The organism is Streptomyces sp. AM8-1-1 (assembly GCF_032229325.1).
GTDB classification, from domain to species: Bacteria; Actinomycetota; Actinomycetes; order Streptomycetales; family Streptomycetaceae; genus Streptomyces; species Streptomyces achmelvichensis.
Genome location: NZ_CP135086.1, coordinates 3,477,417 through 3,534,705, shown reverse-complemented (window position 1 = coordinate 3,534,705; position 57,289 = coordinate 3,477,417). Strand labels below are relative to the sequence as shown.

Annotated in this window: 51 protein-coding genes (2 of these 51 only partly in view); 39 read left to right on the top strand and 12 right to left on the bottom strand. The window is 70.9% G+C overall.

The window, feature by feature from the left end; all coding sequences use genetic code 11:
- From hemL to ccsB, 7 genes are all read left to right on the top strand, one after another.
- A protein-coding gene (gene hemL, locus RPQ07_RS15905) for a glutamate-1-semialdehyde 2,1-aminomutase (RefSeq protein WP_313944803.1) crosses the window boundary here: on the top strand, positions 1-1,016 show its 3' portion. Its footprint begins 292 nt before the window's first position; 1,016 of the gene's 1,308 nt are visible here — the last part of the coding sequence; its start codon lies off the left edge, out of view; the stop codon is at positions 1,014-1,016.
- Positions 1,013-1,756, top strand: a complete 744-nt coding sequence (locus RPQ07_RS15900) for a histidine phosphatase family protein (protein WP_413777742.1) — start codon at positions 1,013-1,015, stop codon at positions 1,754-1,756. Before hemL ends, RPQ07_RS15900 begins: the two co-directional genes overlap by 4 nt.
- Before the next feature lie 113 nt (positions 1,757-1,869).
- Positions 1,870-3,114 carry a hypothetical protein gene (locus RPQ07_RS15895; protein WP_313944802.1) on the top strand — a complete coding sequence of 415 codons (1,245 nt, stop codon included), beginning with the start codon at positions 1,870-1,872 and terminating at the stop codon, positions 3,112-3,114.
- 67 nt (positions 3,115-3,181) lie between these two features.
- Entirely contained in the window at positions 3,182-3,787 is a 606-nt protein-coding gene (locus RPQ07_RS15890) for a TlpA family protein disulfide reductase (RefSeq protein WP_313944801.1), read from the top strand.
- Complete coding sequence (locus RPQ07_RS15885) at positions 3,787-4,524, top strand: cytochrome c biogenesis CcdA family protein (RefSeq protein WP_313944800.1); 738 nt, start codon at positions 3,787-3,789, stop codon at positions 4,522-4,524. The genes RPQ07_RS15890 and RPQ07_RS15885 overlap by 1 nt, the downstream gene beginning before the upstream one ends.
- 3 nt (positions 4,525-4,527) lie before the next feature.
- Positions 4,528-6,210 (top strand): cytochrome c biogenesis protein ResB, encoded by a 1,683-nt coding sequence (locus tag RPQ07_RS15880; protein WP_313944799.1) that lies wholly within the window; start codon positions 4,528-4,530, stop codon positions 6,208-6,210.
- On the top strand, positions 6,207-7,289 hold the full coding sequence (ccsB, locus tag RPQ07_RS15875) for a c-type cytochrome biogenesis protein CcsB (protein ID WP_313944798.1): 1,083 nt from the start codon (positions 6,207-6,209) through the stop codon (positions 7,287-7,289). Before RPQ07_RS15880 ends, ccsB begins: the two co-directional genes overlap by 4 nt.
- A gap of 125 nt (positions 7,290-7,414) precedes the next feature.
- On the opposite strand, the gene RPQ07_RS15870 is transcribed toward ccsB, so the two are convergent.
- Entirely contained in the window at positions 7,415-8,344 is a 930-nt protein-coding gene (locus tag RPQ07_RS15870; RefSeq protein ID WP_313944797.1) for an isopenicillin N synthase family dioxygenase, read from the bottom strand.
- A 10-nt stretch (positions 8,345-8,354) separates the two neighbouring features.
- Entirely contained in the window at positions 8,355-8,747 is a 393-nt protein-coding gene (locus tag RPQ07_RS15865; RefSeq protein WP_313944796.1) for a PLD nuclease N-terminal domain-containing protein, read from the bottom strand.
- An 89-nt stretch (positions 8,748-8,836) separates the two neighbouring features.
- Between RPQ07_RS15865 and RPQ07_RS15860 the strand changes: the two genes are divergently transcribed.
- From RPQ07_RS15860 to RPQ07_RS15840, 5 genes are all read left to right on the top strand, one after another.
- A complete protein-coding gene (locus tag RPQ07_RS15860; RefSeq protein WP_313944795.1) occupies positions 8,837-10,288 on the top strand; it encodes a menaquinone biosynthesis decarboxylase in 1,452 nt (483 codons plus the stop codon).
- Positions 10,285-10,761, top strand: a complete 477-nt coding sequence (locus tag RPQ07_RS15855; RefSeq protein WP_313944794.1) for a hypothetical protein — start codon at positions 10,285-10,287, stop codon at positions 10,759-10,761. The genes RPQ07_RS15860 and RPQ07_RS15855 overlap by 4 nt, the downstream gene beginning before the upstream one ends.
- Positions 10,758-11,678 (top strand): menaquinone biosynthesis prenyltransferase MqnP, encoded by a 921-nt coding sequence (mqnP, locus tag RPQ07_RS15850; RefSeq protein WP_313944793.1) that lies wholly within the window; start codon positions 10,758-10,760, stop codon positions 11,676-11,678. The genes RPQ07_RS15855 and mqnP overlap by 4 nt, the downstream gene beginning before the upstream one ends.
- 90 nt (positions 11,679-11,768) lie before the next feature.
- Positions 11,769-12,278: a Uma2 family endonuclease gene (locus RPQ07_RS15845; RefSeq protein WP_313944792.1), complete on the top strand. Its 510-nt coding sequence runs from the start codon at positions 11,769-11,771 to the stop codon at positions 12,276-12,278.
- An 83-nt stretch (positions 12,279-12,361) separates the two neighbouring features.
- Entirely contained in the window at positions 12,362-13,021 is a 660-nt protein-coding gene (locus tag RPQ07_RS15840; protein ID WP_313948907.1) for a UbiX family flavin prenyltransferase, read from the top strand.
- Positions 13,022-13,042: 21 nt separating this feature from the next.
- On the opposite strand, the gene RPQ07_RS15835 is transcribed toward RPQ07_RS15840, so the two are convergent.
- Complete coding sequence (locus RPQ07_RS15835; RefSeq protein ID WP_313949146.1) at positions 13,043-13,171, bottom strand: hypothetical protein; 129 nt, start codon at positions 13,169-13,171, stop codon at positions 13,043-13,045.
- Positions 13,172-13,297: 126 nt separating this feature from the next.
- Here RPQ07_RS15835 and RPQ07_RS15830 point away from each other — a divergent pair, with 126 nt between their 5' ends.
- From RPQ07_RS15830 to RPQ07_RS15805, 6 genes are all read left to right on the top strand, one after another.
- Complete coding sequence (locus RPQ07_RS15830) at positions 13,298-13,759, top strand: Lrp/AsnC family transcriptional regulator (protein ID WP_313944791.1); 462 nt, start codon at positions 13,298-13,300, stop codon at positions 13,757-13,759.
- Between the two features lie 52 nt (positions 13,760-13,811).
- On the top strand, positions 13,812-14,975 hold the full coding sequence (gene mqnE / locus RPQ07_RS15825; RefSeq protein ID WP_313944790.1) for an aminofutalosine synthase MqnE: 1,164 nt from the start codon (positions 13,812-13,814) through the stop codon (positions 14,973-14,975).
- The gene (locus RPQ07_RS15820) at positions 14,975-15,499 is read left to right on the top strand and encodes a GNAT family N-acetyltransferase (RefSeq protein WP_313944789.1); all 525 of its coding nucleotides are present in this window, start codon (positions 14,975-14,977) and stop codon (positions 15,497-15,499) included. Before mqnE ends, RPQ07_RS15820 begins: the two co-directional genes overlap by 1 nt.
- A gap of 63 nt (positions 15,500-15,562) precedes the next feature.
- Positions 15,563-15,856, top strand: coding sequence for a DUF4229 domain-containing protein (locus RPQ07_RS15815; protein WP_313944788.1), 294 nt, complete (start codon positions 15,563-15,565; stop codon positions 15,854-15,856).
- Positions 15,857-16,309: 453 nt separating this feature from the next.
- Complete coding sequence (locus tag RPQ07_RS15810) at positions 16,310-17,659, top strand: dicarboxylate/amino acid:cation symporter (protein ID WP_313944787.1); 1,350 nt, start codon at positions 16,310-16,312, stop codon at positions 17,657-17,659.
- Positions 17,660-17,796: 137 nt separating this feature from the next.
- A complete protein-coding gene (locus RPQ07_RS15805) occupies positions 17,797-18,453 on the top strand; it encodes a TetR/AcrR family transcriptional regulator (protein ID WP_313944786.1) in 657 nt (218 codons plus the stop codon).
- Here the strand turns inward: RPQ07_RS15805 and RPQ07_RS15800 are convergent.
- Positions 18,422-19,282 carry a MaoC family dehydratase gene (locus RPQ07_RS15800; RefSeq protein ID WP_313944785.1) on the bottom strand — a complete coding sequence of 287 codons (861 nt, stop codon included), beginning with the start codon at positions 19,280-19,282 and terminating at the stop codon, positions 18,422-18,424. The two genes, RPQ07_RS15805 and RPQ07_RS15800, sit on opposite strands and share 32 nt — an antisense overlap.
- 1 nt (position 19,283) lies before the next feature.
- Positions 19,284-20,612 (bottom strand): 3-oxoacyl-ACP reductase, encoded by a 1,329-nt coding sequence (locus RPQ07_RS15795; protein ID WP_313944784.1) that lies wholly within the window; start codon positions 20,610-20,612, stop codon positions 19,284-19,286.
- Positions 20,613-20,683: 71 nt separating this feature from the next.
- Here RPQ07_RS15795 and RPQ07_RS15790 point away from each other — a divergent pair, with 71 nt between their 5' ends.
- The 4 genes from RPQ07_RS15790 (at position 20,684) to RPQ07_RS15775 (ending at position 29,855) form a co-directional block, all read left to right on the top strand.
- Complete coding sequence (locus tag RPQ07_RS15790) at positions 20,684-21,946, top strand: acetyl-CoA C-acetyltransferase (RefSeq protein WP_313944783.1); 1,263 nt, start codon at positions 20,684-20,686, stop codon at positions 21,944-21,946.
- Positions 21,947-21,992: 46 nt separating this feature from the next.
- The gene (locus RPQ07_RS15785) at positions 21,993-23,897 is read left to right on the top strand and encodes an AMP-dependent synthetase/ligase (protein ID WP_413777741.1); all 1,905 of its coding nucleotides are present in this window, start codon (positions 21,993-21,995) and stop codon (positions 23,895-23,897) included.
- Between the two features lie 541 nt (positions 23,898-24,438).
- Positions 24,439-28,503, top strand: a complete 4,065-nt coding sequence (locus RPQ07_RS15780) for a Pls/PosA family non-ribosomal peptide synthetase (protein WP_313944781.1) — start codon at positions 24,439-24,441, stop codon at positions 28,501-28,503.
- A 47-nt stretch (positions 28,504-28,550) separates the two neighbouring features.
- Entirely contained in the window at positions 28,551-29,855 is a 1,305-nt protein-coding gene (locus RPQ07_RS15775; RefSeq protein ID WP_313944780.1) for a M1 family metallopeptidase, read from the top strand.
- Between the two features lie 39 nt (positions 29,856-29,894).
- Here the strand turns inward: RPQ07_RS15775 and RPQ07_RS15770 are convergent, their stop codons facing one another.
- From RPQ07_RS15770 to RPQ07_RS15760, 3 genes are all read right to left on the bottom strand, one after another.
- The gene (locus tag RPQ07_RS15770) at positions 29,895-30,314 is read right to left on the bottom strand and encodes a DUF1992 domain-containing protein (RefSeq protein WP_313944779.1); all 420 of its coding nucleotides are present in this window, start codon (positions 30,312-30,314) and stop codon (positions 29,895-29,897) included.
- Positions 30,315-30,407: 93 nt separating this feature from the next.
- On the bottom strand, positions 30,408-31,556 hold the full coding sequence (locus RPQ07_RS15765; RefSeq protein WP_313944778.1) for a lipase family protein: 1,149 nt from the start codon (positions 31,554-31,556) through the stop codon (positions 30,408-30,410).
- Between the two features lie 105 nt (positions 31,557-31,661).
- Positions 31,662-32,702 (bottom strand): AraC family transcriptional regulator, encoded by a 1,041-nt coding sequence (locus RPQ07_RS15760; protein ID WP_313944777.1) that lies wholly within the window; start codon positions 32,700-32,702, stop codon positions 31,662-31,664.
- 94 nt (positions 32,703-32,796) lie between these two features.
- On the opposite strand from RPQ07_RS15760, the gene RPQ07_RS15755 reads away from it, so the two are divergent.
- Positions 32,797-34,596 carry a long-chain fatty acid--CoA ligase gene (locus RPQ07_RS15755; RefSeq protein ID WP_313944776.1) on the top strand — a complete coding sequence of 600 codons (1,800 nt, stop codon included), beginning with the start codon at positions 32,797-32,799 and terminating at the stop codon, positions 34,594-34,596.
- A gap of 103 nt (positions 34,597-34,699) precedes the next feature.
- Here RPQ07_RS15755 and RPQ07_RS15750 read toward each other — a convergent pair whose 3' ends face one another.
- Entirely contained in the window at positions 34,700-34,903 is a 204-nt protein-coding gene (locus RPQ07_RS15750) for a cold-shock protein (RefSeq protein WP_003967102.1), read from the bottom strand.
- 318 nt (positions 34,904-35,221) lie between these two features.
- On the opposite strand from RPQ07_RS15750, the gene RPQ07_RS15745 reads away from it, so the two are divergent.
- Positions 35,222-36,100, top strand: coding sequence for a menaquinone biosynthesis protein (locus RPQ07_RS15745; protein ID WP_313944775.1), 879 nt, complete (start codon positions 35,222-35,224; stop codon positions 36,098-36,100).
- A 114-nt stretch (positions 36,101-36,214) separates the two neighbouring features.
- Here RPQ07_RS15745 and RPQ07_RS15740 read toward each other — a convergent pair whose 3' ends face one another.
- Positions 36,215-37,252 carry an alpha/beta hydrolase gene (locus tag RPQ07_RS15740; RefSeq protein ID WP_313944774.1) on the bottom strand — a complete coding sequence of 346 codons (1,038 nt, stop codon included), beginning with the start codon at positions 37,250-37,252 and terminating at the stop codon, positions 36,215-36,217.
- Positions 37,253-37,471: 219 nt separating this feature from the next.
- On the opposite strand from RPQ07_RS15740, the gene RPQ07_RS15735 reads away from it, so the two are divergent.
- From RPQ07_RS15735 to RPQ07_RS15715, 5 genes are all read left to right on the top strand, one after another.
- Positions 37,472-39,121, top strand: a complete 1,650-nt coding sequence (locus RPQ07_RS15735; protein WP_313944773.1) for a serine/threonine-protein kinase — start codon at positions 37,472-37,474, stop codon at positions 39,119-39,121.
- A gap of 92 nt (positions 39,122-39,213) precedes the next feature.
- The gene (gene mqnC / locus RPQ07_RS15730) at positions 39,214-40,413 is read left to right on the top strand and encodes a cyclic dehypoxanthinyl futalosine synthase (RefSeq protein ID WP_313944772.1); all 1,200 of its coding nucleotides are present in this window, start codon (positions 39,214-39,216) and stop codon (positions 40,411-40,413) included.
- A gap of 7 nt (positions 40,414-40,420) precedes the next feature.
- Positions 40,421-41,065 carry a hypothetical protein gene (locus tag RPQ07_RS15725; RefSeq protein ID WP_313944771.1) on the top strand — a complete coding sequence of 215 codons (645 nt, stop codon included), beginning with the start codon at positions 40,421-40,423 and terminating at the stop codon, positions 41,063-41,065.
- A 117-nt stretch (positions 41,066-41,182) separates the two neighbouring features.
- Positions 41,183-41,878: a demethylmenaquinone methyltransferase gene (locus RPQ07_RS15720; protein WP_313944770.1), complete on the top strand. Its 696-nt coding sequence runs from the start codon at positions 41,183-41,185 to the stop codon at positions 41,876-41,878.
- Positions 41,879-41,954: 76 nt separating this feature from the next.
- A complete protein-coding gene (locus RPQ07_RS15715; protein ID WP_413777740.1) occupies positions 41,955-44,702 on the top strand; it encodes a zinc ribbon domain-containing protein in 2,748 nt (915 codons plus the stop codon).
- Positions 44,703-44,830: 128 nt separating this feature from the next.
- Here the strand turns inward: RPQ07_RS15715 and RPQ07_RS15710 are convergent, their stop codons facing one another.
- Positions 44,831-45,349, bottom strand: coding sequence for a GNAT family N-acetyltransferase (locus RPQ07_RS15710; protein ID WP_313944768.1), 519 nt, complete (start codon positions 45,347-45,349; stop codon positions 44,831-44,833).
- 96 nt (positions 45,350-45,445) lie between these two features.
- Between RPQ07_RS15710 and RPQ07_RS15705 the strand changes: the two genes are divergently transcribed.
- Together RPQ07_RS15705 and RPQ07_RS15700 are read left to right on the top strand one after the other, a co-directional pair.
- Positions 45,446-46,741, top strand: coding sequence for a geranylgeranyl reductase family protein (locus tag RPQ07_RS15705; protein ID WP_313944767.1), 1,296 nt, complete (start codon positions 45,446-45,448; stop codon positions 46,739-46,741).
- Positions 46,742-47,046: 305 nt separating this feature from the next.
- Entirely contained in the window at positions 47,047-47,199 is a 153-nt protein-coding gene (locus tag RPQ07_RS15700) for a hypothetical protein (RefSeq protein WP_313944766.1), read from the top strand.
- 74 nt (positions 47,200-47,273) lie between these two features.
- Here RPQ07_RS15700 and RPQ07_RS15695 read toward each other — a convergent pair whose 3' ends face one another.
- Positions 47,274-48,068 carry a C40 family peptidase gene (locus RPQ07_RS15695; protein WP_313944765.1) on the bottom strand — a complete coding sequence of 265 codons (795 nt, stop codon included), beginning with the start codon at positions 48,066-48,068 and terminating at the stop codon, positions 47,274-47,276.
- Between the two features lie 688 nt (positions 48,069-48,756).
- Between RPQ07_RS15695 and RPQ07_RS15690 the strand changes: the two genes are divergently transcribed.
- The 8 genes from RPQ07_RS15690 to nuoH all read left to right on the top strand — a co-directional run.
- A complete protein-coding gene (locus tag RPQ07_RS15690) occupies positions 48,757-49,116 on the top strand; it encodes an NADH-quinone oxidoreductase subunit A (protein ID WP_313944764.1) in 360 nt (119 codons plus the stop codon).
- 17 nt (positions 49,117-49,133) lie between these two features.
- On the top strand, positions 49,134-49,688 hold the full coding sequence (locus RPQ07_RS15685) for an NADH-quinone oxidoreductase subunit B family protein (protein WP_313944763.1): 555 nt from the start codon (positions 49,134-49,136) through the stop codon (positions 49,686-49,688).
- A gap of 91 nt (positions 49,689-49,779) precedes the next feature.
- Positions 49,780-50,508 (top strand): NADH-quinone oxidoreductase subunit C, encoded by a 729-nt coding sequence (locus RPQ07_RS15680; protein WP_313944762.1) that lies wholly within the window; start codon positions 49,780-49,782, stop codon positions 50,506-50,508.
- The gene (locus RPQ07_RS15675; RefSeq protein WP_313944761.1) at positions 50,505-51,827 is read left to right on the top strand and encodes an NADH-quinone oxidoreductase subunit D; all 1,323 of its coding nucleotides are present in this window, start codon (positions 50,505-50,507) and stop codon (positions 51,825-51,827) included. The genes RPQ07_RS15680 and RPQ07_RS15675 overlap by 4 nt, the downstream gene beginning before the upstream one ends.
- Before the next feature lie 26 nt (positions 51,828-51,853).
- Positions 51,854-52,666 carry an NADH-quinone oxidoreductase subunit NuoE gene (gene nuoE / locus RPQ07_RS15670; protein ID WP_313948906.1) on the top strand — a complete coding sequence of 271 codons (813 nt, stop codon included), beginning with the start codon at positions 51,854-51,856 and terminating at the stop codon, positions 52,664-52,666.
- Positions 52,666-54,036, top strand: coding sequence for an NADH-quinone oxidoreductase subunit NuoF (nuoF, locus tag RPQ07_RS15665; protein ID WP_313944760.1), 1,371 nt, complete (start codon positions 52,666-52,668; stop codon positions 54,034-54,036). The genes nuoE and nuoF overlap by 1 nt, the downstream gene beginning before the upstream one ends.
- On the top strand, positions 54,033-56,546 hold the full coding sequence (locus RPQ07_RS15660; RefSeq protein WP_313944759.1) for an NADH-quinone oxidoreductase subunit G: 2,514 nt from the start codon (positions 54,033-54,035) through the stop codon (positions 56,544-56,546). The genes nuoF and RPQ07_RS15660 overlap by 4 nt, the downstream gene beginning before the upstream one ends.
- A 59-nt stretch (positions 56,547-56,605) precedes the next feature.
- Positions 56,606-57,289: the 5' portion of an NADH-quinone oxidoreductase subunit NuoH gene (gene nuoH / locus RPQ07_RS15655; RefSeq protein ID WP_313948905.1), read on the top strand. It continues 657 nt past the right edge of the window; 684 of the gene's 1,341 nt are visible here — the first part of the coding sequence; it begins with the start codon at positions 56,606-56,608; the stop codon falls past the right edge of the window.

Below are 57,289 nucleotides of genomic sequence, written 5' to 3'. Positions count from 1 at the left end.
AAGTCGCCCTGGCCGAGGAGATCGTGGCCCGGGTCGCGCCCGTCGAGCAGGTACGGCTTGTTTCCAGCGGTACCGAGGCCACGATGTCGGCCATCCGCCTCGCCCGCGGATTCACCGGCCGTGCCAAGGTCGTGAAGTTCGCCGGCTGCTACCACGGCCACGTGGACGCGCTGCTGGCCGCCGCGGGCTCGGGCGTCGCGACGTTCGGGCTGCCCGACACACCCGGGGTCACCGGCGCCCAGGCCGGCGAGACCGTCGTCCTGCCGTACAACGACCTGGAGGCCGTACGCCAGGCCTTCGCCGCGCACCCCGGCGAGATCGCCTGTGTGATCACCGAGGCCTCGCCCGGCAACATGGGCGTCGTTCCGCCGCTGCCGGGCTTCAACCAGGGCCTGAAGGACATCTGCCGAGAGAACGGCGCGCTCTACATCTCCGACGAGGTGATGACCGGCTTCCGCACCAGCAGGTCCGGCTGGTTCGGCGTGGACGGTGTCGAGGCCGACCTGCTGACCTTCGGCAAGGTCATGGGCGGCGGGTTCCCGGCCGCGGCGTTCGGCGGCCGCGCCGACGTCATGGCCCACCTCGCCCCGGCCGGCCCCGTCTACCAGGCGGGCACGCTCTCCGGTAACCCGGTCGCGACCGCCGCGGGACTCGCGCAGCTGCGGCTGCTGGACGACGCCGCGTACGCCAAGGTCGACGCCGTGTCCGCGGAGATCCGGTCCCTGGTGACCGACGCGCTGAGCAAGGAGGGCGTGGCGCACCGGCTGCAGACCGCGAGCAACATGTTCTCCGTCTTCTTCACCGCGGACGAGGTGCGCGACTACGAGGACGCGAAGCGCCAGGAGGCTTTCCGCTTCACCGCCTTCTTCCACGCCATGCTGGCCGCGGGTGTCTATCTGCCGCCGTCCGCCTTCGAGTCCTGGTTCGTCTCGACCGCCCACGATGAGCGGGCCGTGGAGCGGATCGCCGCCGCACTGCCGTCCGCCGCCCGCGCCGCCGCGGAGGCCACGGCATGAGCGACAACAAGGACAACGGCACCAGGGGCAACGGCACCAGGGACATCGACGACAAGGCCGTCGACGGCAAGGACATCACCGTCGTCCACCTGATGCGGCACGGCGAGGTCGACAACCCGGACGGCGTGCTCTACGGCCGTCGCGCCGGCTATCACCTGTCCGAGCTGGGCCGGCAGATGGCCGACCGGGTCGCCGAGCACCTCGCCGGCCGGGACATCACCCATGTCGTCGCCTCCCCGCTGGAGCGTGCCCAGGAGACCGCCTCGCCGCTGGCCAAGAGCCACGGTCTGACGCTCGAGACCGACGACCGGCTGATCGAGGCCGGCAATGTCTTCGAGGGCAAGACCTTCGGTGTCGGCGACGGCGCGCTGCGCAAGCCGGCCAACTGGCGCCATCTCACCAATCCGTTCCGTCCCTCCTGGGGCGAGCCGTACGTCGACCAGGTTGTCCGGATGATGAGTGCGCTGAGCGCCGCACGGGACGCCGCCCGTGGGCACGAGGCCGTGTGCGTCAGTCACCAGCTGCCGATCTGGACGGTGCGCAGCTTCGTCGAGCGGCGCCGGCTGTGGCACGACCCGCGTCGCCGGCAGTGCACGCTGGCGTCGCTGACCACCTTCACCTATCAGGGCGACAGGATCGTTTCGGTCGGATATTCGGAGCCCGCCCGTGATCTTGTCCCCGCGCATCTGCTTGCCGGTGCGAAGCCTGTGAAGGGTAAAGCGAAGGCATTCGGCGCGTAGTTCTTCGCAAAAATGTGCTGTTGGCGCGGGAACCCCCGTCGTGCGTGGCCCATCTCAACCGGTGGCCGGTTTGTATGGGCTCTCTCCTCCGGGAGGGTGCGGATGGGATCGATATGCGCGACATCAGCCGAAGGGGCTTGCTCGGGGCAGGACTTGGAGCCGCGGCCGCGATGGGGATCGCGGGCTGCGGCTCCCTCGGGTCGGACAACAGTGGACAAACCGGGGCAAGTGGCAGCGGTAAGGGCGGGACGGGGAAGCCGTCGCCCTCCGAGAGCCAGGCCCGGCTCATAGGTGACGGCTCCACCTCCGACACCGGGGCGCAGCCGCACCAGCCCGCGAAGCCGGTTCCCCTCGAACCGGGACAGACGCCCCCACAGTTCGTCGTCTTCTCCTGGGACGGCGCCGGCGAGGTCGGCAACGGCCTCTTCCCCCGCTTCCTCGAACTGGCCAAGAACCACGACGCGGCCATGACGTTCTTCCTCTCCGGGATCTATCTGCTGCCCGAGTCGAAGAAGTCCCTGTACCGCCCGCCGAACAACGCCACCGGCGCCTCCGACATCGGCTACCTCACCGACGACCACATCAAGGAGACGCTGAAGTACGTGCGCCAGGCCTGGCTGGAGGGCCATGAGATAGGCACGCACTTCAACGGGCACTTCTGCGCGGGCTCCGGATCGGTCGGCAACTGGTCGCCCGCCGACTGGGAGAACGAGACGGAGCAGGCTGTGTCGTTCGTCACCCGCTGGCGCACCAACAGCGGCTGGAAGGATCTCGACCCGCTGCCCTTCGACTACCGCAAGGAACTCGTCGGCGCCCGCACCCCCTGTCTGCTCGGACAGGACCGGCTGCTGCCGACGGCGAAGAAGCTCGGCTGGCGCTACGACGCCAGCTCGCCCGGCGGCCGCCAGAAGTGGCCGGAGAAGCGCAAGGGCCTGTGGGACCTGCCGCTGCAGCAGATACCTTTCCCCGGCCGCTCCTTCGAAGTCCTCTCGATGGACTACAACATCCTCGCCAACCAGTCGCAGAATTCGACCAAGGGCATGCCCGAGAACTACCCGCGCTGGAAGAAGCAGGCCACCAAGGCGTACCTCGAAGGATTCAAGCGCGCCTACGAGACCAATCGCGCGCCCTTCTTCATAGGCAACCACTTCGAGCAGTGGAACGGCGGCATCTACATGGACGCCGTCGAGGAGGCGATCAAGGGCATGGCCGGAAAGAAGGACGTACGACTCGTGTCCTTCCGGCAGTTCTGCGACTGGATCGACGTCCAGGACCCGCAGGTGCTCGCCAAGCTCTGCTCGCTGGAGGTCGGCCAGGCCCCGGCGGGCGGCTGGAACACCTTCTTCAAGGCCGCCTGACACGCGGCCCCACGGACGCGCAGGGGGGCGCGGAAGATCGCCGGAAGCGCCATGCGAAACTTTTCACATGAGTATTCGCCGTGCCCCCCGCACCGTCCTGCTGGCCTCTTGTGCCGCGGCCGGCGCGCTTGTCCTGTCCGCCTGCACCGGCGAGGACTCCGGGAAGTCGGGCGGTGGCGGCGACACCAACTTCGTCACCGACACGGGCGGCATCTCCACCGTGGCGAAGGGGAAGCGCACGGCGCCCCACAAGCTCGCCGGCAAGACCCTCGACGGCGCGCAGCTCGATGTCGCCGACCTCAAGGGCAAGGTCGTCGTGATGAATGTCTGGGGCTCCTGGTGCCCGCCGTGCCGTGCCGAGGCGCGGCACTTCGCGAAGGTGGCCAAGGAGACCAAGCCGAAGGGCGTGGAGTTCGTCGGGATCAACACCCGCGACGCCAACAAGGGCCCGGCCATCTCCTTCGAGAAGGACTACGGCATCGAGTACCCGAGCCTTTACGACCCGGCGGGCAAGCTGATCGTCACGGGCTTCCCGAAGGGCAGTCTCAATCCGCAGGCCATTCCCTCCACGATCGTTCTCGACCGTGACGGAAAGATCGCGGCGCGTTCGCTGAAGGCGCTCGACGAGAGCGAACTGCGCAAGCTCGTCGAACCGCTGATCGCGGAGAAGTGATGAACGAGACGGTCTTCAGCGGGGCCCTGCTGCTCGCCCTGCCCATCGCCGTACTCGGAGGGCTCGTCTCCTTCTTCTCGCCGTGCGTCCTGCCGCTGGTCCCCGGCTACCTCTCGTACGTCACCGGGGTCACCGGAACCGATCTCGCCGAGGCGAAGCGGGGCCGGATGGCCGCCGGTGCGGCGCTCTTCGTCCTCGGCTTCTCCGCCGTCTTCATCTCCGGCGGCGCGCTCTTCGGCTACTTCGGCTGGACGCTCCAGGAGCACCGGGAGACGCTGACCACCGTCCTCGGTGTGCTGATGATCGTCATGGGGATCTTCTTCGTGGGTCTCATGCCGTGGTTCACCCAGCGTGAATTCCGCTTCCACAAGCGGCCGGTGACCGGGCTGGTCGGCGCGCCGGTGCTGGGTGCCCTGTTCGGCATCGGCTGGACCCCGTGCATCGGCCCCACCCTGACCTCGGTCAATGCGCTCGCCGCCGAGCAGGCCAGCGCGGGCCGCGGGGCGATCCTGACCGCCGCGTACTGCGTGGGGCTGGGCCTGCCGTTCATCCTCGCCGCGATCGCCTTCCGCAAGGCGCTCGGCGCGTTCGGCTGGGTCAAGCGGCACTATGCGTGGGTGATGCGGATCGGCGGCGGCATGATGGTCGCGACCGGTCTGCTGCTGCTCACAGGTGCGTGGGACAGCATGGTCCAGGAGATGCAGGGCTGGTCCGAAGGCTTCCAGGTGGGGATCTGATCCATGAGCAAGACCGAGACCGAAGAGCAGCGGGACAGCGGGGAGTACGCCGCCGCCGGCGCGCAGCTCTCGACCGCCCCCGCCGAGGAGGCCCCCGTCTCCGGGCCTTCGTTCGGAGTCGTCGCCTGGGCCCGCTGGTTCTGGCGGCAGCTGACCTCGATGCGGGTCGCGCTGATCCTGCTGTTCCTGCTCTCGCTGGGCGCGATTCCCGGCTCGCTGGTACCGCAGAACAGCGTGGACGAGCTGAAGGTGCAGTCGTGGAAGGCCACCCACGAGTTCTGGACACCGCTCTTCGAGCGGCTCCAGCTCTTCGACGTCTACAGCTCGGTGTGGTTCTCGGCGATCTACATCCTGCTGTTCGTCTCCCTCATCGGCTGCATCGTGCCGCGCACCTGGCAGTTCGTCGGCCAGCTCCGCAGCCGCCCGCCGGGCGCGCCGGGCCGGCTGAACCGGATGCCCGCGTACACGACGTGGCGTACGGAGGCGGAACCCGAGCGTGTCCGTGAGGCCGCGCTCACGATCCTGCGGCGCCGCCGCTTCCGCGCCCACACCGTCGGCAACGCCGTCGCCGCCGAGAAGGGCTATCTGCGCGAGACCGGCAACCTCCTCTTCCACATCGCGCTGATCGTGATGCTGGTGGCGTTCGCGGCGGGCCAGCTCTTCAAGTCCGAGGGCGGCAAGCTGATCGTCGAGGGCGACGGCTTCTCCAACACGCTCACCCAGTACGACGACTTCAAGTCCGGCTCGCTGTTCAGCACGGACGAGCTGTCGCCGTTCAGCTTCACGCTCGACCGGTTCACGGGGACGTACGCGAAGAGCGGGCCGCAGCGCGGTACGCCGCGCACCTACGAGGCCGGCGTCAGCTACACGCGCGCCGACGGCACCGAGGGCACGAAGACCATCGAGGTCAACAAGCCCCTCGTGTTCGACGACACCAAGGTCTATCTCAACGGCCACGGGTACGCGCCCGTCGTCACCGTCCGGGACGGCAAGGGCAACGTCGTCTTCAACGGCGCCGTGCCGCTGCTGCCCATCGACAACAACGTCACCTCGACCGGCGCGATCAAGGTGATGGACGGCTACCGGGACAAAACCGGACGGAAGGATCAGCTCGGTTTCCCGGCGATGTTCGTGCCCACGTACGCGGGCAAGGGCAAGGGCCAGATGTTCTCGCAGTTCCCGGGGCTGGAGTTCCCGGTACTGAACGTCGGCGCCTACCACGGCAGCCTGGGTGTCGACTCGGGTCTGCCGCAGAACGTGTACCAGCTCGACACCCGGAAGATGAAGCCGTTCAAGGACGCCGACGGCAACATCCTGAAGAAGAACCTGCTGCCCGGCGAGACGCTGACCCTCCCCGACGGCGCGGGCTCCATCACGTTCGAGAAGGACGTGAAGGAGTGGGCGACCTTCCAGATCACGCACCAGCCGGCCACCGGCTGGGCGCTGACCGGAGCGATCGTCGCCATCGCGGGTCTGATCGGCTCCCTGTTCATCCAGCGCCGCCGCGTCTGGGTGCGGGCCGTCACCGGCGAGGACGGTGTCACCGTCGTCGAGATGGCGGGCCTCGGCCGCAGCGAGTCGGCGAAGCTGCCCGAAGAACTGGCCGACCTGGCCGCGACCCTCAACACAGAGGCGCCCACCGCGCCCGAACCAGTGGAAGTTTCTTCCGAAGGGGCTGAGAAGTGACTCTCGCCGCCGCAACCAACGAGAACCTGGCGAACATCAGCAATGTGCTGATCTATTCGGCGATGGCCGTCTACACGCTGGCCTTCTTCGCCCACATCGCCGAGTGGGTCTTCGGCAGCCGCAGCAAGGTCGGCCGCACGGCCGCCGCGCTGACCGGTGCCGCCTCCGCCGCGGCCCCGGCGGTCACGGTCCGCTCGAAGCAGGGCGGTTCGACCGCCGTGCTCGACCGGCCGAAGATCGTCACGCGCTCGGCGGCGGGCACCCGCGACGTCCCGGACGGGCCCGGCGCGGCCGGCGGTACGGAGAAGGGCGATCTGTACGGCCGGATCGCCGTCTCGCTGACCGTTCTCGCGTTCCTGATCGAGGCCGGCGGTGTCGTCGCGCGGGCGATGTCGGTGCAGCGCGCCCCCTGGGGCAACATGTACGAGTTCTCCATCACCTTCTCCACGGTGGCGGTCGGCGCGTACCTCGCGTTCCTGCTCGCGAAGAAGAACATCCGCTGGGTCGGTCTGCCGCTGGTCACCACGGTCCTGCTGGACCTGGGCATCGCGACCACCGTGCTCTACACCGAGAGCGACCAGCTGGTGCCGGCGCTGCACTCGTACTGGCTGTGGATCCACGTCTCCACCGCGATCATCTGCGGCGCGGTGTTCTACCTGGGCGCGGTCGGCACGGCGCTGTACCTGTTCCGCGACTCGTACGAGAACAAGCTCGCCAAGGGCGGCAGGCCCGGCGCCTTCGCCACCTCGGTCCTCGACCGGCTGCCGTCCGCGGCCTCGCTGGACAAGTTCGCCTACCGCGTCAACGCGGCGGTCTTCCCGCTGTGGACGTTCACGATCATCGCGGGCGCGATCTGGGCGGGCGACGCATGGGGCCGGTACTGGGGCTGGGACCCCAAGGAGGTCTGGTCCTTCATCACCTGGGTCGCGTACGCCTGTTACCTGCACGCCCGCGCGACGGCCGGCTGGAAGGGCCGCAAGGCCGCCTACCTGGCACTGATCGCCTTCGGCTGCTGGCTGTTCAACTACTACGGCGTGAACATCTTCGTGACCGGCAAGCACAGCTACGCGGGCGTCTGAGACTCCCACTCCTCGCCGAGGCCGGTTCCTGTGACCCACGTCACCGGAACCGGCCTTTGCCGTGCGGACAGTTGGACGCCGCGGCTCCGCAACCGGTGGCCACCGTCTCCGCCGGTGGCGCCGGGTCAGTCCGCCGAGATCGCGTCCAGCTGGGCGCGCAGGTGGACGTGCGAGTCCACGCCCCGCACATCGGTGCCGGGATCGCACTCGTAGAAGTAGACCAGCGACATCAGCTCCTCCGCCGGCGCGTCCGCCGGCGGAGGCAGCACCCGGTGGCGGCCCGAGCGCCAGCGGCCGTCCGACCAGCGGGCCATCAGATCACCGATGTTGATCGTGAAGGCGTCCGGGGCGAAGGGCGCGTCCTCCCAGCCGGCCTCGTCGGTGAAGACCTGGAGACCGCCCCTGCCCTCCTGCCGGTCCAGCACGGTGACCGTGCCGAAGTCGGTGTGCGGGCCGATGCGGAACTGGCCCGGCCGCGGGTCTCCGATGCGGTCCCGGCTCGGGTACCAGTTGATGTTGAAGCCCCAGGTCGGGTGTCCCGTGTGCCGGGTGAAGAAGGACTCCGGCTCGCCGAGCGCGACCGCGAGGAGCTCCAGAAGACCGTCCGACAGGGCCCGCATCTGCCCCAGGTACGTCTCGACCAGGGCTTTGAGCCGGGGCACCTCACCGGGCCAGGTGTTGGGCAGGAACGACTCGGCGTCCACGGCCGCGTCGCCGGTGGGCTCGTCGGCCGCGAAGGACAGCGACTCCTTGAGGTCCGGCGGTGTCTCGGTGCCCTCCGCATAGCCGTTGGCCTCCGCGCCCGGACCGAGCCAGCCCCGGCCGCCGACCCGTACCGCGTACGGCTCCTTCACGGTCCGCGGCAGCCGGAAGAACTCCCGCGCCACGTCCCGGATCTCCGCGCGCACCTCCGGGTCGACACCATGACCCGTGACGAGGAGGAAGCCGGCGCGGCGCAGCGCCTCGTCGGCGACCGCCGCGATGCCCGCGCGGTCCTCCGTGTCTCCGTAGTGCCAGTGGCGCAGATCGATGGTGGGAATCCCGCGTCCGGTCACCGAAGTCCTCTCAGCGGTCGTCTTCCTCGCGCTCGCGGCGCCGCAGCTCCTCCGCGTCGGCGTCCTTCGCCGCCTGGGCCTCGTCCGCGTCCTTCGCCGCCCGTGCGTCCTTCTCGGCCTTCTCGTCCTTCAGGGACTTGAGGAAGTCGGGGTTGTCGTCCGGGGCGACCCACTGGGTGCGGCGGCGCTCGAACGGCGAGCCGCCGCCTCGCGCGCCCTTGCGGGGGCGGCCCGCGACCAGCCAGGCGACGGGGCCGAGCAGCACCTGTCCGAAGAGCAGCACGATGATCACCCAGACGACCTTCGGCAGGTGCCGGACCTCCTTCTCGGGAGTGTTCAGGCAGTCGATGAAGGCGTAGATCCACAGGGCCAGGACCAGGAGGAAGGGCAGATACCTGAGCATGGTCGTACGGTCCCCCAGGAAGAGGCGGAAGGGCGCGGAACGGGCCCCGGTGACGCCGCCAGGGTAGCCCGTACCGGATACTGGAGCGCATGGCTTACGACGATCTTCGCTCCCTGCTCAGGGCGCTGGAGCGCGAGGGTGACCTCAAGCGCATCAAGGCCGAGGTCGACCCGTATCTCGAGGTCGGCGAGATCGTCGACCGGGTGAACAAGGCCGGCGGCCCCGCCCTGCTCTTCGAGAACGTGCGCGGCTCCGCGATGCCCCTGGCGATGAATGTGTTCGGCACTGACCGCAGGCTGCTCAAGTCGCTCGGACTGAAGTCCTACTCCGAGATCAGCGACAAGATCGGCGGGCTGCTGAAGCCCGAGCTGCCGCACGGCTTCGTCGGGGTGCGCGAGGCGTTCGGCAAGCTCGGCACGATGGTGCACGTCCCGCCGAAGAAGGTGAAGGACGCCCCGGTGCAGGAGGTCGTCCTGCACGGCGACGACGTCGACCTGGACCGGCTGCCGGCGCTGTTCACCTGGCCCGAGGACGGCGGCTCCTTCTTCAACCTGGGGCTGACGCACACCAAGGACCCGGAGTCGGGGGTGCGCAACCTCGGTCTCTACCGGCTCCAGCGCCACGACCGGAACACCATCGGCATGCACTGGCAGATCCACAAGGACAGCCGCAACCACTACCAGGTGGCGGCCCGGCGCGGGGAGCGGCTGCCGGTCGCGATCGCCTTCGGCTGCCCGCCCGCGGTCACCTACGCCTCCACTGCGCCGCTCCCGGGCGACATCGACGAGTACCTGTTCGCGGGCTTCGTCTCGGGCAAGCGGGTCGAGATGGTCGACTGCAAGACCGTTCCGCTCCAGGTCCCGGCGCAGGCCGAGGTCGTGCTGGAGGGCTGGCTGGAGCCCGGGAAGACGCTTCCCGAGGGGCCGTTCGGCGACCACACGGGCTTCTACACGCCGCAGGAGCCGTTCCCGGCGCTCACCATCGACTGTGTGACCATGCGCAAGCGGCCGCTGCTCCAGTCCATCGTGGTGGGCCGTCCGCCGACCGAGGACGGTCCGCTGGGCCGGGCGACGGAGCGCTTCTTCCTGCCGCTGCTCAAGATCATCGTGCCGGACATCGTGGACTACCACCTCCCCGAGTCGGGCGGCTTCCACAACTGCGCGATCGTCTCGATCGACAAGAAGTACCCGAAGCACGCGCAGAAGGTCATGCACGCCATCTGGGGCGCGCACATGATGTCGCTGACGAAGCTGATCGTGGTCGTCGACGCCGACTGCGACGTGCACGATCTGCACGAGGTCTCCTGGCGCGCCCTCGGCAACACCGACTACGCCCGGGACCTGACCGTCGTCGAGGGGCCGGTGGACCATCTCGACCACGCCTCCTACCAGCAGTTCTGGGGCGGCAAGGCGGGCATCGACGCGACGCGGAAGCTTCCCGAGGAGGGATACACCCGGGACGGCGGCTGGCCGGAGATGGTCGAGTCCGACCCGGAGACGGCGGCGAAGGTCGACCGCCGCTGGAAGGAGTACGGCCTGTGAGCCCGATCGCCGTGGGCGGCCCCGCCCTTTTCCTCGGGGCCGACACACCGTGCGTCGCCCTGCTGCGCCCGGAGATCGACCCCACCCGGCCGGAGGTACGCGAGGCGGCCGAGCGCGCGGGCGTCACCCCCGAGGAGTTCGCCGGACCGTCGGGCCTGTGGCAGCTGATCGCCGACCGTACGGACGGCGAGGGGCGGGAGGTCGCGCTGCCCGAGCTCGGCGACGCGGCGGCGGCCGCCTTCGCGGAGCGGCTGCTGGCCGCCCTGGACGACCCGGACGCGGAGTTCACCGAGACGCTGACGGTGGCGGGCCGCGAACTGCTGCGTCTGGACGGTCGCCCGGCCGGTGAGGGCTTCGCGTTCCTGGCGCGGCTCACCCCGCCGGAGTCGGCTCCGCTCGATGTGGAGATCGGCCCCACGTCCACGGCGGACCTGCGTGCCGAGCTCGAACTGTTCCGGAGGAACCTCGGATGATGACGACCGCCGACGGCGTGGCCCGTCCCGGCCCGGCGCCGCAGTCCGGACGCACCAAGGCGTTCCTGCGCCTGGTGATGATCGAGCACTCGGTCTTCGCGCTGCCGTTCGCCTACATCGCCGCGCTGACCGCGATGTTCGAGCTGGACAAGAACATCCACTGGGGCCGGCTGCTGCTCGTCACCGTCGCGATGGTGGGGCTGCGGACCTTCGCGATGGCGTGCAACCGCATCATCGACCGGGAGATCGACGCCCGGAACCCGCGCACGGCCTCCCGCGAACTGGTCACCGGAGCGGTGAGTGTGCGCTCCGCGTGGACCGGGGCGCTCGTCGCCGTGGTGGTCTTCCTGGGCGCTGCCGCCGCGCTGAACCCGCTGTGCCTGGCGCTCGCGCCCATCGCGGTGATTCCGATGGTGGTCTATCCGTACGGCAAGCGGTTCACCAACTTCCCGCACGCCATCCTCGGTCTCGCCCAGGCCATGGGCCCGGTCGGCGCCTGGATCGCGGTCACCGGGTCGTGGTCGTGGGACGCGGTGATCCTCGGACTCGCGGTCGGCATCTGGATCGGCGGCTTCGACCTGATCTTCGCCTGCCAGGACGTCCAGGCGGACCGGGCCCACGGCGTGAAGTCGGTCCCGGCCCGCTTCGGCATCCCGGCGGCGCTGTACGGCGCACGCGGCTGCCACGTCGTGACGATGGCGCTCTTCGTCTGGTACGCGCTGGCGACGGACGCGGGCGTGTTCCTGTGGCTGGGCCTCGCGCTCGTGGCGGCGGCGTTCCTCTACGAGCACTCGATCGTGCGCCCGCACGACCTGTCCCGGCTGAACAGGGCGTTCTTCACCGTCAACGGGTTCATCGGCATTGCCCTGTTCGTGTGTGCGCTGCTCGATCTCCTGGTTCGCGGTCTGACCGTGTAGCTACGGTGCGCCTTGGTGCAGGGAACGGAGGCCGACGTGACCATCTCGGAGAGCGATCGCCTGCACTCATAGCTCAGCCGGTTCGAGGACATGTTTCCCGGTTACCGGACGGAGATTGTCGGGGGCAACATCGTGCTGAGTCCGGTCAAGCCGCACCACGGCAAGACGATCAGGCAGCTGTGGAACGCGCTGGAGCCCCAGGTCCCGGAGGAGTGGGGCTTCCTCAGTGATGTCGCCGTACCCATGGACGACACCAACGAGTTCTGTCCCGACCTCGCCGTGATCCCCGCCGCCGAGGTGGCCAAGAACCTCAGCGCGTACTCTCCCGAACTCATCGAGATCGCGATCGAGGTGGTCTTGCCGAGCAGTGTGCGCAACGACTACGAGGTCAAGGACGGGGCGTACGCGCGGCGCGGTATTCCGCACTACCTGATCTTCGACCCGTACCGGCGGCACTGCGTGACGCTGTGGAACCCGGGGCCCGAGGGCTACCTCGGGCGGGACACGATCCCTTACGGCAAGCAGGTCACCGTGGCGAGCGGCATCGGGACGCTCTCGGTCGACACCGCCGCGCTGCCCGTGGACCCCTCGGCCGCCTGACCCCGGCCGGGGAACGTCAGGCCCACCGCGTTCGGTTCCGGGTCCGCGCCGCCGGATAGGCTCACTGTGTGGAGCAAGGAGAAGTGAACGGCCGCCGGCCCTGGATCGTCGGAGTGTCCGGCGCGTCCGGGACCCCGTACGCCGCCGCCGTACTGCGTGGCCTGCTCGCCGCGGGCGAGAGTGTGGACCTGGTGGTCAGCCGGGCGTCGCGGCTGACGCTGCTCGACGAGACCGGCATCGCCTTCCGTGACGCGCACTGGCGCGACGATCTGCGGGAGTGGCTGGCGCGCGGTGCCGACGGCAAGCCGGGCACCTTCACGGTGGACGTGGACGACGTCCGGCACTGGGCCGCCGGTGATCTGGCCGCCGGGCCGTCCTCGGGGTCGTATCCCGTCAAGGGGATGCTGATCGTGCCGGCGTCGACGGCGTCGGTGGCCGGGGTGGCGCTCGGACTGTCGAAGGATCTGCTCCAGCGAGCGGCGAGCGTGACGCTCAAGGAGCGCCGGCCCCTGGTGGTCGCGGTCCGCGAGACCCCGCTCAACGGGCAGACGCTCAGGCATCTGGTGACGCTGGACGAGGCGGGCGCCGTGGTGCTGCCCGCCTCTCCTGCGTTCTACGCGGGGGCGACGCACATCCAGGACCTGGTGGACTTCGTCGCCGGGCGGGTGCTGGACGCGGCAGGGGTGCCGCACCGGCTCTACCGCCGCTGGGAAGGAGAGCTCGGTGGCTCTCGTGCGGATTAGGGGGTGTCCGAAGACTCCCCCTCAGGCCTTCCTGCCGGCCTTGCGCGCCTTGTCGGTGCGGCGGGCGGCCGCGGGGTGGTGGGCACGCGAGCGGTTGGCCAGCTCCTGAAGCTGTCGCATGTGGGCGTGGGCCATCTCGATCGTGTACACGGTGAAGCACACTCCTGAAGGATCGTCGCTGATTTTTTGAAAGATTCGCAGGGCTACTGCCCCTGCATGCCTTAGATTCTATACGTAAACTCGCTGGATTGCTGAACAATGGAAGGCTCCAGGCATATGGACGCGGTGGACAGGCAGCTCATCCAGGCGCTGCGGGAGAACGGCAGAGCCTCGTACGCCGAGCTCGGACGGCTTGTGGGCCTCTCCGGGCCGAGCGTCACGGACCGCATCAACCGCCTCGAAGCGGCGGGTGTCATCACCGGCTACCGCGCCACCGTCGACTCGGCCTCGCTCGGTCTCGGTGTCACCGCACTCATCGGCATCTCGCTCTCCGACGCCGCCGACCACGAGGACGTGGCCCGCCGGCTGAAGGACCTCGCCGAGATCGAGGACTGCTGGTTCATTGCGGGAGACGACTCGTACATGCTCAAGGTGAGGGCGAGCGACGTGGACGGTCTGGAGAAGACGATCCGCAGGCTGTCCGGCACCCGGGGCGTCTCGCGCACCCGTACCACCATCGTGCTGTCCACGAAGTGGGAGAACCGGGTCGGCGACTTGCCCGAGGAGAGCTGGACGTAGTCTTGCTGGGTTGGTGGAGCCCGATTGGCATACGTATGGGAGGCCGTCGCACATGGACGCGGGACTCAAGCGCGAGCTCGAGGAGAAAGTCCGGGCCGGAGAGCGGCTGACCCGTGAGGACGGTATCGCCCTCTACGAGTCGGACGATCTCGCCTGGCTCGGCGGCCTCGCCCACGAGGTGCGCACGCGCAAGAACGGCGACGTCGTCCACTTCAACGTCAACCGTCACCTCAACATGACGAACGTGTGCACCGCGTCGTGCGCCTACTGCTCGTTCCAGCGCAAGCCGGGCGAGAAGGACGCGTACACCATGCGCATCGAGGAGGCCGTCCGCCTCGCCAAGGCGATGGAGGGCGAGAACCTCACCGAGCTGCACATCGTCAACGGCCTCCACCCCAACCTGCCGTGGCGCTACTACCCGCGGTCCCTCAGCGAGCTGAAGAAGGCGCTGCCCAACGTCTCGCTGAAGGCCTTCACCGCCACCGAGATCCACCACTTCGAGACGATCTCCGGGATGTCGGCGTCCGACATCCTCGACGAGCTGATCGAGGCGGGCCTCGAGTCGCTCACCGGCGGCGGCGCCGAGATCTTCGACTGGGAAGTGCGCCAGCACATCGTCGACCACCGCACCCACTGGGAGGACTGGTCGCGCATCCACCGTCTCGCGCACTCGAAGGGTCTGAAGACCCCGAGCACGATGCTGTACGGGCACATCGAGGAGCCCCGTCACCGCGTCGACCACGTGCTGCGGCTGCGTGAACTCCAGGACGAGACCGGCGGTTTCCAGGTCTTCATCCCGCTGCGCTACCAGCACGACTTCGTCGACATGCAGGACGGCAAGGTCCGCAACCGCCTCCAGGCGCGCACCACCATGGCGACCGGCGCCGAGGCGCTCAAGACCTTCGCGGTCTCCCGGCTGCTGTTCGACAACGTCCCGCACGTCAAGGTGTTCTGGGTGATGCACGGTGTGCAGACCGCCCAGCTCGCGCTCCAGCACGGCGCCGACGACATGGACGGCTCGGTCGTCGAGTACAAGATCACGCACGACGCGGACAACTACGGCACGCCGAACAAGCTGACCCGCGACGATCTGCTCGACCTGATCCGCGACGCCGGCTTCCGGCCCGTCGAGCGCAACACCCGCTACGAGATCATCCGCGAGTACCCGGGCCCGGACGCCGACCGTCGTGAGTCGCCGCAGCCCATGCGCCTCTGATGGCCCTGGCGTTCACCCTGGATCCCGCCGTCGACCGCACGCTGCACGACGGCCTCGTCACGCTCTGGACCGATGTGTCCAACGCGGGCGGCGCCGTCGGCTTCGTGCCCCCGGTCACGGCGGATGCCGTGCGGCCCGAACTGGTCAAGCACCTCGCGTCGATGACCGAGGGCCGCACCCGGCTGCTCGTGGGTCACGACGCGAACGGCGAGGTCGCCGCCGCCGCCTTCCTCGCCCTCAACACGCACCGGCTCATGCGGCACTGGATCTGGCTCTACACGGTCATGGTCCATCCCACCCATCAGGGCAAGGGATACGGCCGCGACCTCCTGGCCTCCGCGGCCGAGGCCGCCCGGGGTCTGGACGGCATAGAGGCCATACGGCTCACCTGCCGCGGCGGCACCGGCGCCGACCGGTTCTACGAGGCCTGCGGCTACAAGGAAGTCGGCCGGGTGCCCGGCGCGATCCGGGTCGCCGAGGGCGACGACCGCGACGACGTCGTGATGCTGCTACCGCTGTACTGAGCCGCCGGGGGTCGTGCTTCACTGGTTTGGCACGATCTGTCGTACGAAGAGAGAAGGCCCACCGTGTCCGCCAAGTCGAGCGCCGCGATCCGGTACACCACTCTGCGCCTCGCCATCTTCATCGGCTGCTTCCTCGCCGTGGGCGGTCTGGTGCAGATCGGCGCGCTCCCCAAGGGACTCGGCGACTCCAACTTCGTCTGGGTCGTCCTGCTCGCCCTGCTCATCTCCGCGCCGCTCAGCTTCGTGCTGCTGCGCAAGCAGCGCGACGCGATGTCCGAGCAGATCGTCACCAAGGTCGACCACGCGAAGGCGCGCCTGGACGCCAACCGGTCGCAGGAGGACGGCGCGGTGCAGTAGCCCGCACGGCGGTCCGCGTCACACACCCCGAGCCTCGCCTGCCTCGAACACCCCGCACGCGTCCGCGTCACACTCCCCGGACGTTGTCTGCGTCACACACCCCGGACGGAAGCAGCCGCTTCCGCCGGGGTTTTCCGTTGCCCCGACGGCCACTTGGGATTCCCCGTCTCAAAGAGGTCCTTTGAGTAGCTCAAAGTTCAAGTGTTAACGTGTTCGACGTGACGACAGCAGTGCGCCTCCACGATGCCGCGAGCCCCCCGCTCGTGGCGCGCCTGCATGTCGACCTCTGCCGCTGTATGTCCGCGGTCTGTTGCCGCTCGGTCTGACCCCGGCATCTCAGCGGCGCCGCGCCATCGCGCACCGGGCGCCGCTCTCCTTGCTCCGTATGGCCCGCATCCCCTGTGTCCCCGCATCCGCCGTATCCACCCGATACGCCGCAACTGGAGTGTGTCCGTGTCCGCGAACGCCGCGTCCACCACGACGGAAGAGCCCTCGGGCTCCGGTTTCCGCATACCCAAGGTCCCGTTCTGGGCCCAGATCGTCGCCGGTCTCGTCCTCGGTGTCCTGCTCGGATGGCTCGCCCGCAGCCAGGACATCAACTGGCTCTACAAGACCCTGGAGCAGGTCGGCGACATCTTCGTCCAGCTGCTGAAGCTGGCCGTCGCGCCGCTGGTCTTCTTCGCCATCCTGGTGTCGATCACCAATCTGCGGAAGGTCAACAACGCCGCGCGGCTGGCCACCCGCACCCTGCTCTGGTTCATGATCACCTCGCTGATCGCCGTCGCGATCGGCCTGGCCATCGGCCTGATCACCAACCCCGGCGCCGGTACCGGCCTGACCCCGAAGGACGGCGAGAAGCCCGAGCACGCGGGCAGCTGGATCGACTTCCTCACCGGCATCGTCCCCACCGACGTCATCACGCCCTTCACCGAGCTGAACGTCCTGCAGATCGTCTTCATGGCCGCCGTCGCCGGCGTCGCCGCACTCAAGCTCGGTGAGAAGGCCCAGCCGATCCTCACCCTCAGCGAGTCCGTGCTGGAGCTGCTGCAGAAGGCCCTGTGGTGGGTCATCCGGCTGGCGCCCCTCGGCACCGTCGGCCTGATCGGCTTCGCCATCGCGGACTACGGCTGGGACCTGATCGGCAAGTACGCGACCTTCACCGCCGATGTCTACATCGGCTGCGCGCTGGTCCTCTTCGGTGTCTACCCCCTGCTGCTCGCGACGGTCGCCAAGGTCAACCCGATCCAGTTCTTCCGCGGTGCCTGGCCCGCGATCCAGCTGGCGTTCGTCTCCCGCTCCTCGGTCGGCACGATGCCGGTGACGCAGAAGGTCACCGAGCGGCTCGGTGTGCCGAAGGAGTACACGTCCTTCGCCGTCCCGTTCGGCGCGACGACGAAGATGGACGGCTGCGCCGCGATCTACCCGGCACTGGCCGCGATCTTCATCGCGCAGATCTTCGACGTGCAGCTGGGCATCCAGGACTACCTGCTGATCGCCTTCGTCTCGGTCGTCGGCTCGGCGGCCACGGCGGGCCTCACCGGCGCGACCGTCATGCTCACCCTGACGCTGTCCACGCTGGGCCTCCCGCTGGAGGGCGTGGGTCTGCTGATGGCGATCGACCCGATTCTGGACATGATGCGGACCGCGACGAACGTCGCCGGTCAGGCGCTCGTGCCCGTGATCGTCGCGGCGCGGGAGAAGATCCTGGACCACGACGCGTACAACTCGGCCACCTCGTCCCCGATCGACGAGGCCGAGCCGCGCGCGACCGAACAGAAGACGGCGGTGCCCGTCGCCGCCTGACCAGGTCACGGCGCGTAGGTGAACAGCATGAGACCCCCCTTCCGTAAGGGAGGGGGGTCTTTGCACGTCGTGCCGCCTTGCGGCTGGCCGTAGGCTTACCGCGGAGTAGGGGTGCGGGGGCGGAGGGAAGTTCTGAGATGAGTGCGGTCAAGGGCGTGAAGAGCAAGCGCATGCCGAGGGCGGTGCGCGAGCGGCAGATGATGGACGCCGCGGTGCAGACGTTCGGGCAGCGCGGCTACCGGGCGGCCTCGATGGACGAGATCGCGGAGCTGGCCGGGGTCTCCAAGCCCCTGGTCTATCTGTATCTGAACTCCAAGGAGGAGTTGTTCACGGCGTGCATCCGCCGTGAGGCCGCCGCGCTCATCGCGGCCGTGGAGGCGGCGGTGGAGCCGGGGCTGCCGGCGGACCGGCAGCTGTGGGCCGGGCTCGCGGCGTTCTTCACGCACACCGCCGAGCACCCGGACGGCTGGGCCGTGCTGCACCAGCAGGCGCGGACGCACGGGGAACCGTTCGCGCTCGAAGTGGCCGCGATGCGCGACGAGATCGTCACCTTCGTGACCGGTCTGATCGCGACCGCGGCCCGCGAGGCGGGGGCTGCCCGGCAGGACCCCGAACTGGCCGACCGGGACGTGGCGGGCCTCGCGCAGGCGCTGGTCGGTGCGGCCGAGTCGCTGGCCGGGTGGATGAACCAGACGGGTGCGGTGTCGGCGAAGGAAGCCGCGGCGACGCTCATGAACTTCGCCTGGATGGGCCTCGGTGAGCTCATGAAGGGTGAGCGCTGGTCCTCCCGCTGAGATGGATGCGGTCGCCGCTGCGGAGCTGGAACGCCGTACCGGAGCCGGCCGGCTCCGCGGCGTAGGTCACGGATGCGGGCAGCAGCACCGGCGCCCTGAACTCGGCGCTCGCCGCCGTGAGTTGCGGGCTGGCCGACTCCGCGAGGCAGCGGGCGAAGGTCCACATCCCGTGGGCGATCGCCCGGGGGAAGCCGAAGGCCCTGGCGGTCAGCGGATGCAGATGGATGGGGTTGCGGTCGCCGGACGCCGCGCCGTAGCGGCGTCCCAGGTCCGCGGGGAGCTGCCAGGTGCCGACGGCGGGCAGAGGCTCGTCGGGACGGTGGTCCGTGTCGTGCGCGGTCCGGTGCCGCGTTTCGGGCGCCGGGCGGTCGGTGTCGTACGACGTCCGGTGCCGGGCCAGATAGCCGCTGCGGGACTCCCACACCAGGTCGCCGTCCCGGTGCGCCCGGGTGACGACGGTGACCTCGGTGCCCCGCCGGTGCGGGGTCAGCGCCTCGGCATGGACGGTCAGGACGGGCGTGTCCTCGGGGTGCAGCGGCCGGTGCCCGGTGATTTCGATACGGGTGTGGACCAGCCCGAGCAGCGGGAGCGGGAAGCGGCGGGCGGCCATCAGGCGCATGGCGAGCGGGAAGCCCAGGACATGCGGATAGGGGAGCGGGAGCGGCCCGTCGCCCGGGAAGCCGCAGATCCGGGCGTACGCGGCGAGGCGCGCGGGATCGATACGGACGGGGCCGCCGATCCGGGTCGCGGGCAGTTCGGCGTCCGCGTGGACGCCGCGCTTCAGCGGTGAGGTGAGGGCCCCGCGGGCCAGGGTGAGGGCGAGTGGCATGTCAGGCTCCCAGCAGGCTCTGGCCGCAGACGCGCAGCACCTGGCCGGTGACCGCACCGGACCCGGGGTGGGCGAACCAGGCCGTGGCTTCCGCGACATCGACGGGGAGCCCGCCCTGGGCGAGGGAGTTCATCCGGCGTCCCGCCTCCCGGACGAACAGCGGGACGGCGGCCGTCATCCGGGTCTCGATGAAGCCGGGCGCGACGGCGTTGACGGTGATGCCCCGGTCGGCGACGCGGGGAGCGAGGGAGCGGACGAGGCCGATGATCCCGGCCTTGCTCGCCGCGTAGTTGGTCTGGCCGGTGTTCCCTGCGATACCGGCGATGGACGAGGTCGCGACGATCCGGCCGCCGTCCCCGACCACCCCGGCTTTCAGGAGCGCGTCGGTGATGTCGAGTACGGCGGTGAGATTGACCTCCAGGACCGAACTCCACCGGTCCGCGGGCATGTTGGCGAGGCGCCGGTCGCGGGTGATGCCCGCGTTGTGGACCAGGATGTCGAGGCCGTCGGGGAGGGCGGCCGTGATGCGGTCGGCCGCGTCGGCGGCGGTGATGTCGAGGGTGAGCGCGGTGCCGCCGATCCGGTCGGCTGTGGCCCGGAGGTCGGCCTCGGCCGGGGGCACGTCCAGGCAGAGGACGTCCGCGCCGTCGCGGGCGAGGGTCTCGGCGACGGCCGCCCCGATGCCGCGCGCCGCGCCGGTGACCAGAGCGGTACGCCCGGCGAGCGGGCGCGCGGGATCGCCGCCCGCCGCCGGCTCCTCGTCCACCGCGCGCCCGGCGATCTCGATGACCTGCCCGCTGATGTAGGCGGACTTGGGCGAGAGCAGGAAGCGCAGGGTCGATGCGGCTGCGGCGGGAGCGGTGAGGCGGACGAGGTTGGCGGTGCGTCCGCGTCCCAGCTCCTTGCCCAGGGAGCGGGTGAATCCCTCCAGCGCCTGCTGAGCGGCGGCCTGGTGGTGATCGTCGGCCGCGAGCGGTGAGCCGAGGACGACCACCCGGCCGCCGGCGCCGAGTGACCGTACGGCCGGGTGCAGCGCGGCGTGGACCTCGGCGAGTCCTGCGGCGGAGGTGACGCCGGTCGCGTCGAGGACGAGGGCGGCGGGCGTCTGCCGCCCCGCGGGTCCCTCGTCCGGCGCGGTGAGCGGCAGCCCGGCGTCGGACAGCGGCTCCCGCAGCGCCGAACTCCCGGCGGTGAGCCGCAGCAGCGGCCCGTCCAGGGCGGGCGTGTCGGCGCTCCAGCGGCGCAGCGGGTGCGGCTGGGGCAGGCCGAGCCGACGGGTCAGAAATCGGCCGGGTGCTGTGCGGGTGAGGTGCAGATAGCGATCGGCCATTGTCCTTGCTCCCAGCTCGGTCGTAGATTTACTCAAGAGTAAGGTTACTGAGAAGTCAGGAGCTGGTCGAGATGTTCGCTCACGCGCCTCGCCGGGTCGCGGTGATCGGTGGCAGCCGTATCCCCTTCGCCAGGTCCGACGGTGCCTACGCCACCGCCTCCAACCAGGAGATGCTGGGCGCCGCGCTGGACGGGCTCGTCGAGCGGTACGGCCTCCAGGAGCCGGACGCGGTGGGCGAGTTCGTCGCCGGCGCCGTCCTCAAGCACAGCCGTGACTTCAATCTCGCCCGCGAGACCGTCCTCGGCTCGGCGCTCGACCCGCGGACCCCCGCGTACGACATCCAGCAGGCCTGCGGCACCGGACTGCAGGCGATCATCGCCGTGGCGAACAAGATCGCGCTCGGCGCGGTGGACAGCGGGATCGCGGGCGGCGCCGACACCGCGAGCGACGCACCGCTCGGCGTCAACGACGAGCTGCGCCGGATCCTGCTGGAAGCGCGCCGGGCGAAGGGGGCGGGCGGCCGGCTGCGGGCGCTCGCGCGGATCCGGCCGCGGCACCTCGTGCCCGACATCCCGCGCAACGCCGAACCCCGCACCGGGCTGTCGATGGGCGAGCACGCCGCGATCACCGCACGGGAGTGGGGGATCGGCCGCACCGAACAGGACGAGCTGACCGTCGAGAGCCACCGCCGGCTCGCCGCCGCGTACGACCGCGGGCTTCTGGACGACCTCGTCGTGCCGTACCGGGGCCTGGCCCGGGACGGGAATCTGCGGCCCGGCTCCACCGTGGAGAAACTCGCCACGCTGAAGCCGGTGTTCGGCACGGCGCACCCCGACGCGACGATGACCGCCGCCAACTCCACCCCGCTCACCGACGGCGCGGCCACCGTGCTGCTGGCGAGCGAGGACTGGGCGGCGGCGCGGGGTCTGCGGCCGCTCGCCTTCCTCACGGCGTACGAGACGGCCGCCGTCGACCATGTCGGCGGGCGGGACGGACTGCTGATGGCACCCGCGTACGCCGTCCCCCGGATGCTGGAGCGGGCCGGGCTCACCCTCGGCGATTTCGATCTGGTGGAGATCCACGAGGCGTTCGCCTCGCAGGTGCTCGCCACGCTGGCCGCCTGGGAGAAGCAGGGCCTCGCTCCCGTGGACCGGGCGCGGCTGAACGTCGCCGGCTCCTCGCTCGCGACCGGGCATCCGTTCGCCGCGACGGGCGCGCGGATCGTCGCGACGCTCGCCACGCTGCTGGCGGAGCGGGAGGGTCCGGGACGCGGACTCGTCTCGGTCTGCGCGGCGGGCGGCCAGGGGGTCACGGCGATCCTCGAACGTGCCTGAACCCCGCCCTCCCGTGGGGCCGTTGCCCCGCAGCCACGCCCCCCGCATGTCCCACGCGCACAAGGAGTCGCCCGTGACCGCCGAACCGGTCGAGCCGAGCAAGAGCCTTCAGGGCGGTGTCGTACGCGAGGTCCTTCTGCCGCCGCTCGTGCCCGTCGTCCGCCACGGTTCGCTCGCCGACATCCCCTTCGACAACGCACGCGAGGCGCCCGCCGACGCGGTCCTCAGCCGCAAGGGCCCCGGCGGCGACTGGAAGGACGTGACGGCCGGTGAGTTCGCGGACCAGGTGCTGGCGGTGGCCAAGGGCCTGATCGCCGAAGGGCTGCGGCCCGGCGACCGGCTCGCGATCATGTCCCGTACGACCTATGAGTGGACGCTGCTCGACTTCGCGGCCTGGGCCGCCGGGCTGATCACCGTCCCCGTCTACCCGACCTCGTCCGCGTTCCAGGCCCGCTGGATCCTCCAGGACTCGGGAGCCGTCGCGTGCGTCGTGGAGGACACCGCCCAGGCGCGGTTGATCAGCCAGGAACGCAAGCAACTGCCCGACCTCACCCGGCTGTGGGCGTTCGCCACGGGCGCGGTGGACACGCTCATGAAGGCGGGCGCGCAGATACCCGACACGGTCGTCACCGCGCGGCGGGGCGGCCTGGGGCCGGAGTCGGTCGCGACACTGCTCTACACCTCGGGAACGACCGGCCGCCCCAAGGGCTGTGTCCTCACCCACGGGAACTTCTTCGCCGAGGTGGACAACGCGATCGAGCTGCTGCACCCGGTCTTCCGGTCGCTGAGCCGCGAACCCGCCGCCACGCTGCTCTTCCTGCCGCTGTCCCACGTGTTCGGTCGGATGGTGGCGGTGGCCTGTCTGCGGGCCCGCGTGCGGCTCGGGCACGCACCCTCCATCCGGACCGAGGACCTGCTCGCCGACCTGGCCGGCTTCCGGCCCACGTTCCTGCTCGCCATTCCCTACGTCCTGGAGAAGGTCTACAACACCGGCCGCGCGACGGCCGAAAAGCTCGGCCGGGCCTCGTCGTTCGACCGGGCGGCGAAGATCGCCCGGCGCTACGGGGAGGCGGTGGAGGCGGCCCACCACGGCACCGGACCGGGGCCCTCGCGGTCCCTGCGAGCCGCCCGCGCGCTGTACGACCCGCTGGTCTACCGGCGTATCCGTGCCGCACTCGGCGGCAAGGTCCGGTACGCGATCTGCGGAGGTTCACCGCTCGGACGCCGCCTCGCCGCCTTCTACGCCGGAGCCGGTGTCCAGGTCTTCGAGGGGTACGGGCTCACCGAGACGACGGCCGCGGCCACCGTGACGCCGCCGCTCAAGCCCCGGATGGGCACGGTCGGTTGGCCCCTGCCCGGAACAGCGGTACGGATCGCCGACGACGGCGAGGTGCTGCTCCGCGGCGGCCAGGTGTTCAGCGGGTACTGGGACCGGGAGCGGGGTGCGATCGTGCCGGTGACCCGGGACGGCTGGTTCGCCACGGGCGACCTCGGTTCGATCGACGCCGACGGCTATCTGACCATCACCGGTCGCACGAAGGACATCCTCATCACCTCCGCCGGGAAGAACGTCGCCCCGGCGCCGCTGGAGGACTGGCTGCGCGCCCACCCGCTCATCGGCCAGTGCATGGTGGTCGGCGACAACCGCCCCTATGTCACCGCCCTGTTGACGCTGGAGCCCGACGGCATCGCGCACTGGTGCCGGATGAAGAAGAAGCAGCACCTCACCGCGGCCCAACTGGCCGTGGACGAGGACCTGCTGGCGACGCTCCAGCGCGCGGTGGACGAGGCGAACCGGCTGGTGTCGCGGGCCGAGTCGATCCGCCGCTTCCATGTTCTGGCAGGGGACTTCACGGAGGAGAGCGGCCATCTGACGCCGTCGCTGAAGCTGCGGCGGAGCGCGATCGCGCGTGACTTCACGGCGGAGATCGAGGGCCTGTACCGCCGGTGACAGCGCGACACCGCGACGACACCGCGACAGCGCGACGCACCGCCACAGCGCGACGACACCGCGACCCTGCGACGACACCGCGACACCGCGACACCGCGACACCGCGACACCGCAGCGCACGCCGTGGCGCGGGTCGTGCGGACCATGGGTCCGGAAAAGCGCTCCGGAGTCACCCGGGGTGACGTGACCGGCACCCTGCGGAGGGGGATTAGGGCCGATTCGTGCGTGCGCTTCGCCACAGCCGGACAAATCTCTACGCGCCGGTAGGCCGCCTTCCGCGGTTCCCGACTCCCCGGGGCGAGCTGCGACGATGCCCACCTGTCGGGGGTCCGGCAGGGCAGTGCCACTTACCGGCCTTGTGCCCCGGACAACAGGCGAGTCGGGTCAACGCTGGATAAACTCCTCGTTTGCCGTGCGCGGAACGGGGATTCGCAGCGCACTCCACGACCGAGGGAGAGTGAGAGATGCGTACCAGGCCGTCGCGTGTCGACCGGGGCGAGCGCGGTCCCGGGGATCTGTCCGCCGGCGAACGGCGGACTGCATGACCGTCGCCCCGGAGACCCCGGCTCTCCTCGAAACCCTTCTGGCCGAAGCACCCTCCCCGGCGCTCTACACCGCCGGCGGCGCCGCACCCGAGCGCACTCTCGTCGACATCCTCGACGAGACCGCCCGCCGCCACCCGGACGCTCTCGCCGTCGACGACGGCGTCGCACCCCTCACCTACCGTGCGCTCCTCGACGAGGTCGAGACGCTGCGCCGGCAGCTCGCCGAGACCGGCACGGGGACCGGCGACCGGGTGGGCATACGCGTCCCCTCCGGGACCGCCGACCTGTACGTCTCCATCCTCGCCGTCCTCGCGGCCGGCGCCGCTTACGTCCCCGTCGACGCCGAGGACCCCGACGAGCGCGCCGACCTCGTGTTCACCGAGGCCGCGGTGAGCGCCGTCATCGGCGAAGGCCGCACCATCGTCCCGAGCAGCACCCCCGGCGGCGACACCGGCCGCAGGCCGGCGCCCGACGACGACGCGTGGATCATCTTCACCTCCGGCTCCACCGGCAAGCCCAAGGGCGTCGCCGTCACCCACCGCAACGCCGCGGCGTTCGTCGACGCGGAGGCCGGTCTCTTCCTCACCGGCGCCCCGCTCGGCCCCGGCGACCGCGTCCTGGCCGGCCTCTCCGTCGCCTTCGACGCCTCCTGCGAGGAGATGTGGCTGGCCTGGCGGCACGGCGCCTGCCTGGTGCCCGCCCCCCGCTCCCTCGTCCGCACCGGACTCGACCTCGGCCCCTGGCTCGTCGAACAGCGCATCACCGTCGTCTCGACGGTCCCCACACTCGCGGCCCTGTGGCCCGCTGAAGCGCTCGACGAGGTACGTCTGCTGATCTTCGGCGGTGAGGCCTGCCCGCCCGAGCTGGCGGAACGCATGGCGGTCCCCGGCCGCGAGGTGTGGAACACCTACGGCCCGACCGAGGCCACCGTCGTCGCCTGCGCGGCCCCGCTGACCGGCGAGGGCCCGGTGCGCATCGGCCTGCCGCTCGACGGCTGGGAGCTCGCCGTCGTGGACGGCCGCGGCGAGATCGTGGCGATGGGCGAGACCGGCGAGCTGGTGATCGGCGGCGTCGGCCTGGCGCGCTACCTGGACGAGGCGAAGGACACCGAGAAGTACGCTCCCCTGCCCGCACTCGGCTGGGACCGCGCCTACCGCAGTGGTGACCTGGTGCGCGCGGAGGAGGAGGGCCTGCTCTTCGTGGGCCGCGCCGACGAGCAGATCAAGCTCGGCGGCCGCCGTATCGAGCTGGGCGAGATCGACGCGGCGCTCCAGGCGCTGCCGGGCGTGGCAGGCGCGGCGGCGGCGGTCCGCACGACCGGTGCGGGCCATCAGCTGCTGGTGGGCTACGTCGTACCGGCGGCGCCGGACGGCGTGACGCCCGCGGACGTGCTCGACGACTCCGCCGAGGTGCGGGAGACCGAGGGCGCCGAGGCCGTGGCTCAGGGAACGGACGCGCCCGCCGATGCACCGGCCGCCGCGGATGCCGATATCGACCACGCCGACGCCGACGCCGGTATCGATGCCGACGCCGTGCCCGACGCCGCCGTCGCGTTCGACCTCGACGACTCGCTCGCGCGGCTGCGCAAGGAGCTGCCCGCCGCGCTCGTCCCGCTCATCGCCGTCGTCGACGATCTGCCGACCCGCACCTCCGGCAAGGTCGACCGCAACGCCCTGCCCTGGCCGCTGCCGAACACCGGCACCGGCGACAGCGCTCAGGCCGCCGAGCTCACCGAGACCGAGGCCTGGCTCGCCGAACAGTGGACCGACCTCCTGGGCGTGCCGGTGAGCGGGCCCGACGCCGACTTCTTCGCCGGCGGAGGTGGCAGTCTCGCCGCCGCACAGCTCGTCTCGCGGATCCGTGAGCAGTACGCCACCGGGTCCGTCGGCGACATCTACCAGAACCCGACGCTCGGAGCCCTCGCGCTCACGCTGGAGCGGACCTCCCCGCGCAGCACGAAGGCCCGCCCGGTGCGGCCGGTGCCGCGCAGGACCGGGATCGCGCAGATCCTGCTCATGCTGCCGCTGCTGACCGTCACCGGACTGCGCTGGTCGGTCGTCGCGGCCGCCGTCAACAACGTCGTCGCCCTGCCCTGGGCCCCCACCGTCTCCTGGTGGTGGGTGGCGCTCGGCTGGCTGCTGTTCCTCAGCCCGGCCGGGCGGATCGTCATCGCCGCCGGCGGCGCGCGGATGCTGCTGCGCGGGGTGCGCCCCGGGACGTACGCGCGCGGCGGCGGCACCCATCTGCGCCTGTGGACTGCCGAACGCCTCGCCGAGCTCAGCGGTGCGACCAACCTCGCGGGCACCTGGCTCACCTACTACGCCCGCGCGCTCGGTGTCCGGATCGGCGAGGACGTCGACCTGCACTCCCTGCCTCCGGTGACCGGCATGCTCCGGCTCGGCCGCGGCAGCGCCGTGGAACCCGAGGTGGACCTCTCCGGCCACTGGCTGGACGGGGACCGGCTGCACATCGGAGCCGTACGCATCGGCGCCGGTGCCACCGTCGGCGCCCGCAGCACGCTCTTCCCCGGCGCGCGGATCGGCAAGCGCGCCGAGATCGCGCCCGGGTCCGGCGTGACCGGGACCGTGCCGGCCGACGAGCGCTGGTCCGGTGTGCCGGCCACCCGCAAGGGCAAGGCCAACCGCCGGTTCCCCGAAGGCCGTCCCCGGCGCAGACGCCGCTGGACAGCCGTCTACTCCCTGACCTCGCTGTTCCTCAGCCTGCTGCCGGCGCTCGCGGCGCTGCCCGCGCTGCTGGTGATGGGCGCCTTCGTGGACGGCACCCACGGGCTCGGTGACGCCCTGGCCGCCGCGCTCACCGCCGTACCGCTCGCCACGCTGGTGGCGATGGCCGGCTACGCCCTGCTGATCGTCGCCGGCGTCCGTACGCTCGGCGTCGGCCTGCGCGAGGGCCATCACCCCGTGCACGGCCGGATCGCCTGGCAGGCATGGGCGACCGAGCGGCTGATGGACATGGCGCGTGTCCATCTCTTCCCCCTCTACGCGAGCCTGTTCACGCCCGTGTGGCTGCGGGCGCTGGGCATGAAGGTGGGCCGCGGGGTCGAGGCGTCGACGGTGCTCGCACTCCCCGCGATGACCACGGTCGGCGACGGCGCGTTCCTGGCCGACGACACACTGGTGGCCTCCTACGAACTCGGCGGCGGCTGGCTGCGGATCGCCGAGGCCCGGGTCGGCAAGCGCGCGTTCCTCGGCAACTCCGGGATGACCGCCGCCGGGCGCCGGGTGCCCAAGCGGGGTCTCGTCGGTGTGCTGTCGTCGACCCCGAAGCGGGCCAAGGCGGGCTCCTCCTGGCTCGGTATGCCTCCGATGAAGCTGCCGCGTTCGGCGGAGGAGAGCGACCAGAGCCGTACCTTCGCCCCGCCCGCCCGGCTGAAGTGGGCGCGCGCCTGCGTCGAGCTCTGCCGGATCGTGCCGGTGATGTGCAGCGTGGCGCTCGCCGTCCTCGGGCTCGCGGTCTTCGAACTGCTGGCGGCCCGGTACGGATTCACCGTCGCCATCCTGGCCGGCGGAGCGGTGCTGTTCGCCGCCGGTGTGGTGGCGTGCCTGGTGGCGATCGCGGCGAAGTGGCTGCTGGTGGGCCGGTTCAAGGCCGTCGAGCACCCGCTGTGGTCGTCGTTCGTGTGGCGCAACGAGGTCGCGGACACCTTCGTCGAGGTGCTGGCCGTGCCGTGGCTGGTCGGTGCGAGCGCCGGCACCCCGCTGATGAACCTGTGGCTGCGCGGGCTCGGCGCCCGCATCGGACGCGGTGCCTGGTGCGACACGTACTGGCTGCCGGAGGCGGACCTGGTGAGTGTCGGCAGCGGCGCGAGCGTCAACCGCGGATGCGTCGTCCAGACCCACCTCTTCCATGACCGGATCATGCGCATGGACAATGTCGTTCTCGGAGCGGGCGCGACACTCGGCCCGCACGGCATCGCGCTGCCCGGCGCGGTGATCGGCGACCGGGCCACCGTCGGTCCGGCCTCGCTGGTGATGCGCGGGGAGAGCGTGCCCGCGGACAGCCGCTGGCTGGGCAACCCGATCGCGGCATGGCGGAAGTGAGCACGGGCGCGACAGCGCAGCACACGCAAGACCCAAAGGACGCACGGGTGACGGACTTGTATCTGCCGCAGCACGGCGACAGCGGTTACCGGACGACGCGGTACGACCTGGAGCTGGACTACATCCCGCACACCGGGCGACTGTCCGGCCGGGCCCGGATCACCGCTGTCGCCGAGCGCGCGCTGCCCGAAATCGTCCTCGACCTCGGGCAGTTCCGGCTCAGCAAGGTGCTGGTGGACGGCGCCCGCCCGGCCCGGTACACACACCGCGGGGACAAACTCCGGATACGTCCGGCGCGACCGCTGCGGGCGGGCGCCGGCTTCACCGTCGAGGTGCGCTACACGGGAGTGCCGCATCCCGTGCGCACCCGTGACTGGGGCGACCTCGGCTGGGAGCAGCTGGACGAGGGCGCGCTGGTGGCCTCCCAGCCGCACGGCGCCCGGTCCTGGTTCCCCTGCAACGACCGCCCCGACGACAAGGCCGTGTACCGGATCGCGGTGACGGCGCCCACGCCGTACACGGTGATTGCGAACGGCACGCTCACCTCGCGCACGATGAGCGCCTCCACGACGACCTGGGTGTACGAGCAGTCCGCCCCGATGGCCACGTATCTCGCGACCGTGCAGATCGGGCCCTACGAACTGGTCGACGTCCCGCACGCGGGAGCCGTGCCGCAGCCCGCCGCCGTGCCGCGTTCGCTCCTCGGGCGCTTCGGGCGCGACTTCGCGCGCCAGCCGCAGATGATGACCGTCTTCCAGGACCTGTTCGGGCCCTACCCCTTCGACGACTACGCGGTCGTGATCGTCGACGAGGAACTGGACGTGCCGGTCGAGGCCCAGGGCCTGTCCATCTTCGGCGCGAACCACGTCGACGGGCGGCGCGGCAGCGAACGCCTGGTGGCGCACGAACTGGCCCACCAGTGGTTCGGCAACAGCCTCACGGTCGCCGACTGGCGGCACATCTGGCTCAACGAGGGCTTCGCGAAGTACGCCGAGTGGCTGTGGTCCGAGATGTCGGGCGGCCCCTCCGCGTCGGCGATGGCCGCGAAGTCCCGGGCGCGCCTGGCGCTGCTGCGGCAGGACGTCCGCATCGCCGACCCCGGTCTGCGGCGGCTGTTCGACGACCGGGTCTACGAACGCGGCGCGTTGACGCTGCACGCGCTGCGCATGGAGATCGGGCACGCGGCCTTTGTGGGGCTGCTGCGGCAGTGGACATCGACGCACCGGCACGGTGTGGTCACGACGGAGGAGTTCATCGCGCTGGCCCGCGAGCACTCACCGCGCCCGCTGGACAAGCTGTTTACGACGTGGCTGTACGAGCCGAAGCTTCCGCCGCTGCCGCGGCAGCGCTGAGCCGGCCGCTCGGCGGCGCGGGTGTCGGGGCCCGGCCCCTCAGCCCTCCACGCGCCGGTCCTTCGCGCGGGCCTCGCGCCATTCGGTGAGGACCGCGTCGATGTCGAACGGCTTGCGCCCCAGCGGCGGGCCCGGCGGCGGACGGAGGATCGCGGCGGTGATCTTCTCGTTGATCCCGGTGAGGATGCGCCGGACCTCGGACTCCGTCGTGGCGCGGTCCACCGCGTCCCGCGCGTCCTCCGCCTCCTTGCGCAGCGCCAGTGTCGGCGGCAGGACGGAGACGCCCTCACGGTGCATCTTGCTCTTGACCCACCACAGTTCGTCGTACGGCGCCTTGTCGTCCGGCAGCGGTTTCCCGAAGCCGGGCAGTGAGGTGAAGTCACCCCGTTCCGTCGCGTCGCGGATCTGCTTGTCCACCCACGACTCGAAACTGACGCCCGGGGGCTTTCGTTCGGTCACGTCCCGACCTCCCGTCTCGGTCCCTCCATCGTAGGCGGGCCGGGAAAACGAAGGGGGGTGGCCGTGGTCCGGCCACCCCCGCCCCCGGCGGCGTCAGCAGTTGCCGGCAGCCGCCCGTCCCGCGAACCGGTCCGCCAGCCAATTGGCCGCCGGAATCGCCTCGGTGATCACTCCGGTGACGTGCTCGCCGAGCACGATCGTCCGCCACTTCACGTTCGCGCCCTTCGCGCACCAGTCCTTGCGTAGCTGCGCCCCCTGGCCGTAGGGGATCAGCTCGTCGGCCAGCGCGTGGTACAGGTACACGGGATGGCCGGGGCGGCGCGAGCCGAGGTCGGACTCGTGCAGCCGCTTCTGCCACTGCGGGGTCTCCAGCGGATTGCGCACCGTCATCTCGGAGATCTTCTTGAAGGATCCGACGGTGGTGTCGAGGGCCACGCAGTTGTTGCGCAGGAACGAGATGAGCGCCCTGCCCGCCGGGTTCAGATACGAGTCCAGTTTCAGCTCGGGGAAGGCCGCGTCCTGGCCGGCCGCCGCCATGAACAGCAGCCCCGATCCGTAGGAGCCGTCGTGTACGGGGGCGAGCCCGGTCAGCCGGGCGGGTACGCCGCCGGTCACCGTGCCCTTGACCTTCAGTTCCGGGGCGTACGAGTCGTGCAGTTCGGCCGCCCAGCTCGACGCCTGTCCGCCCTGCGAGTAGCCCATGATCCCGACGGGGGAGTCGGCGGAGAGGCCGGCCCCCCGCAGCGCGATCGCGGCGCGGGCCGCGTCCAGCACGGCGTGGCCGGCCGAGCGGCCCACCGTGTAGGTGTGCTCGCCCGGGGTGCCGAGCCCTTCGTAGTCGGTGACCGCGACGGCCCAGCCGCGCAGGGTCAGCTGCTGGATCAGATTGGCCTCGACGGTCGTGCCGGTGGGGAATCCGGCGCTCGGTGCGCAGCTGTCGGCGAGGCCGACGGTGCCCACCGCGTAGGTGACCAGAGGACGCGGGCCGGTGCGGCCGTCCTGGGGGACGATCACCGTGCCGGAGACGGTGTTCGGTGCGCCGTCGGCGGTGGTGGAGCGGTAGGTGATCCGCCAGGCCTTGGTCGCGGTGGGCTGTCCGGGCAGGGGATGGAAAGCGCTCGGCGCCGAGCCGACGATGTCGCCGGGGCCTGCGGCCGACGTGTCGTCCGCGGACGCTGTGGGGGTGGCTGCCGAGAGGGCGAGTGCGGCCATGACGGCCAGCACCCGGGTGGGTACACGCATTGCGGCTCTCCCAACGGTCCAGTGATGCTGGGCAGTTGACGGAAAGGTAGTGACCCGTGAGTAAGTTCCGTCCTGACCGGGCAGCTCAGCTTCACTGACTTCGGGTCAACTCGCGTCGGCCGACCCGTCGTGATCAACGACGTCGGCCTGTCCGCGGTACGCCCCCGGTGTCGTCCCCGTCCACCGGCGGAACGCCCGGTGGAAGGAGGTGTCCTCGGAGAAACCGAGGCGGGCCGCGAGTTCCGCGATCGGCTCGTTCCCCTCGGCGAGACCGGCGATCGCCGCGTCCCGCCGCACCGCGTCCTTCAGTTGCCGGTAGGACGTCTCCTCCTGCTGAAGCCTCCGTCGCAGCGTCGCCGGGCTGACCGCGAGCCGGGCGGCGGTCTCGTCCAGCGAGGGGAGCCTCGGGGAGGCCCGCAGCGAGCGGGCGAGCGCGCGGCGCACCTGCTCGCCGACGGTCGCCGCGTACTCCCGCCGGCTCAGCAACTCGAACGGCGAGGCCCGCAGCATCTCCTCCAGCGCCGGCTCGTCCCGCAGCAGCGGCGATGCCAGCCAGTGGGCGGAGAAGACGGCCGTGGTCACCGGCTCCCCGTAGCGGACGGGGCAGCCGAAGAGGTACGGGTACTCGTCGTGGTGCGGCGGCGGGGGGTAGCCGAACCCGGCCCGCAGCAGCGGGATGCGGCGGCCGATGAACCAGCTGCACAGCCGGTGCCAGATGACCACCAGACACTCGGCGAGGAAGCGGTCCTCGTCCCGGCCGAGGTCGTTGCGCACCACGAACGCCGCCTCGTCGCCGTCCCGGGTGAGGGCGAGGTCGGGGCCGCCGGGGAACAGCCGGTAGAAGGCGGCACCGCGCTCGATCGCCGCGCCCAGATCACGGCAGCCCAGCGTGGCGTGGCACATCATCGCGAAGGTGCCCGGGCGGCTCGGCGACGGGCCGAGACCGAGGAACTCGTCGTGGGTCGCCCGGTACAGCGCCCGGAACAGCAGGCCGAACTGGTCGGCGGTGACGCGGGCCCGGTCGTCGCTCAGCAGCAGCGGGGGGATGCCGGCGGTCTGGAGCAGCGGGACGGTGTCGATGCCGTGACGCTCCGCCCCACGCAGCACGGCCCGCACATGGTGCACGGTGATCGTCCGCTTCCCCATGGTCATCGACGGTAGCGGGGTTGAGCGGTGGGGTCAGCGGGCGTGACGGTTTCCGTCATGCCACCGGCGGTGGCCGCGTCCTTACGTTCGGTGCATGACAGGTGAAGAGCGGGAACGGCCCGGCACGCTCGCGGTGTTCGCCGAGTGGACCGCCGACCGGTACGCGGACCATCCGGCGCTGCGGTTCACCCGGGACGGCTCGTGGCACACGGTGTCCTACACCGGACTGCGCGACACCGTCCGGGCGGTCGGACAGGGGCTGATGGGCCTCGGCGTGCGGGCCGGGGACCGGATCGCGGTCCTCGCCGAGACCCGGCCGGAGTGGACGTACGCGCACCTCGCCTCCCTGGCGGCCGGTGCGGTCGTGGTGCCCGTCTACCCGACGGCCGGGGCCGAAGAGCTGCGCTGGGTACTGGGCGACTCCGGTGCGTCGGTGGTGATCTGCGAGAACGCGGCGCAGGCGGACCGGGTGGAGTCGCTGCGGGACACGCTGCCCGCGGTGCGGCACCTGGTGCTGATGGACCCGCAGACCGGGGCGGAAACGCAGCGCGGGGCGGAGACGCGGCCGGTGGCGGGGGAGCGGCCCGGGGCGGGGACGCGAACGGCGGGGGAGCGGCCCGCGCTCCTCGCGCTGCCCGGGCCCGCACCGCTGGAAGCGCTGCTCGCCCGCGCCCGCCGCGTGCGGCCGGACGACGAGGCCGGGATCGTCTACACCTCTGGCACCACCGGCCCGCCCAAGGGCTGCCGGCTGCTGCACGGCAACCTCGGCGCGATACAGGACGCGACGCTGCCGCTGGTCGACGGCGGCCCGGGCGACCGGACGTACCTCTACCTCCCGCTCGCGCATGTGCTCGCCCAGCTGACGCAGTTCAGCACGCTGATCTACGGCGGCGAGCTCTGCTACTTCGGCGGCCGTATCGAGAACGTCGTCGCCGAACTCGCCCAGGCCCAGCCCACTCATCTGCCCTCCGTGCCCCGGCTCTTCGAGAAGGTCCACGCCTCGGTGCTCGCGCTCGCCGGCGCGCGGGAGGGCGGTCGTGAGCGGCTGGAGGAGGCGGTACGGATCGGGCTGCTGGCGGCGGACGGCGTGCTGCCGCCCGAGCTGACGGACGCGTACAAGCAGGCCGACGAGCAGCTCTACGGCCTGGTGCGGGCGGCCTTCGGCGGCCGGCTGCGCTGGGGTCTCACCGGCGCGGCCCCGATCGCGACCGGGACCCTGGACCTGCTGCGGGCCTGCGGGATCGCCGTGTACGAGGGGTACGGGATGACCGAGTCCGGCGGGGTCATCTCGCTGAACCATCCGGGCGCGGAGCGCCGCGGGACGGTCGGGCGCCCGATCGCCGGCTGCGAGGTGCGCATCGCGGCCGACGGGGAGGTCCTGGCACGCGGGCCGATGGTCTTCCCGGGCTATCACGCGAACCCCGGGGCGAGCGCGGAGGTGCTCGACGACGAGGGCTGGCTGCACACCGGGGACCTGGGCTCGCTCGACCCGGACGGTTATCTGAGCATCACCGGGCGCAAGAAGGACCTGATCATCACGTCCGCCGGGAAGAACCTGGCTCCCGCGGAGGTGGAGCTCGCGATCGAGCGCTCACCGTATGTGTCGCACGCGGTGATGGTGGGGGACCGTCGGCCTTATCCCGTGGCCCTGATCACGGTGGACCCGCTGGAGACCGGCGACGCGGATCCGGCGGCCGTCCGATCCCTGGTCCAGGAGGCGGTCGACGCGGCGAACGCGCAGGTGGCGCGGCCGGCCCGGATCAGGGCGTTCGCCGTGCTGGAGAAGGACTTCTCGATCGGGGACGGAGTGCTCACGCCCACCCTGAAGGTCCGCCGCCGTGCCGTGCTGGAGCGGTACGCCGACGTCATCGACGGGCTGTACGGCGACGGCTGAGGCGACCGGCGGACCCAAGGCAGGAGCCCTGCCCCGCACTGGACGTGCGGGGCAGGGCTCCTTGGTACTGCTAAGTCGTGCGCGATCGACGACCCATGGCTGATTAGGCCGGGGTCACGTTCTCCGCCTGCGGGCCCTTCGGACCCTGAGTGACGTCGAAGTTCACGACCTGGTTCTCCTCGAGGGAGCGGAAGCCAGACGCGTTGATCGCGGAGTAGTGGACGAAGACATCCGGGCCGCCGCCGTCCTGGGCGATGAAGCCGAAGCCCTTTTCAGCGTTGAACCACTTGACGGTTCCGGTAGCCATAAGCCCTCCTTGGGCCAAAGGGTTGCCCTGCTCCAGAACCTGCAAACAAGTCTGAAAACTACAAAAGCCTGCGGGTCACATGCTCCGCAGGCTCTGTACTGCAAGGGAAACCAAACTGCAACTTGCGTCGAGCCTAGCACGCAGGGTGTTCACAGCGGTAGAGGGAAAGATCACGTCACCCGGACGTTTGAAAAGATCTTGGTCTGCTGACGAATCGCAGCTCGGGAGGGGCGCGGGCGGCGTCCCCGTGGCCGCCAGGCGCGTGCCGCGCACGCCCCCGGCGCGTCGCGCCGGCCTCCACAGGTCTAGCCTCGCGATGTGGACAGTCTTGGAGAAAGCACAGCAGCCGACCACCGTCGCAGCCGCCCCCGTGTGGGGCACATCCAGTTCCTCAACTGTCTCCCTCTGTACTGGGGGCTGGCGCGCACCGGAACCCTCCTCGATCTCGAGCTGTCGAAGGACACCCCGGAGAAGCTCAGCGAGCAGCTGGTGCGCGGTGATCTGGACATCGCGCCCGTCACCCTCGTGGAATTCCTGCGCAACGCGGACCGGCTCGTCGCCTTTCCGGACCTCGCGGTCGGCTGTGACGGACCGGTCATGTCCTGCGTGATCGTGTCGCAGGTGCCGCTGGAGAAGCTCTCCGGGGCGCGGGTCGCGCTGGGTTCCACCTCCCGCACCTCCGTACGCCTGGCGCAGCTGCTGCTGGCCGAGCAGTACCAGGTCACTCCGGACTACTACACATGCCCGCCCGACCTCGGCCAGATGATGCTGGAGGCCGAGGCCGCCGTGCTGATCGGGGACGCCGCGCTGCGCGCCTCGCTGCACGACGCGCCGCGGCTCGGCCTCCAGGTCCACGACCTGGGGAAGATGTGGAAGGAGTGGACCGGGCTGCCGTTCGTCTTCGCGGTGTGGGCGGCGCGCAAGGACTATCTGGCCCGCGAGCCCGAGATGGTGCACGAGGTCCACGAGGCCTTCCTCGCCTCCCGCGATCTCTCCCTCCAGGAGGTCGCCAAGGTCTCCGAGCAGGCCGCACGCTGGGAGACCTTCGACGCGGAGCTGCTGGAGCGGTACTTCCGTACGCTCGACTTCCGCTTCGGCCCCGACCAGCTCGCCGGGGTACGCGAGTTCGCCCGCCGCACGGGGCCGGCGACCGGCTACCCGTCGGACGTGACGGTCGAACTGCTCGGCGCCCGATGACGTCCGGCCCGGGTGACCGCCGGGCCGTGTGATCGTCTCAGCGCGCGAGGTCCGTAGGGCGCGCGCTGATCCACGCCCGCAGGGCGCGCGCTGATCCACACGGCGGGCCGATCCTCAGGACGTCGGGACGGGCGCCTGCATGTGCTTGCTGATCCACTCGATGGATCCGTCCCCCATGCCCTGCACATACGTCTTGGCGTTGTGCTCGCCGTCCTGGATGACCTGGAGGCGGGTCTTCACCGGGCCCTTGCCGTAGTCGCGCACGAACTTCTTCACCCGCGCGACCCCCGACTCCTTCGTGCCCACCTGGAACGCCAGATAGACCGCGTTGGCCCCGGTGTCCGGCCTTGCGCCGAGCGCCTCGGCGAGCTTCTCCGGGTTGTTGGCCTGGCGTTGGGGCTCGTGGCCCGACCAGAGCGGGGAGTCCGGCACGGTGTCCGGGCCCGAGGCGATGACGGCCTTGAACCGGTCCGGCCGCTGGAGCACGGACTTCAGGCCCACGAACGCGCCGGACGACGAGCCCATGAAGGCCCAGCCGTCGCGGCTGGTGAAGGTGCGGAAGTTGGCCTTCACGAAGTCGGGGACGTCCTCGGTCATCCAGGTGCCCATCTTCGGCTGCCCGGGTATGTCGCTGCCGTCGTAGTAGTTCTCCGCGTCCGGGTTCAGCACCGGCATCACCACGATGAAGGGAAGGCTCCTTCCCTCCTTCGACCACTTCGCGATGCCGCTCTGGAGCCCCAGGTCCGTGCCCATCCAGTAGTTGTTCGGATAGCCGTTGCCGCCGGGAAGGGCTATCAGGACGGGGAAGCCGCTGCTTGCGTACTTCTCGTCGAAGTACTGCTCGGGCGCCCACACCCAGACCTTGCCCGTGAAGCCGGACTTCCTGCCCTCCAGGGTGGTGACGCCTATTCGGGTGCCGTCGTCCAGCGTGTTCTGGGTGGTGAAGGAGGCCTTGGGGCCGGTCGGCAGCAGCGTCTTCGCGGCGGCCTCGGCCGCCGCCCCGCCTCCGGTCTGCGCGCCACCGCTGCCGGTGGGGGCCTTCACGGCCGGTCCGTCGAAGCTCACCGGTTCGCCCTCGTCGGAGCAGCCCGTGGCGAGCAGGACGGAGCCGAGGGCGGCGGCGGTCACGAGGGCGCGGGAGAGGCGATTCATGCAGGGAGCTCCGAGGGTTCCGGCGCGGTCGGCGGCGCGGGCGGGGCGCAGGCATCTTTTCGGACAAGCTGCGCGAACGGCGCCCAGGGAGACGGCCGGTACCCGGGATCGGTTGGCCTCCGGTCGCGGGCAATCCCCGTGATGCCGGACACGCCGGGGCCTACCCTGATGAGCAGCAGGGGCGGGCGTGACAGGCGTGGAACAACCGGGGGAGTACAGATGCAGCCGCTGGATCCGGGCGAGCCGCGGAGCATCGGTGCGTACCGGCTGCTCGGTCGGCTGGGGGCGGGCGGAATGGGCCGCGTCTACCTCGGGCGCAGTGCCGGCGGCCGCACCGTCGCGGTGAAGATCGTCCATCCGCACTTCGCGCTCGACGAGGAGTTCCGGGCCCGGTTCCGCCGCGAGGTCGACGCGGCACGGCGGGTCGGCGGCCAGTGGACGGCGCCCGTGCTCGACGCCGACCCGGAGGCGTCCGTGCCGTGGGTGGCGACCGGATATGTGGCCGGACCCCCGCTGTCCCAGGCGGTGACGGAACACGGCCCGCTGCCCGCCCACTCGGTACGGGTGCTGGGCGCGGGTCTCGCCGAGGCGCTGGCGGCCGTGCACGCGCTGGAACTGGTGCACCGCGATGTGAAGCCGTCCAACGTGCTCCTCACCCTCGACGGGCCGCGGCTGATCGACTTCGGGATCGCCCGCGCCACCGAGGGCACCGCCTCCCTCACCTCCACCGGCGTCTCCGTCGGATCGCCGGGCTACATGTCGCCCGAGCAGATCCTCGGCAAGGGCATCACCGGGGCCGCCGACGTCTTCTCGCTGGGCGCGGTCCTCGCGTTCGCGGCGACGGGGACCGCTCCCTTCCCCGGCGACTCCTCGGCGGCGCTGCTCTACAAGGTGGTGCACGAGGAACCCGAACTGGCCGGTCTGGAGGGCGATCTGCGCGATCTGGTCGCCCAGTGCCTCGCCAAGGACCCCTCCGCGCGGCCGTCACCCGGCGAGATCGCGCGCCGGCTCGCGCCCGGCGGGGCCGCCGCGCTGGTCGCCGCCGGCTGGCTGCCGGGACCGCTGGTCGAGCAGGTGAGCCGGTCCGCGGTGACGCTGCTGAACCTGGAGCCGGCGGACCAGGCCGTGGCGGACGCCGCGTCGGGGCCGGTGGCCTTCAGCAGCCCCGCGATCGGGACGTTCGGACCGCCGGTCGACCCCGTCGGTCAGCTGCCCTCCCACCCCGGCGGTGCGGCGACGGGGCCGGCCGCGCCGCCCGCCGGCCCTCCCGGGACACCGCCCGGCAGGCGCCGGGTGAGCTGCACCGTGACCCTGACGCTCGCCGCCGCGCTGGCCGCGGTGACGATCGGCGGCGGCTTCCTGCTCGACCTGTGGCCGGGCACCGGCAGCGGTGCCGACCATGCCGACACGGGGGCCGAACCGCCGGGCTCCAGCGCCGCGTCCACCCCCGGCCCGTCCACTCCCCGCCCTTCCGCCTCGGCCTCGCAGGAACCCGGGGACAAGGTGACGGCCGTACCGAAGGCCTTCATCGGCAGCTGGGAGGGTCCCTTCAAGGTCAGCCTCGCGGGAAGCGAACTGGAGGCGGGGACCTTCACCGTCGTCATCCGTGCGGGCAGGACGGGCGCGACGTTCGGCACGGTCAGCCAGTACGACGCGCTCGGCAACCTCTCCTGCGAGGACAACCTCGTCCTGCGCGGCGCGACGACCGCCGAGCTCGTCGCCGACGGCAGCTCCAGCGGCAAACCCGGCAACACCTGCACACCGGGCACCCACACGGTGAAGCTGCGCCTGGACGGGGACCGGGTCCAGTACACATCGCGCGAGCCGCGGGCGGGCGATCCGCGCGCCACGCTGGAGCGTACGGACTGACTCCGGGCACCGGCCGGAAGGCGGCCGAAGCGGCTGGCGTAGGCTGGAGCGGCCCGCAGATGCTCCGAAAAACCGCCGAAAGGTGACACCCGGTGACCGAGAAGGCCGACCTTCAGTCCGTGCTGGACCGTGCCGCTGAGGGCGGTCGGATCACGCCCGAGGAAGCGCTGGAGCTGTACCGCTCGGCCCCGCTGCACGCACTGGGAACGGCGGCCGACGCCGTCCGCCGGCGGCGCTACGCCGGTACCGAGCACATCGCGACGTACATCATCGAGCGCAACATCAACTACACCAACGTGTGTGTCACGGCCTGCAAGTTCTGCGCCTTCTACGCGCCGCCGAAGGACACTGCGAAGGGCTGGACCCGCGATCTCGACGACATCCTGCGGCGCTGCGCGGAGACGGTCGAACTGGGCGGCACCCAGATCATGTTCCAGGGCGGGCACCACCCGGACTTCGGCGTCGAGTACTACGAGGAGCACTTCTCGGCGATCAAGAAGGCGTACCCGCAGCTGGTCATCCACTCCCTCGGCGCCTCCGAGATCGAGCACATGGCCCGGATCTCCGGGGTCTCCGCGGAGGAGGCCATCCGCCGGATCCACGCCGCGGGCCTCGACTCGTTCGCGGGCGCCGGCGCCGAGCTGCTCCCGGCCCGTCCGCGCCAGGCGATCGCCCCGCTGAAGGAGTCCGGCGAGCGCTGGCTGGAGATCATGGAGATCGCGCACGGCCTGGGCGTGGAGTCGACCTCCACGATGCTCATGGGCACCGGCGAGACGAACGCCGAGCGCATCGAGCACCTGCGGATGATCCGCGACGTGCAGGACCGCACCGGCGGCTTCCGTGCCTTCATCCCGTACACGTACCAGCCGCAGAACAACAAGCTGAAGGGCCAGACGCAGGCCACGCTCTTCGAGTACCTGCGGATCATCGCCATCGCCCGTCTCTTCCTCGACAACGTCGCGCACATCCAGGGCTCCTGGCTCACCACCGGCAAGGAGGTCGGCCAGCTCACCCTGCACTACGGCGCTGACGACCTCGGCTCGGTGATGCTGGAGGAGAACGTCGTCTCCTCGGCCGGCGCCAAGCACCGCTCCAACCTGCACGAGATCATCGAGATGATCCGCACCGCCGACCGCGTCCCGGCGCAGCGCTCCACGACGTACGAGCACCTCGTCGTGCACGACGACCCGGCGAACGACCCGGTCGACGACCGCGTCGCCTCGCACATCTCCTCCACGGCGATCGAGGGCGGCACGGCCCACCCCGAGCTCAAGCTGCTGAGCGCCAACTGAGGCCGCCTTGCTGACGATCCATGTGGCCGACGCCGTGTCGCTCGCCGGCCACAAGGACGTGCGGGCGGTCGTCGTCGACGCCGGGCTCATCGTGGAGATGGGTCCGTACGACGCGATGACCGCGGCGCGCCCCCAGGCGCGGGTGCGGACCTGGCCCGGGCTGCTGGTGCCGGGCCTGCGCCACCCCCAGGCGGTCGACCTGCTGGAGTCGGCCTACCACCCCGACCCGCGGGAGGCCGACGAGCTCGGCACCGAGCCGCTGACGGGGGACGCCCTGGCGGCCCTGGAACTGGACGACAAGCGCCTCGGCGGCAGCGCCCGCCGGGGGCTTCAGCGGATGCTCGGGCACGGCGTCACCGCCGTCACCGGTCCCTTCAGCCGGCCCCCCGTCCGCACCGCCGTGGCCCGCTCCGGACTGCGGGTCCGCGAGCCCGTGCCGGTCCGGGCGACGGAGGGCGTCACACTCGACCCGCTGCGGATCCTTCCGCTGAGCGCGCTGCTCGACGGCGGGCTCTCGGTCGGAGCGCCGGCAGACTTCGCCGTTTTCGACGTTCCCGTGGACGAGCCGCCCGCACAGGCGCTGCGCCTGCACGGCGCCGGGACGTGCGTGGCGACGGTCCTCGGCGGCCGGCTGGTGTACCGCCGCGCCTAGGGCCCGGACAGGGCCTGGTGCCGCTCCGGCAGGCTTTGCCCTGTCGCGCCGCCCTCGACGGGCGGACATCGCCGGGCGAGGCACTGGGCATTCACCACGGCTGCTTGAATGGGCTGCGTGATCCGAGCCTCCCTGGACAAGCAGCCGCACGAAGTCGCCTCGATGTTCGACGACGTGGCGGCGAACTACGACCTCACCAACGACGTCCTCTCGCTCGGCCAGGACCGGCGGTGGCGCAAGGAGGTCGCGAAGGCGGTGGACGCGCGTCCGGCGCAGAAGATCCTCGACCTCGCGGCCGGCACCGGCACCTCCTCGCTGCCGTTCAGCGCGGCCGGTGCGTATGTCGTGCCCTGCGACTTCTCCCTCGGCATGCTCCGTGAGGGCAAGAAGCGCAACGCCTGGCTGCCGCTGACCGCGGGCGACGCGACGCGACTGCCGTTCCGCGACGGCGTCTTCGACGCGGTGACGATCTCCTTCGGGCTGCGCAACGTGCAGGAGACGGACACGGCCCTGCGCGAGATGCACCGGGTGACCCGGCCCGGCGGACGCATCGTGATCTGCGAGTTCTCGCACCCCACATGGGCCCCGTTCCGGACGGTCTACGAGGAGTACCTGATGCGGGCGCTGCCGCCGGTGGCGCGCGCGGTCTCCTCCAACCCCGACGCGTACGTCTACCTCGCCGAGTCCATCCAGTCCTGGCCGGACCAGCCCGAGCTGGCGGCGAAGCTCCAGCGCGCGGGCTGGGCGAAGGTCGCCTGGCGGAACCTGTCGGGCGGCATCGTGGCACTGCACCGGGGCACCAAGCCGGCCTGAGCCGCACGCGCCGCGAGCGGCGGGAGCAACCGGCGAGAACGACGGGGGAGTTGACGGGAACCGTCCGGCGGGCAGGATGTGTCAGTTCACTCGCAGCCCCGTTCCCCACGGTCCCGGAGTCTCCATGGCCTCGTACTGTCCGCACTGCGGTTCCCCGTCCCCGGACGAGGCACGCTTCTGCATGAAATGCGGGCGTGAGCGGCTCCCGGCAGCCGAGACGGGCCCACCGCCCGTGCCGCCGGCCCTGCCGCCCTCTCCCACCGCGCTGCCCGCTCCCGCGCTCCCGGCCCCTCCCGCCGGGCCCTCGCCCGTCGGGCAGTTCGCCGGCCGGGTCCTGCGCGGCGACTGGGCGCGGCCCGCGCAGGCCGCGCTCTTCCCGGCCGGGCTGCTGCTCGTCCTGGCCGTGGCCCTCGCGTTCCCCTCGTACGGACAGGACGACGAGGTCGTCGTCGGCTGGGTCGCACGGCTGCGGATCGCGCTCGCGATGCTGCTCCAGGGGGTCGGCGGCGGGTTCGGGATCAAGGCCGCCGGAGGAGGATCGCCCTTCGGAGAGGACTTCGGATCGGATTCCGGCTCCGGCTCCGGCTCCGGCTTCGGATCGGATTCCGGGTCCGGTTTCGGTGACGCTTTCGGCTCGTCCGACGCCATGGGCAGCGCCTCGCTCTCGCTGGTGCCGCTCACCGTGACGCTGCTCTTCGTCGCCGCGCTCTACCTGGGAGCCCGGATGCTGCGTACGCGCGGCGCCGGACTGGAGGCGGCCGTACGGCTCTCGCTCGTGGTCACCGCGGCGGTGCTGGTCCTCGGACTGTTCGCCCAGCCCGACATCGACGGCGTCGAGGTCTCCTCGTCGCCGCTGCTCGCGATGCTCGGAGCGCTGGCGATCTCGCTCGTCGTGAGCTGCGCCGTCCTCCAGCGCGACCACCTCGCCTCCTGGCTGGGCATGCGCCCCGCCGCCGCCTCGGCGGTCCGCGCCCTCGGCACGGCGGTGCGGGCGCTCGGCGCGGTGATCGCGCTCTGCTCGGTGGTGGGCTACATCGTGTACGCGGTGCAGGACGACGTGGACGGCACGGCTCTGCTGGGCGCGCTGCCCTTCCTGCCCAACATCGGGTTCGCGGTGCTCGGACTGAGCTGGGGCGTGCCGCTGGAGTACGACGTCCAGGGGGAGGCCGGCGGCTTCGGATCGAGCTCGGAGAGCGGCGCGTTCGGACTGTCGGAGATCGGCGACCTGTGGGGCAACGGCGCGGTCGCCGGGGCCCTGACGCTCGGTGTGGTCTGTGCGCTGGTCCTCGGCATCTGGACGGCCCTGCGTTCGCCGGACCGCCGTGAGCATCTGCTGACCGGCGGCTTCCTGCTCGGCCTGTTCCTGCTGTTCCTGGGGTTCACCGGGCTCGCGGCGGACGTCTCGGGCGGCGTGGGCGGCTTCGGTGGCCAGGGCCGTTCGGAGGTGGCCCCGAGCGTTCCGGACGCGCTCCTGTTCGGTCTGCTGTGGGTGGGCGGTGCGGTGCTTCTGGCTCCCTACGCGGTGAAACTGACGGGGCGGCAGCCGGCCGTTGCGCCGTACGCGTCGGCGCCGCCGGCCTATCCGCCGCCCCCCATGACGCCGGGCCCGGCGGGTGCCACCGTCGCGGGCGCCTGGCCGGTGGCCGGCGCACCGGGCCAGGGGGGACCGGACGAGACCGACGGGCACGCGGTCGGCGCCGACGCGGGTCCGCCGCCGACCTCGGGCCACGATCTGCCGGCCACCGGGGACGCCCCGGCGGGACAGCCGCGTCCGGCAGCCCCGGACAACGCGGCGGCCCCGGGCGCATCCGCAGCCCCGGCGGCCCCCGGCGCATCCGCAGCCCCGGCCGCACCAGCGGTCCCGCCCGCCGCCCCCGCTGTTCCGCCCGCGGGCGACGCGGCAGGCGCTCCCGCGGGTCCGCCGATGCCCGGAACTCCGGGGGCACCGGCGGCTCCCGGGGCGCACGGGCCGGGCGCTCCCGTGCCGGTGTACGACGCCGAGACCTATGTGCCGGCCGGCTACGGACCCCACACTCCCCACACCTTCGACCTGGCCGCAGGGCACGCGGCGGTGCCCCCGCCCGGGAGCGACCAGGCCGCCGCCGCGCGCCGGCGCAAGGTGCTCGTCTGGACCGGCACCCTCGTCGCCGCGTTCGTCATCGGCGGCGGTGTCGCGGCCGGCGTGCTGTTCCTGCAGAAGGACGACGGCGGTTCCGGCCGTGCGTCGGACAAGCCCGCCGCCTCGCCTTCGCAGGCGCCCTCGGCGCCCGCGTCCCCCTCCCCGACTCCGTCGCAGGAGCCCACCGCGGGGCCGGGTGCCAGTACGCCGCCCGGCGCGAACGCGACTCCCTCGCAGCCGTCCGACGGCGCACTGCCCGCCGGCTTCGTCCTCAAGAACGACCCCGCCGGATTCACCGTCGCCGTCATGGACGGCTGGCAGCGGCGGCAAACCGGCAGCCAGATCTTCTACGAGGCTCCCACAGGGGGCTCGTACCTCCAGATCGGCGTCATCAAGAACGCGCCGATGTCGTCCTACGAAAACTTCGTCGACCTGGAGAGCAAGCGCCAGGCGCTCCCCGAGGTCCGCTACCAGCGTCTGCAACTGGTCCGGAACACCTACCAGGGACGCCCCGGCGCGCTGTGGGAGTTCACCAACATCCCCGATCCGGAGAAGAGCACCGTGCTGCGCCATGTCATCGACCAGGCCTTCGTGGCGGCCGACGGCACGGAGTACGCGATCCTCGCCGGCGACCGGGCGGACCTGTGGGACACCGAGAACGACGTGGTCTTCTCGACCGCCCTCAGCAGCTTCAAGCCGAACTAGCCGGACTACCCCGCGCACCGGCCGAACTCCCGGCCGCGCACCGGCCGAACGAGCCCGACCGTCCCGGGGCCCGGCCCGGACCGCCGGAACCGGCGGGCCGGGAGCGGGACCGGTCCCGGACCGCCGGATCAGGCCTCTGTCAGGTCCAGCCGGAAACAGCACCCCTGCCGCTTCGACACCGGGGCCGTGAACGTCTCCGACAAGTGCATCCCGAGCCGCTCGGTCACCGCGATCGAGCGCTTGTTGGCCGCGTCGACCATGGCCACGACCTGGCCGACCCCCGCCGCCCGCACCCGCTCCAGCGTGGTGCGGGCGGCGGCCGTCACATAGCCCTTGCCCCATGCCCGCCGTGCCAGCCGCCAGCCGATCTCGATCTCGCCGACCGGTCCGAAGTGCGTGTGCGGCCAGGGCTGCGCGCCCGTGAAACCGATGACCTCGCCCTGCTCGTCGAGCATCGTCCAGAAGCAGAAGCCGAGCTCCGCGTCATGCCGGCGCTGGCGTGCCGTGAGCTCCTCGTATACCGACAACTCGGCCGCCCTGCCGCCCTGGAACTCCATGACGTCCGGGTCGGCGAAGACCCGGTGCCAGGCGACGGCGTCCTCGTCGGTGGGCACGCGGAGCTGTACGGCGGGGAGGAGCCTGCTCATGGGGGAGCCCTTCGGTCGCTGATCTGTACGCCCCCATAGACTGCACATGTCCAGTGCCATCCGGTACGCAATATCGAGTCTTCGGGAGAACCCGCCGTGACCGAGTCGCTCGCCAAGAACACGGCGCACAGCGCGGATGTGATCGTTGTCGGGGCAGGCCCGGCCGGCTCCACGACCGCCTACCACCTCGCCAAGTCGGGCCTGGACGTTCTGCTGCTGGAGAAGACCGCGTTCCCGCGCGAGAAGGTCTGCGGCGACGGGCTGACCCCGCGCGCCACCAAGCAGCTGGTGGGCATGGGCATCGACATCTCCGAAGAGGCCGGCTGGCTGCGCAACAAGGGCCTGCGGATCATCGGCGGCGGGGTGCGGCTCCAGCTCGACTGGCCGGAACTCGCCTCGTTCCCGGACTACGGACTCGTCCGCAAGCGCGACGACTTCGACGAGCAGCTGGCCCGCCAGGCGCAGAAGGCGGGCGCACGGCTTCACGAGCGCTGCAACGTGGGCGCCCCGATCATCGACGAGCGGACCGGCCGGATCACCGGCGTGGAGGCCAAGCTCGGCGAGGAGAAGACCCCGGTCACCTTCCACGCCCCGCTGGTCGTCGCCGCCGACGGCAACTCCTCCCGCATCTCCCTCGCCATGGGTCTGCACCGCCGGGACGACCGCCCGATGGGCGTGGCCGTGCGCACGTACTTCACGAGCCCCCGCCACGACGACGACTACCTGGAGTCCTGGCTGGAGCTGTGGGACCGCCGCGGCCCGGGCGAGGACCGGCTGCTGCCGGGCTACGGCTGGATCTTCGGCATGGGCGACGGCACCTCCAACGTCGGCCTCGGTGTCCTCAACACCTCGGCGGCGTTCAAGGAGCTGGACTGGCGCGAGGTGCTGAAGGCCTGGTGCGCCTCGATGCCGGAGGACTGGGGCTACACCGAGGAGAACATGACGGGCCCGATCCGCGGCGCCGCGCTCCCGATGGCCTTCAACCGCCAGCCGCACTACACCAAGGGCCTGCTGCTCGTCGGTGACGCGGGCGGCCTGGTCAACCCGTTCAACGGCGAGGGCATCGCGTACGCCATGGAGTCCGGGGAGATCGCGGCCGACGTGATCGTCCAGGCGCACTCCCGCCGGACCCCCGCCCAGCGCGAGCTGGCGCTGCACCGCTACCCGAAGGTCCTCAAGGACACCTACGGCGGCTACTACACGCTGGGCCGCGCCTTCGTGAAGCTGATCGGCAACCCGAAGGTGATGAAGATCGCGACCCAGCGCGGCCTTTCCCACCCGATGCTGATGCGGTTCACGCTGAAGATGCTGGCCAACCTCACCGACCCGACGGGCGGGGACGCGATGGACCGGATCATCAACGGCCTCTCCAAGGTGGCTCCGAAGGCCTGATCGTTCAAGGCCGGGCCGCTCGGCAGGGAGCCGAGCGGCTCGGTCCCCGGCAGTTGACCGTCAGACGTTGACGATCTTCACTGCGTCGCTGCCACGCCTCGTCGATCGCCCTGCTGTGGCCGCGGGTCCGCGCCGACGGGCTGCCCCCGACCGGTCACCGCGGTCCGAGGTTCTCCTGCGCGGCGGCGTGGACGCCCTGCTCACCACGCTGGGCTCGAACTGGCGTCGGCAACCGCCCACTTTGCACCTTGTGTCCTCGTCCGCGTACGGCATCCCGTTGTGCGGCGACCGTTCCGGTGCATCTGATGCGTCCCGCGGAGCGCGTCGGCGTCCCGTCGGCCACCGCCCGCCGGCCCGCCACGGTCCTGCGCAACGTCGGCCCGTTGGACCCCGTCCGGACCGGGATCGCGGTGCTGTGCGGCCTGACCCCTCTCGAACGGGCCCTGCCGGGCGCCTGAGGGCCGGAGACGGGATCGCCGAAGGGCCGCGGCTCCGGCGGGAGCCACGGCCCTTCAGAAGGCTGCTGCAGGTGTCAGAGAACCCGGACCGCACCGCTCGCCGGGTAGCCCGACAGGTCCTGGATGACGACGCCCTTGCTGGGGTTGGCCGCGTCGAGGTACTGGCCGTCGCCGATGTAGACGCCGGTGTGGTACGCGCTGCCGGCGCCACCCCAGTACAGGATGTCGCCGACCTGGAGGTTGCTGGTGCCCACCTGGGTGCCCGCCAGCGACTGGTCCTGCGAGACGCGGGGGAGGTCGACGCCGACCTGCCGGAACGCGGCCTGGACGAGGCTGGAGCAGTCCCACGAGTTGGGGCCGGTGGCGCCCATGACGTAGGCGTCGCCGAGCTGGGCCTTGAGGAAGGCAACCACGGTCGCGGCGGAGCCGGTCGCGTTCGAGCTGTTGCTGCTGTACGCCGCGAGCGTGGAACGCTCGCTGGTACGGGAGGCGCGCTCCTGGGAAGCGGCCTCGGCACGCTGCTTCGCCTCGGCCTTCTCGGCCTCGGCCTTGCGGACCGCCTCGGCCTTGGCCTTCTTGGCGGCCTGTGCGGCCTTCGTGGCGGCGGCGTCCTCCTGTGCCTGCAACTCCTGGTCGAGAGCGACCTGCTGGGTCGCCTCGGCGGACTGCGCGACGGCTTGGGAGAGACCGGCGGTGAGCGTGGGCATCTCAATGGTCTCGGTGACCGGGTCGGCGTTGGCCGGTCCGGCGGCTCCGGCCACTGCGATCGTGCTGAGGACGCCACCGGCAACTCCGGCCCGGAGCGCCATCGTCGAGGCGCTGCGCCGGCGGGGCTTCCGGTGGCTGGGTATGTGAGCGGTGTGGGACATGGGACAACCGCTATCAGGGGGAGACGGTTCCCTTCAAGAAACGTGTGTTGCGCCACAGTTACGACCGGAACCTTTCAATCCGCTCCCGTCGGCGCCTTATTGACGCCCTAACGGGCAAAACGGGCATGCGTGATCACAGCTGTGATCATGGGCTTTCCGTAAAAGGTCCGAATTGCCTGGCGCTTACCATCGCTTCACACCGATGGCCAAGCCCGCTTTTGTTGAGAGTTTGAGCGAGTGGCGCAGGTCACAGAAAGGTCACCTCTCGGGGCCCCGGAAGTTCGTGAACGCGTGCACGCGTCCACCTTCGTCCGCGGAGGCGCTCGCCCGGGTGACGAGACGTCCTCTATCACCCGATGCGGTCCATCGCCAATTTGCCCGAACGGGCTCCGCCTTGCTATGCCCGCACCCCTTCCACCAGCGGTAACGCATGCGGATGTCACTTCTCGTGACCGCTCGGGCGCTTCGCGTATGAAGATCACCGCTCATCCGGCTTCATGATCCTTCGCCGGGTGGTGGAGATCACAAAGGCGTTGTCGTACCCCGTGTCGCAGATCACAGACCGGCAGGCATAGGATGCGGGGCAGTCGGGCTTGTGAACTGCCTCACATACACGCGATCTTCGAGGCGGCGAGACGAATGCCCGGTGCGGTCCAACGGTCAAGGACGACTGGAAGGAGCGAGGAGGGTGAATGCTTACGCGCCCATCCTTGTGCTCGGCGCCCTCGGGGCAGGGTTTGCGATCTTCTCCGTGGTCATGGCCACGCTTATCGGCCCGAAGCGCTACAACAGGGCGAAACAAGAGGCGTACGAGTGCGGCATCGAACCCACTCCCACGCCGGCCGGCGGCGGCCGCTTTCCCATCAAGTACTACCTGACGGCGATGCTCTTCATCGTCTTCGACATCGAGATCGTCTTCCTCTACCCCTGGGCGGTCACCTTCGACGCCCTGGGGCTTTTCGGGCTCGTGGAGATGCTGCTCTTCGTGCTCACCGTCTTCGTCGCCTATGCGTATGTGTGGCGGCGCGGCGGCCTGGAATGGGACTGAGGGGCTGAGGGGCACCAATGGGACTCGAAGAGAAACTGCCGAGCGGTTTCCTGCTGACCACCGTCGAACAGGCCTCGGGCTGGGTGCGCAAGTCATCCGTCTTCCCGGCCACGTTCGGTCTGGCCTGCTGCGCCATCGAGATGATGACGACCGGTGCCGGACGGTACGACCTGGCCCGGTTCGGCATGGAGGTCTTCCGCGGCTCGCCGCGCCAGGCCGACCTGATGATCGTGGCGGGCCGGGTGAGCCAGAAGATGGCGCCCGTCCTGCGGCAGGTCTACGACCAGATGCCCAACCCCAAGTGGGTCATCTCCATGGGCGTGTGCGCTTCGTCGGGCGGAATGTTCAACAACTACGCAATTGTGCAGGGCGTCGACCATGTCGTCCCTGTTGATATCTATTTGCCCGGGTGCCCGCCGCGTCCGGAGATGCTGATGGACGCCATTCTCAAGCTCCACCAGAAGATCCAGTCCTCCAAGCTCGGCGTGAACGCGGAGGAAGCGGCCCGCGAGGCGGAGGAAGCGGCGCTCAAGGCGCTTCCCCTGATCGAGATGAAGGGGCTGCTCCGGTGAGCGACGTACGCACGGCCGCCGTGCCGCAGATGACGAGCGAATCCGCACCCCCGAGCCGTACGGGCGGAGAAGCGATCCAGGGGGTGCAGCGATGACGGACCAGCCGAACCCCGAGAAGGAACTCAGCGAGCAGAACCTTCCCGGACAGCGTGGTGAGGGCGGCGAGGAGATCCGCGTCCAGCGCGGCATGTTCGGTGCCAACAACGGCGGCGACACCTCCGGCTACGGCGGCCTCGTCCGCTCCGTCCGGCTGCCCGGCCCGACGAACCGCCCCTACGGCGGCTACTTCGACGAGGTCGCCGACGAGCTCGAGGGCGCGCTGGAAGAACAGGGTCTCGTCCCCGAGAACGTCATCGAGAAGACGGTCGTCGACCGCGGGGAGCTCACCTTCCACGTCGCGCGCGAGCTGCTGACGCAGGTGGCCCGCACCCTGAGGGACGACCCGGCCCTGCGCTTCGAGCTCTGTACCGGTGTCAGCGGTGTCCACTATCCCGAGGACAAGGGCCGCGAGCTGCACGCCGTCTACCACCTGCGCTCGCTCACCCACGGCCGGCTGATCCGCCTCGAGGTCTCCGCCCCGGACAGCGACCCGCACGTGCCCTCCCTCGTCGCCGTCTATCCGACCAACGACTGGCACGAGCGCGAGACCTACGACTTCTTCGGGCTCGTCTTCGACGGCCACCCCGCCCTCACCCGGATCATGATGCCGGACGACTGGCAGGGCTACCCGCAGCGCAAGGACTATCCGCTCGGCGGCATCGCCGTCGAGTACAAAGGCGCCCAGATCCCGGCTCCTGACCAGCGGAGGTCGTACTCGTGAGTACATCGCACGCGTCCGCACGTGAGACCACCGAGGGGACTGTATATACAGTCACCGGCGGCGACTGGGACGAGGTCGTGCAGAGCGCGGCCAAGGCCGACGACGAGCGCATCGTCGTCAACATGGGCCCGCAGCACCCCTCGACCCACGGCGTGCTCCGGCTGATCCTGGAGATCGACGGCGAGACGGTCACCGAGGCCCGCTGCGGCATCGGGTATCTGCACACCGGCATCGAGAAGAACCTCGAGTACCGGACCTGGACGCAGGGCACCACCTTCGTCACGCGCATGGATTACCTGACGCCGTTCTTCAACGAGACGGCGTACTGCCTCGGCGTGGAGAAGCTGCTCGGCATCGAGGACCAGATCCCGGACCGCGCGACGGTCATCCGCGTCCTGCTGATGGAGCTGAACCGGCTCTCCTCGCACCTGGTGTGCATCGCCACCGGCGGTATGGAGCTCGGCGCCACCACGATCATGATCTACGGCTTCCGCGATCGTGAACTGATTCTCGACATCTACGAACTGATCACCGGCCTGCGGATGAACCACGCGTACATCCGCCCCGGAGGCCTCGCCCAGGATCTGCCGCCGGGTGCCGTGGACCAGCTCCGCGAGTTCGTGAAGACGATGAAGAAGAACCTGCCGGAGTACGACAAGCTCGCCACCGGCAACCCGATCTTCAAGGCCCGTATGCAGGACATCGGGTACCTCGACCTCACCGGCTGCATGGCGCTGGGCGCCACCGGACCGATCCTGCGCTCGGCGGGCCTCGCCCACGACCTGCGCAAGACCGACCCGTACTGCGGCTACGAGACGTACGACTTCGACGTCCCGACCGCCGACACCTGCGACTCCTACGGCCGCTTCCTCATCCGGCTGGAGGAGATGCGGCAGTCGCTGCGCATCGTCGAGCAGTGCCTGGACCGGCTGGAGCCGGGCCCGGTCATGGTCGCGGACAAGAAGATCGCCTGGCCCGCGCAGCTCGCGCTCGGGCCCGACGGACTCGGCAACTCCCTCGACCACATCAAGCAGATCATGGGCACCTCCATGGAGGCCCTGATCCACCACTTCAAGCTGGTGACCGAGGGCTTCCGGGTCCCCGCCGGTCAGGCGTACGCGGCTGTCGAGTCCCCCAAGGGCGAGCTCGGTGTCCATGTCGTCTCCGACGGCGGCACCCGCCCCTACCGGGTCCACTTCCGTGACCCGTCCTTCACCAACCTTCAGGCCATGGCGGCGATGTGCGAGGGCGGCCAGGTCGCCGACGTCATCGTCGCCGTCGCGTCCATCGACCCCGTGATGGGAGGCGTCGACCGGTGACCGCAAATCAAGAGGTGAGCCTGGGCATGCCCCAGCTCCCCGCCCCCGACTACCCGGCCGATGTACGCGCCAGGCTCGAAGCGGACGCGAAGGAGATCGTCGCCCGCTACCCCGACAGCCGGTCCGCCCTGCTGCCGCTGCTGCACCTGGTGCAGTCCGAGGAAGGCCATGTCACCCGTACCGGCGTGCGGTTCTGCTCCGAGGTGCTGGAGCTGACCACCGCCGAGGTCACCGCGGTGTCGACCTTCTACTCGATGTACCGGCGCAAGCCCTCCGGCGACTACCAGGTCGGGGTGTGCACCAACACGCTCTGCGCGGTGATGGGCGGCGACGCCATCTTCGACGACCTGAAGGAACACCTCGGGGTCGGCAACGGTGAGACCACCGCGGACGGCAAGGTCACCCTCGAACACATCGAGTGCAACGCGGCCTGCGACTTCGCCCCCGTGGTGATGGTCAACTGGGAGTTCTTCGACAACCAGACGCCCGAGTCCGCCCGCCGGCTCGTGGACGACCTGCGCGAAGGACGGCCCGTCGAGCCGACCCGCGGTGCGCCGCTGTGCACCTACAAGGAGACCGCGCGCATCCTCGCCGGCTTCCCCGACGAGCGCCCCGGCGCCGTCGAGGCCACCGGCGGAGCGGGTCCCGCCTCGCTGATCGGACTGCGCCTCGCCAAGGGCGAGACGACGGCAGCCCGGGTGGTCTCGCCGCGTGCCGAGTCCCGCCAGGACGCGCCCCAGCCCGGTTCCGAGCACCTCAGCTCGCACGACGCACCGCAGAAGACCTCGGACTCCGACCCGGAGCACCCGGCCGGCCCGGTGACCGAGGAGGGGGAGTGATGACCGTGTCCACCGAATTCGGGGGCAGCGCCCAGGGCGAGAGCAGCCCCGAGAAGCTGCTCGCGCCGGTGCTGTCCGCCTTCTGGGACGAGCCCGAGTCCTGGACGCTGGAGACCTACCGGCGTCACGACGGCTACCAGGGTCTGCGCAAGGCACTGGCCATGTCGCCCGACGACCTCATCGCCTACGTCAAGGACTCCGGTCTGCGCGGCCGCGGCGGCGCCGGCTTCCCCACCGGTATGAAGTGGCAGTTCATTCCGCAGGGCGACGGCAAGCCGCACTACCTCGTCGTCAACGCCGACGAGTCGGAGCCGGGCACCTGCAAGGACATCCCGCTCCTCTTCGCCAACCCGCACTCCCTCATCGAGGGCATCGTGATCGCCTGTTACGCGATCCGGTCGAACCATGCCTTCATCTATCTGCGCGGTGAGGTCGTCCCCGTACTGCGGCGGCTGCACGAAGCCGTCCGCGAGGCGTACGAAGCGGGCTTCCTCGGCACGGACATTCTCGGCAGCGGACTCGACCTCGAACTCACCGTGCACGCGGGCGCGGGCGCCTACATCTGCGGTGAGGAGACCGCGCTGCTGGACTCACTGGAGGGCCGGCGCGGCCAGCCCCGGCTGCGGCCGCCCTTCCCCGCGGTCGCCGGTCTGTACGCCTGCCCCACTGTGGTGAACAACGTCGAGTCCATCGCGTCCGTTCCCGCGATCCTGAACAAGGGCAAGGACTGGTTCAAGTCGATGGGCAGCGAGAAGTCCCCGGGCTTCACGCTGTATTCGCTGAGCGGGCACGTCACGAGCCCCGGCCAGTACGAGGCCCCGCTCGGGATCACCCTGCGCCAGCTGCTCGACATGAGCGGCGGCATGCGGGCGGGCCACCGGCTCAAGTTCTGGACGCCGGGCGGCTCCTCCACCCCGATGTTCACCGACGAGCATCTCGACGTCCCGCTGGACTACGAGGGCGTCGGAGCGGCCGGCTCGATGCTCGGCACCAAGGCCCTCCAGTGCTTCGACGAGACCACCTGTGTCGTCAGGGCGGTGACCCGCTGGACCGAGTTCTACGCGCACGAGTCCTGCGGCAAGTGCACGCCGTGCCGTGAAGGCACCTACTGGCTGGTCCAGTTGCTGCGCGACATCGAGGCGGGCAAGGGCGAGATGGCCGACCTCGACAAGCTCAACGACATCGCCGACAACATCAACGGCAAGTCGTTCTGCGCGCTCGGCGACGGCGCCGCGTCCCCGATCTTCTCCTCGCTCAAGTACTTCCGCGAGGAGTACGAGCAGCACATCACCGGCAAGGGCTGCCCCTTCGACCCCGCCAGGTCGACCCTCTGGGCCGACCGGCACACCACTACGGAGGTGAACGCATGACGGTCACTACAAGCGCTCCCTCCGGGGGCGGGGAGGCGGCTGTGCCGCCCGAGGACCTCGTCTCGCTGACGATCGACGGCGTGGAGATCTCCGTCCCCAAGGGGACGCTGGTCATCCGCGCCGCCGAACTGCTCGGCATCGAGATCCCGCGGTTCTGCGACCACCCCCTGCTCGACCCGGCCGGTGCCTGCCGGCAGTGCATCGTCGAGGTCGAGGGCCAGCGCAAGCCGATGGCCTCCTGCACCATCACGTGCACCGACGGCATGGTCGTCAAGTCGCAGCTCACCTCGCCCGTCGCCGAGAAGGCGCAGAAGGGCGTGATGGAGCTGCTGCTGATCAACCATCCGCTCGACTGCCCGGTCTGCGACAAGGGCGGCGAGTGCCCGCTGCAGAACCAGGCGATGTCGCACGGCGGCGCCGAGTCCCGCTTCGAGGGAAAGAAGCGGACGTTCGAGAAGCCGGTGCCGATCTCCACCCAGGTGCTGCTGGACCGCGAGCGGTGCGTGCTCTGCGCACGCTGCACCCGCTTCTCCAACCAGGTCGCCGGCGACCCGATGATCGAACTCCTGGAGCGCGGCGCGCTCCAGCAGGTCGGCACCGGCGAGGGCGACCCCTTCGAGTCGTACTTCTCCGGCAACACCATCCAGATCTGCCCGGTGGGCGCGCTGACCTCGGCGGCGTACCGATTCCGCTCCCGCCCCTTCGACCTGGTCTCCTCGCCGAGCGTGTGCGAGCACTGCTCGAGCGGCTGCGCGACGCGCACCGACCACCGGCGCGGCAAGGTCATGCGGCGGCTCGCGGCCGACGACCCCGAGGTCAACGAGGAGTGGATCTGCGACAAGGGGCGCTTCGGCTTCCGCTACGCGCAGCGCCACGACCGCCTGACCACCCCGCTCGTGCGCAACCCCGAGACCCGCGAGCTGGAAGCGGCGAGCTGGCCGGAGGCACTCGCGGCCGCGGCGGCCGGGCTGACCGCGGCGCGCGGCCGGGCCGGGGTCCTGCTGGGCGGCCGGCTCACCGTCGAGGACTCCTACGCGTACGCCAAGTTCGCCCGGGTCGCCCTCGACACCAACGACGTCGACTTCCGTGCCCGGGTGCACTCCTCCGAGGAGGCCGACTTCCTGGCCGCCCGGGTCGCCGGCCGGGGCCGCGACCTGGACGGCAGCGGGCTCACCTACCGGACGCTGGAGAAGGCGCCCGCGGTCCTGCTCGTCGGGTTCGAGTCCGAGGAGGAGGCCGCCGGGGTCTTCCTGCGGCTGCGCAAGGCGCACCGCAAGCACGGCCAGCGCACCTTCGCGCTGGCCACCCACGCCACCCGCGGTCTGGAGAAGGCGGGCGGCGTCCTGCTGCCCGCGGCCCCCGGCACCGAGACCGAGTGGCTGGACGCGCTCAGCAGCAACGTCGGCCTGGAGGGCGACGGTTCGGCCGCGGCCGACGCGCTGCGCGCCGACGGCGCGGTGATCGTGGTGGGCGAGCGGCTCGCGGCCGTGCCCGGCGGACTCACCGCCGCCGTACGGGCGGCGACCGCGACCGGCGCCCAGCTGGTGTGGATCCCGCGCAGGGCGGGCGAGCGCGGCGCGGTCGAGGCGGGCGCGATCCCCTCGCTGCTGCCCGGCGGCCGCCCGGCCACCGACCCGCGGGCCCGCGAGGAGACCGCCGAGGTCTGGCGCGTACGCGAACTCCCGCACCGCTACGGCCGTGACACCGGCCAGATCGTCGAGGCCGCCGCCATCGGCGAACTGGGCGCGCTGGTCGTCGCGGGCGTCGAGGTCGCGGACCTGCCGGACCCGGCGCGCGCACGTGAGGCGCTCGACTCGGTCGGCTTCCTGGTCTCCCTGGAACTGCGGCCGAGCGAGGTCACCGAGCGGGCGGACGTGGTCTTCCCGGTCGCCGCCGTCGCCGAGAAGTCCGGCACCTTCCTCAACTGGGAAGGCAGGGCACGGCTGTTCGAGGCCGCGCTCAAGCCGGAACAGATGACGCGCCGGCTGGCGCCGTCCGACGCGCGGGTGCTGCACATGCTCGCCGACGAACTCGACGTCCCCTTCGGACTGCCCGACCTGAAGTCGGCCCGCAGGGAGCTGGACCGGCTCGGCTCGTGGGACGGCCCGCGGGCCACCGAACCGATGGAGTCCGCACAGTCGCTGCCCCGTGCCGGCGAGGGCGAGGCGGTACTGGCCGGACACCGGCTGCTGCTCGACCAGGGTCTGCTCCAGCAGGGCGACGAGGCGCTGGCGGGCACCCGCCACGCGGCGGTCGCCCGGCTCTCGGCGACGACCGCGGCCGAGACCGGCGTCAAGGACGGCGACGTCCTGTCCGTCTCGGGCCCGTCGGGTTCGGTCAGCTTCCCGCTCCAGGTGACGGCGATGCCGGACCGGGTGGTGTGGCTGCCGCTGAACTCCGCGGGCGGCGGCGTCACCTCGGACACCGGCGCCGTCCCCGGACAGCTGGTCCGCATCGGCCCGGCAGCGGCCCCGGCCGTCACCACTGAGGTACCGGAGGTGCGAGCGTGAGTGCCCTCGCTCATTTCGCGGAAGCCCAGCAGAGCGTTCTCGCCGCCGAGGATCTCTCGATGTTCGGGCGCGACCCGTGGTGGCTCGTCGTCATCAAGGCCGTGTTCTGCTTCGCCTTCCTGATGATCACCGTGCTGTTCTCCATCGTGTGGGAGCGCAAGGTGGTGGCCTGGATGCAGCTGCGCATCGGGCCCAACCGGCACGGCCCCTGGGGCATGCTCCAGTCGCTCGCCGACGGCATCAAGCTCATGCTCAAGGAAGACCTGATCGTCAAGCGCGCGGACAAGGTCGTCTACGTCCTCGCGCCGATCGTCGCCGCGATCCCGGCCTTCATGGCGATCGCCGTGATCCCGTTCGGCCCGTCCGGCAACGAGGTCTCGATCTTCGGCCACCGCACCACGATGCAGCTGACCGACCTGCCGATCGCGATGCTCTACATCCTCGCGGTCGCCTCGGTCGGCATCTACGGCATCGTGCTCGCGGGCTGGTCGTCCGGCTCCACGTATCCGCTCCTCGGCGGACTCCGCTCCTGCGCGCAGATGATCTCGTACGAGATCGCGATGGGCGCGGCGTTCGCCTCCGTCTTCCTCTACTCCGGGTCGATGTCGACCTCGGCGATCGTCGAGGCGCAGGCGGACCGCTGGTACATCATCCTGCTGCCGGTCTCCTTCATCATCTACGTGATCACGATGGTCGGTGAGACCAACCGGGCGCCGTTCGACATGCCCGAGTCCGAGGGCGAC

Excerpts from the sequence above, each read along its gene's own strand:
- RPQ07_RS15895 (WP_313944802.1), top strand. The coding sequence starts at position 1,870 with ATGCGCGACATCAGCCGAAGGGGCTTGCTCGGGGCAGGACTTGGAGCC.
- RPQ07_RS15880 (WP_313944799.1), top strand. The coding sequence starts at position 4,528 with ATGAGCAAGACCGAGACCGAAGAGCAGCGGGACAGCGGGGAGTACGCC.
- RPQ07_RS15845 (WP_313944792.1), top strand. The coding sequence starts at position 11,769 with ATGTTTCCCGGTTACCGGACGGAGATTGTCGGGGGCAACATCGTGCTG.
- mqnE (WP_313944790.1), top strand. The coding sequence starts at position 13,812 with ATGGACGCGGGACTCAAGCGCGAGCTCGAGGAGAAAGTCCGGGCCGGA.
- RPQ07_RS15710 (WP_313944768.1), bottom strand. The coding sequence starts at position 45,349 with ATGAGCAGGCTCCTCCCCGCCGTACAGCTCCGCGTGCCCACCGACGAG.
- RPQ07_RS15695 (WP_313944765.1), bottom strand. The coding sequence starts at position 48,068 with ATGTCCCACACCGCTCACATACCCAGCCACCGGAAGCCCCGCCGGCGC.
- RPQ07_RS15900 (WP_413777742.1), top strand. The coding sequence starts at position 1,013 with ATGAGCGACAACAAGGACAACGGCACCAGGGGCAACGGCACCAGGGAC.
- RPQ07_RS15830 (WP_313944791.1), top strand. The coding sequence starts at position 13,298 with ATGGACGCGGTGGACAGGCAGCTCATCCAGGCGCTGCGGGAGAACGGC.
- RPQ07_RS15800 (WP_313944785.1), bottom strand. The coding sequence starts at position 19,282 with ATGCCACTCGCCCTCACCCTGGCCCGCGGGGCCCTCACCTCACCGCTG.
- RPQ07_RS15790 (WP_313944783.1), top strand. The coding sequence starts at position 20,684 with ATGTTCGCTCACGCGCCTCGCCGGGTCGCGGTGATCGGTGGCAGCCGT.
- RPQ07_RS15735 (WP_313944773.1), top strand. The coding sequence starts at position 37,472 with ATGCAGCCGCTGGATCCGGGCGAGCCGCGGAGCATCGGTGCGTACCGG.
- mqnP (WP_313944793.1), top strand. The coding sequence starts at position 10,758 with ATGATGACGACCGCCGACGGCGTGGCCCGTCCCGGCCCGGCGCCGCAG.
- RPQ07_RS15765 (WP_313944778.1), bottom strand. The coding sequence starts at position 31,556 with ATGCGTGTACCCACCCGGGTGCTGGCCGTCATGGCCGCACTCGCCCTC.
- RPQ07_RS15700 (WP_313944766.1), top strand. The coding sequence starts at position 47,047 with ATGCGTCCCGCGGAGCGCGTCGGCGTCCCGTCGGCCACCGCCCGCCGG.
- RPQ07_RS15760 (WP_313944777.1), bottom strand. The coding sequence starts at position 32,702 with ATGGGGAAGCGGACGATCACCGTGCACCATGTGCGGGCCGTGCTGCGT.
- RPQ07_RS15750 (WP_003967102.1), bottom strand. The coding sequence starts at position 34,903 with ATGGCTACCGGAACCGTCAAGTGGTTCAACGCTGAAAAGGGCTTCGGC.
- RPQ07_RS15785 (WP_413777741.1), top strand. The coding sequence starts at position 21,993 with ATGTCCCACGCGCACAAGGAGTCGCCCGTGACCGCCGAACCGGTCGAG.
- RPQ07_RS15820 (WP_313944789.1), top strand. The coding sequence starts at position 14,975 with ATGGCCCTGGCGTTCACCCTGGATCCCGCCGTCGACCGCACGCTGCAC.
- RPQ07_RS15860 (WP_313944795.1), top strand. The coding sequence starts at position 8,837 with ATGGCTTACGACGATCTTCGCTCCCTGCTCAGGGCGCTGGAGCGCGAG.
- RPQ07_RS15715 (WP_413777740.1), top strand. The coding sequence starts at position 41,955 with ATGTGTCAGTTCACTCGCAGCCCCGTTCCCCACGGTCCCGGAGTCTCC.
- RPQ07_RS15680 (WP_313944762.1), top strand. The coding sequence starts at position 49,780 with ATGACGGACCAGCCGAACCCCGAGAAGGAACTCAGCGAGCAGAACCTT.
- nuoF (WP_313944760.1), top strand. The coding sequence starts at position 52,666 with ATGACCGTGTCCACCGAATTCGGGGGCAGCGCCCAGGGCGAGAGCAGC.
- RPQ07_RS15795 (WP_313944784.1), bottom strand. The coding sequence starts at position 20,612 with ATGGCCGATCGCTATCTGCACCTCACCCGCACAGCACCCGGCCGATTT.
- RPQ07_RS15755 (WP_313944776.1), top strand. The coding sequence starts at position 32,797 with ATGACAGGTGAAGAGCGGGAACGGCCCGGCACGCTCGCGGTGTTCGCC.
- RPQ07_RS15805 (WP_313944786.1), top strand. The coding sequence starts at position 17,797 with ATGAGTGCGGTCAAGGGCGTGAAGAGCAAGCGCATGCCGAGGGCGGTG.
- RPQ07_RS15740 (WP_313944774.1), bottom strand. The coding sequence starts at position 37,252 with ATGAATCGCCTCTCCCGCGCCCTCGTGACCGCCGCCGCCCTCGGCTCC.
- nuoE (WP_313948906.1), top strand. The coding sequence starts at position 51,854 with ATGCCCCAGCTCCCCGCCCCCGACTACCCGGCCGATGTACGCGCCAGG.
- RPQ07_RS15685 (WP_313944763.1), top strand. The coding sequence starts at position 49,134 with ATGGGACTCGAAGAGAAACTGCCGAGCGGTTTCCTGCTGACCACCGTC.
- RPQ07_RS15890 (WP_313944801.1), top strand. The coding sequence starts at position 3,182 with ATGAGTATTCGCCGTGCCCCCCGCACCGTCCTGCTGGCCTCTTGTGCC.
- RPQ07_RS15780 (WP_313944781.1), top strand. The coding sequence starts at position 24,439 with ATGACCGTCGCCCCGGAGACCCCGGCTCTCCTCGAAACCCTTCTGGCC.
- RPQ07_RS15660 (WP_313944759.1), top strand. The coding sequence starts at position 54,033 with ATGACGGTCACTACAAGCGCTCCCTCCGGGGGCGGGGAGGCGGCTGTG.
- RPQ07_RS15885 (WP_313944800.1), top strand. The coding sequence starts at position 3,787 with ATGAACGAGACGGTCTTCAGCGGGGCCCTGCTGCTCGCCCTGCCCATC.
- RPQ07_RS15865 (WP_313944796.1), bottom strand. The coding sequence starts at position 8,747 with ATGCTCAGGTATCTGCCCTTCCTCCTGGTCCTGGCCCTGTGGATCTAC.